Source organism: Phyllobacterium sp. 0TCS1.6A (genome assembly GCF_026420825.1).
Taxonomy (GTDB): Bacteria; Pseudomonadota; Alphaproteobacteria; order Rhizobiales; family Rhizobiaceae; genus Phyllobacterium.
Map to the genome: position 1 here is coordinate 57,308 of NZ_JAPMAB010000013.1, position 48,571 is coordinate 105,878.

The 48,571-nt window shown below is 62.6% G+C and carries 43 protein-coding genes, 1 pseudogene and 1 riboswitch (1 of these 45 only partly in view); of the genes and pseudogenes, 12 read left to right on the plus strand and 32 right to left on the minus strand.

The features are described from left to right. Positions 1–702, plus strand: the final stretch of a protein-coding gene (locus OSJ75_RS21815; RefSeq protein WP_267229512.1) for an FAD-dependent oxidoreductase. 1,350 nt of this gene lie to the left of the window's left edge; 702 of the gene's 2,052 nt are visible here — the last part of the coding sequence; the start codon falls outside the window, past its left edge; its stop codon occupies positions 700–702. Positions 703–834: 132 nt separating this feature from the next. On the opposite strand, the gene OSJ75_RS21820 is transcribed toward OSJ75_RS21815, so the two are convergent. The 6 genes from OSJ75_RS21820 to OSJ75_RS21845 all read right to left on the minus strand — a co-directional run bounded on the left by OSJ75_RS21820 (position 835) and on the right by OSJ75_RS21845 (position 7,520). Then, positions 835–1,788, minus strand: a complete 954-nt coding sequence (locus OSJ75_RS21820; protein WP_267229513.1) for a formylglycine-generating enzyme family protein — start codon at positions 1,786–1,788, stop codon at positions 835–837. Between the two features lie 3 nt (positions 1,789–1,791). Next, positions 1,792–3,348, minus strand: coding sequence for a sulfatase (locus OSJ75_RS21825; RefSeq protein WP_267229514.1), 1,557 nt, complete (start codon positions 3,346–3,348; stop codon positions 1,792–1,794). A 99-nt stretch (positions 3,349–3,447) separates the two neighbouring features. Continuing rightward, positions 3,448–4,422 (minus strand): aliphatic sulfonate ABC transporter substrate-binding protein, encoded by a 975-nt coding sequence (locus OSJ75_RS21830; protein WP_416362599.1) that lies wholly within the window; start codon positions 4,420–4,422, stop codon positions 3,448–3,450. Positions 4,423–4,463: 41 nt separating this feature from the next. Then, positions 4,464–5,234, minus strand: coding sequence for an ABC transporter ATP-binding protein (locus OSJ75_RS21835; protein WP_267229516.1), 771 nt, complete (start codon positions 5,232–5,234; stop codon positions 4,464–4,466). After that, complete coding sequence (locus tag OSJ75_RS21840; protein ID WP_250020030.1) at positions 5,231–5,965, minus strand: ABC transporter permease; 735 nt, start codon at positions 5,963–5,965, stop codon at positions 5,231–5,233. Before OSJ75_RS21840 ends, OSJ75_RS21835 begins: the two co-directional genes overlap by 4 nt. A gap of 118 nt (positions 5,966–6,083) precedes the next feature. Then, on the minus strand, positions 6,084–7,520 hold the full coding sequence (locus tag OSJ75_RS21845) for a sulfatase (protein WP_267229517.1): 1,437 nt from the start codon (positions 7,518–7,520) through the stop codon (positions 6,084–6,086). Positions 7,521–7,669: 149 nt separating this feature from the next. Here OSJ75_RS21845 and OSJ75_RS21850 point away from each other — a divergent pair, with 149 nt between their 5' ends. Next, complete coding sequence (locus OSJ75_RS21850) at positions 7,670–8,722, plus strand: LacI family DNA-binding transcriptional regulator (protein ID WP_267229518.1); 1,053 nt, start codon at positions 7,670–7,672, stop codon at positions 8,720–8,722. An 18-nt stretch (positions 8,723–8,740) separates the two neighbouring features. On the opposite strand, the gene OSJ75_RS21855 is transcribed toward OSJ75_RS21850, so the two are convergent. Continuing rightward, positions 8,741–9,193 (minus strand): MarR family winged helix-turn-helix transcriptional regulator, encoded by a 453-nt coding sequence (locus OSJ75_RS21855; RefSeq protein WP_267229519.1) that lies wholly within the window; start codon positions 9,191–9,193, stop codon positions 8,741–8,743. 179 nt (positions 9,194–9,372) lie between these two features. Here OSJ75_RS21855 and OSJ75_RS21860 point away from each other — a divergent pair, with 179 nt between their 5' ends. After that, positions 9,373–11,757, plus strand: a complete 2,385-nt coding sequence (locus OSJ75_RS21860; RefSeq protein WP_267229520.1) for a membrane-bound PQQ-dependent dehydrogenase, glucose/quinate/shikimate family — start codon at positions 9,373–9,375, stop codon at positions 11,755–11,757. Positions 11,758–11,903: 146 nt separating this feature from the next. Here OSJ75_RS21860 and OSJ75_RS21865 read toward each other — a convergent pair whose 3' ends face one another. Next, positions 11,904–12,278, minus strand: coding sequence for a hypothetical protein (locus OSJ75_RS21865; protein ID WP_250019987.1), 375 nt, complete (start codon positions 12,276–12,278; stop codon positions 11,904–11,906). A gap of 805 nt (positions 12,279–13,083) precedes the next feature. Then, positions 13,084–13,383 (minus strand): annotated as a pseudogene (locus OSJ75_RS21870) (helix-turn-helix domain-containing protein); the annotation flags it as partial. Between the two features lie 265 nt (positions 13,384–13,648). Between OSJ75_RS21870 and OSJ75_RS21875 the strand changes: the two are divergent. Then, positions 13,649–14,278, plus strand: coding sequence for an FMN-binding negative transcriptional regulator (locus OSJ75_RS21875; RefSeq protein ID WP_267229521.1), 630 nt, complete (start codon positions 13,649–13,651; stop codon positions 14,276–14,278). Between the two features lie 51 nt (positions 14,279–14,329). On the opposite strand, the gene OSJ75_RS21880 is transcribed toward OSJ75_RS21875, so the two are convergent. The 8 genes from OSJ75_RS21880 to OSJ75_RS21915 form a co-directional block, all read right to left on the minus strand. After that, a complete protein-coding gene (locus tag OSJ75_RS21880; protein ID WP_267229522.1) occupies positions 14,330–15,253 on the minus strand; it encodes a Gfo/Idh/MocA family protein in 924 nt (307 codons plus the stop codon). A 248-nt stretch (positions 15,254–15,501) separates the two neighbouring features. After that, on the minus strand, positions 15,502–18,297 hold the full coding sequence (gcvP, locus tag OSJ75_RS21885; protein ID WP_267229523.1) for an aminomethyl-transferring glycine dehydrogenase: 2,796 nt from the start codon (positions 18,295–18,297) through the stop codon (positions 15,502–15,504). Between the two features lie 95 nt (positions 18,298–18,392). After that, positions 18,393–18,761, minus strand: coding sequence for a glycine cleavage system protein GcvH (gcvH, locus tag OSJ75_RS21890; protein ID WP_250019982.1), 369 nt, complete (start codon positions 18,759–18,761; stop codon positions 18,393–18,395). Positions 18,762–18,767: 6 nt separating this feature from the next. Then, on the minus strand, positions 18,768–19,919 hold the full coding sequence (gene gcvT / locus OSJ75_RS21895; RefSeq protein WP_267229525.1) for a glycine cleavage system aminomethyltransferase GcvT: 1,152 nt from the start codon (positions 19,917–19,919) through the stop codon (positions 18,768–18,770). A gap of 153 nt (positions 19,920–20,072) precedes the next feature. Next, positions 20,073–20,172: riboswitch (glycine riboswitch) on the minus strand. Between the two features lie 1,153 nt (positions 20,173–21,325). After that, positions 21,326–22,279, minus strand: a complete 954-nt coding sequence (locus tag OSJ75_RS21900; protein WP_267229526.1) for an IS110 family transposase — start codon at positions 22,277–22,279, stop codon at positions 21,326–21,328. A 321-nt stretch (positions 22,280–22,600) separates the two neighbouring features. After that, positions 22,601–23,926, minus strand: a complete 1,326-nt coding sequence (locus OSJ75_RS21905; RefSeq protein WP_267229527.1) for a type II toxin-antitoxin system HipA family toxin — start codon at positions 23,924–23,926, stop codon at positions 22,601–22,603. Further along, positions 23,926–24,180: a helix-turn-helix domain-containing protein gene (locus tag OSJ75_RS21910; protein ID WP_250019979.1), complete on the minus strand. Its 255-nt coding sequence runs from the start codon at positions 24,178–24,180 to the stop codon at positions 23,926–23,928. Before OSJ75_RS21910 ends, OSJ75_RS21905 begins: the two co-directional genes overlap by 1 nt. A 126-nt stretch (positions 24,181–24,306) precedes the next feature. Further along, the gene (locus OSJ75_RS21915) at positions 24,307–25,371 is read right to left on the minus strand and encodes an adenylate/guanylate cyclase domain-containing protein (protein WP_250019978.1); all 1,065 of its coding nucleotides are present in this window, start codon (positions 25,369–25,371) and stop codon (positions 24,307–24,309) included. Between the two features lie 183 nt (positions 25,372–25,554). On the opposite strand from OSJ75_RS21915, the gene OSJ75_RS21920 reads away from it, so the two are divergent. Continuing rightward, on the plus strand, positions 25,555–26,013 hold the full coding sequence (locus OSJ75_RS21920) for an Rrf2 family transcriptional regulator (protein WP_250019977.1): 459 nt from the start codon (positions 25,555–25,557) through the stop codon (positions 26,011–26,013). Continuing rightward, entirely contained in the window at positions 26,003–26,908 is a 906-nt protein-coding gene (locus OSJ75_RS21925; RefSeq protein WP_267229529.1) for an NAD(P)/FAD-dependent oxidoreductase, read from the plus strand. Before OSJ75_RS21920 ends, OSJ75_RS21925 begins: the two co-directional genes overlap by 11 nt. Here the strand turns inward: OSJ75_RS21925 and OSJ75_RS21930 are convergent, their stop codons facing one another. The 4 genes from OSJ75_RS21930 to OSJ75_RS21945 are packed head-to-tail and all read right to left on the minus strand — an operon-like array spanning position 26,909 to position 30,429. Next, the gene (locus OSJ75_RS21930; protein WP_267229530.1) at positions 26,909–27,733 is read right to left on the minus strand and encodes a metal ABC transporter permease; all 825 of its coding nucleotides are present in this window, start codon (positions 27,731–27,733) and stop codon (positions 26,909–26,911) included. Continuing rightward, complete coding sequence (locus tag OSJ75_RS21935) at positions 27,730–28,629, minus strand: metal ABC transporter permease (RefSeq protein ID WP_267229531.1); 900 nt, start codon at positions 28,627–28,629, stop codon at positions 27,730–27,732. The genes OSJ75_RS21930 and OSJ75_RS21935 overlap by 4 nt, the downstream gene beginning before the upstream one ends. A gap of 1 nt (position 28,630) precedes the next feature. Then, complete coding sequence (locus tag OSJ75_RS21940; protein ID WP_267229532.1) at positions 28,631–29,554, minus strand: manganese/iron ABC transporter ATP-binding protein; 924 nt, start codon at positions 29,552–29,554, stop codon at positions 28,631–28,633. After that, positions 29,551–30,429 carry a metal ABC transporter substrate-binding protein gene (locus OSJ75_RS21945; protein WP_416362600.1) on the minus strand — a complete coding sequence of 293 codons (879 nt, stop codon included), beginning with the start codon at positions 30,427–30,429 and terminating at the stop codon, positions 29,551–29,553. Before OSJ75_RS21945 ends, OSJ75_RS21940 begins: the two co-directional genes overlap by 4 nt. 650 nt (positions 30,430–31,079) lie before the next feature. Here OSJ75_RS21945 and OSJ75_RS21950 point away from each other — a divergent pair. Beyond that, positions 31,080–31,349, plus strand: a complete 270-nt coding sequence (locus tag OSJ75_RS21950) for a hypothetical protein (protein ID WP_252597199.1) — start codon at positions 31,080–31,082, stop codon at positions 31,347–31,349. Between the two features lie 5 nt (positions 31,350–31,354). Continuing rightward, a complete protein-coding gene (locus OSJ75_RS21955) occupies positions 31,355–31,879 on the plus strand; it encodes a helix-turn-helix transcriptional regulator (RefSeq protein WP_267229542.1) in 525 nt (174 codons plus the stop codon). Between the two features lie 28 nt (positions 31,880–31,907). Here the strand turns inward: OSJ75_RS21955 and OSJ75_RS21960 are convergent, their stop codons facing one another. From OSJ75_RS21960 to OSJ75_RS21980, 5 genes are all read right to left on the minus strand, one after another. Continuing rightward, complete coding sequence (locus OSJ75_RS21960; RefSeq protein WP_250019972.1) at positions 31,908–32,540, minus strand: nucleoside triphosphate hydrolase; 633 nt, start codon at positions 32,538–32,540, stop codon at positions 31,908–31,910. Further along, complete coding sequence (locus OSJ75_RS21965) at positions 32,528–33,217, minus strand: D-lyxose/D-mannose family sugar isomerase (RefSeq protein ID WP_250019971.1); 690 nt, start codon at positions 33,215–33,217, stop codon at positions 32,528–32,530. Before OSJ75_RS21965 ends, OSJ75_RS21960 begins: the two co-directional genes overlap by 13 nt. 42 nt (positions 33,218–33,259) lie before the next feature. Further along, entirely contained in the window at positions 33,260–34,051 is a 792-nt protein-coding gene (locus OSJ75_RS21970; protein WP_250019970.1) for an ATP-binding cassette domain-containing protein, read from the minus strand. After that, the gene (locus OSJ75_RS21975; RefSeq protein WP_250019969.1) at positions 34,051–35,133 is read right to left on the minus strand and encodes an ABC transporter permease; all 1,083 of its coding nucleotides are present in this window, start codon (positions 35,131–35,133) and stop codon (positions 34,051–34,053) included. Before OSJ75_RS21975 ends, OSJ75_RS21970 begins: the two co-directional genes overlap by 1 nt. Before the next feature lie 170 nt (positions 35,134–35,303). After that, positions 35,304–36,338 carry a sugar ABC transporter substrate-binding protein gene (locus tag OSJ75_RS21980; protein WP_371929567.1) on the minus strand — a complete coding sequence of 345 codons (1,035 nt, stop codon included), beginning with the start codon at positions 36,336–36,338 and terminating at the stop codon, positions 35,304–35,306. Between the two features lie 228 nt (positions 36,339–36,566). Between OSJ75_RS21980 and OSJ75_RS21985 the strand changes: the two genes are divergently transcribed. From OSJ75_RS21985 to OSJ75_RS21995, 3 genes are all read left to right on the plus strand, one after another. Next, the gene (locus OSJ75_RS21985) at positions 36,567–37,838 is read left to right on the plus strand and encodes an ROK family transcriptional regulator (protein ID WP_416362598.1); all 1,272 of its coding nucleotides are present in this window, start codon (positions 36,567–36,569) and stop codon (positions 37,836–37,838) included. Between the two features lie 64 nt (positions 37,839–37,902). Next, positions 37,903–38,346 (plus strand): RbsD/FucU family protein, encoded by a 444-nt coding sequence (locus OSJ75_RS21990; protein ID WP_267229534.1) that lies wholly within the window; start codon positions 37,903–37,905, stop codon positions 38,344–38,346. Beyond that, on the plus strand, positions 38,343–39,281 hold the full coding sequence (locus OSJ75_RS21995; protein ID WP_250019967.1) for a carbohydrate kinase family protein: 939 nt from the start codon (positions 38,343–38,345) through the stop codon (positions 39,279–39,281). The genes OSJ75_RS21990 and OSJ75_RS21995 overlap by 4 nt, the downstream gene beginning before the upstream one ends. 165 nt (positions 39,282–39,446) lie before the next feature. Here the strand turns inward: OSJ75_RS21995 and OSJ75_RS22000 are convergent, their stop codons facing one another. The 5 genes from OSJ75_RS22000 to OSJ75_RS22020 all read right to left on the minus strand — a co-directional run bounded on the left by OSJ75_RS22000 (position 39,447) and on the right by OSJ75_RS22020 (position 46,166). Continuing rightward, positions 39,447–40,229, minus strand: a complete 783-nt coding sequence (locus OSJ75_RS22000) for a DUF4167 domain-containing protein (protein ID WP_267229535.1) — start codon at positions 40,227–40,229, stop codon at positions 39,447–39,449. A 286-nt stretch (positions 40,230–40,515) separates the two neighbouring features. Beyond that, entirely contained in the window at positions 40,516–41,391 is an 876-nt protein-coding gene (gene prmC / locus OSJ75_RS22005; protein WP_267229536.1) for a peptide chain release factor N(5)-glutamine methyltransferase, read from the minus strand. Beyond that, complete coding sequence (gene prfA / locus OSJ75_RS22010; protein WP_250019963.1) at positions 41,392–42,471, minus strand: peptide chain release factor 1; 1,080 nt, start codon at positions 42,469–42,471, stop codon at positions 41,392–41,394. A 7-nt stretch (positions 42,472–42,478) separates the two neighbouring features. Further along, positions 42,479–44,719: a phosphoenolpyruvate--protein phosphotransferase gene (gene ptsP, locus OSJ75_RS22015; RefSeq protein ID WP_267229544.1), complete on the minus strand. Its 2,241-nt coding sequence runs from the start codon at positions 44,717–44,719 to the stop codon at positions 42,479–42,481. A gap of 193 nt (positions 44,720–44,912) precedes the next feature. Next, complete coding sequence (locus tag OSJ75_RS22020; RefSeq protein WP_267229537.1) at positions 44,913–46,166, minus strand: aspartate kinase; 1,254 nt, start codon at positions 46,164–46,166, stop codon at positions 44,913–44,915. 253 nt (positions 46,167–46,419) lie between these two features. Between OSJ75_RS22020 and ubiG the strand changes: the two genes are divergently transcribed. Further along, positions 46,420–47,163: a bifunctional 2-polyprenyl-6-hydroxyphenol methylase/3-demethylubiquinol 3-O-methyltransferase UbiG gene (gene ubiG, locus OSJ75_RS22025; protein ID WP_267229539.1), complete on the plus strand. Its 744-nt coding sequence runs from the start codon at positions 46,420–46,422 to the stop codon at positions 47,161–47,163. Between the two features lie 57 nt (positions 47,164–47,220). Here the strand turns inward: ubiG and OSJ75_RS22030 are convergent, their stop codons facing one another. Beyond that, entirely contained in the window at positions 47,221–48,177 is a 957-nt protein-coding gene (locus tag OSJ75_RS22030) for a quinone oxidoreductase family protein (protein ID WP_267229540.1), read from the minus strand. Between the last annotated feature and the right edge of the window lie 394 nt (positions 48,178–48,571).

The window sequence follows — 48,571 nt, forward strand, 5'->3', positions numbered from 1 at the left end:
CGCATCGCCGAACTGGAACGGCTCGGCGTGGAAATCCGGCTTAATGTCTATGCGGAGGCGGCCGAGATTCTCGCCGAAGAACCCGATCTCGTCGTTGTCGCCACCGGCGGCGTTCCGGATTTCGGTCCTGTCGCCGGCTACGAGCTCTGCCTCAGTGTCTTCGATGCGCTCGGCAATCCGACGCAGATTGTCGATGACGTGCTGATCTACGACGCCACAGGCCGCCATTCCGCGCCTTCGGTCGCTGCCGAAATGGCCGCCGCGGGAAAGCGCGTGACATTTGCTGCCCGCGATCCGTCGGTTGCGCCGGAAATGGAACATCATTCGAGCATCACGTACCGCAGGGCGCTCGCCGAACGGGATGTTCGGGTGCTGCTGGAATACGAACTGGTTTCGGTAAGCATGCGGGACGGGCGACGCGAGGTGGTGTTACGCCACCTGCTGACAGGGCGGGAAATCCGCGAGACCCATGCGCATGTCATCGTCGAGCACGGCACCGTGCCGGTAAACGACGTCTTCGACGAACTGCGCCCGCTCTCGCTGAATGATGGCGCCACGGACATCGAAAGCCTGCTGGGCGCGGCGCCTTTGCATGCCCCGCCAGCCGCCGGCTTCGAATTGCATAGAATCGGCGACGCCGTCAGCAGCCGGTCGGTCCATGCCGCCATGCTGGATGCCCTGCGGCTCGCGGTACTGTTCTGAGGATGCTTTGATGTTAAACGGGAGTTCATAGCCCTCGCAGCATAATTGCGTCCGGAGTTAAGGCGCGCTCGGTGCCGAGCGAATTTTTGCAACAGAGCCAGACTGATCTCGTTCATCTGGTGGTGCGGGCACTTAGCTACCCCCGTACCGAGGCAAATCGTAGCAAATTCGAAAGCCAATATTGCTGGCGGACGAATTGGCACTGGCTGCGGTGCGGGCGGCGATGCGATAACGGTAGCAATAGCTCTTATGGCAGAGGAAGGAGCCGCCTTTCATGACCCTTTCGTCATCACGGCCGGCCTGATCGTTGCGCTGTCGCGCCGCCTTGCTCAAAGAGCGTATGCGAAACGCGTCCGCAGTCCATTCCCAAACATTGCCGGCCATATTGAAAAGTCCTTTGCCGTTCGGCGCAAAGGCATCGACAGGAGCAGTCCCGGCAAATCCGTCTTCGACCGTATTGTGATCGGGGAAGCGTCCCTGCCAGATGTTGCAGAAGACCTCTCCGTCGTTCGGTTCTTCGTCACCCCATGGAAAGCGTGGATCTGCGAGGCCACCGCGAGCGGCATGTTCCCATTCGGCTTCCGTCGGCAACCGGCCACCAGACCAGGTGGCAAATGCTGTCGCATCCCACCACGAAACCTGTACGACCGGGTGGTCGGCGCGATCGTGTATGGAACTTCCCGGCCCTTCCGGCGAATGCCAGCAAGCCCCATCTACGCGATGCCACCAGGGGATATGGGGACTGACGGGGAAGCGAGATGCGCTGATCGGCAAGAGCCCCTCAAAGACAGGCGCCCAGCCAAACTTTTCCGCCTCCGTTGTGTAGCCGGTTGCAGCGACGAACGCAGCGAAACGTGAATTTGTCACGGCAACGGTCTCGAGTTCGAAGGGAGCAAGTTTTACTGCTTTCCGCGGACCTTCGCCGTCGGCATGGATGAGTGGCCGATCAGTTCCGACATGGCTGCGGCTGGCATGAAAGCGCGCCCGCGCGACGGCGGAGGCCGTACCGACCGAAACGGGTGCGGATTGCGGTCTGCCAACGTCCAGCTGCCCGCGTCTTGCCCCGAAATCAGAACAGCAACTCACCGATCAGGCCGCCACGATGGAACGTCTCGCCAGCGCCTCTGCGGTGACATGCTCGGGAATGTCGCCGATCGCCGCCATCCGCCCATCGAGCTTGGCCAGCATATCCTGGAAGACACTGAAATAGGCGGGATCATTGGCGCGATTGTGGAGTTCAAACGGATCCTTCTCACAATCGAACAACTCCCATTCCGGCGGCTCTCCTCCCGGATAGGCTCCCGGTTGGTTCAGCGGATCATTATACCAGTATATCAACTTATAGCGTGCGTCGCGCACGCCATAATGGGCGAAAGCATTGTGAAATTCGTCCTTGTGCATCCAGTAGCGATGGTAGGCCAAACCAATGTCATCGTTTTCCCTGGTCTGCTCCAGGATCGGACGCATGCTTTCCCCCTGCATATAACTGGGGAAGGGCAGACCGGCATAATCGAGAAAGGTCGGCGCGAAATCCACGTTGGTAACGATATGGCCGGATCGCGTTCCGGCCCTGATACCATTCGGGTAGCGGATCAGGAACGGCATCTGCAGCGACTCTTCGTACATGAACCGTTTGTCGAACCAGCCGTGCTCGCCAAGGAAGAAGCCTTGATCAGATGTATAGATGACAATCGTGTTGTCGCTAATGCCTTCCTCATCGAGAAAATCGAGCATGCGACCCACGTTTTCGTCGACCGCGGCGATGGTTTGCAAATAGCGCATCATGTAGCGTTGATACTTGAAGAGGGCTAGTTGTTGTGGATCCGTGAAGATATGGTTCTCGCCTGTCAGCGCATCGACCAGCTGCAGCTTCTCTCCGGGTTCGATTTCCGGCACTTTTCGTTGCGTCCAGCCAGGCACCAGAAGTTCGCCGACTTCATCGCCGCCCTCCGGTTGTACAAGTCCCAGATCCTTGTAGGTCATGTCCGAACGGATGCGCATCTTCGCCGCTGCTGCGGCGGCGGCCCGATTGGAGAAATCGTCGCAGAACGTCCCCGGCACAGGCAGCGTTCCATCAGCGTAAAGATGCCGGTGGCGCGGATGAGGCTCGAAACTCCGATGCGGCGCTTTGTGATGACACATCAGGAAAAACGGCCGGGTGGGGTCGCGGCGCCTAAGAAAGTCGAGACATTTATCAGTGATGACGTCGGTGGCGTAACCCTTTTCGGTCCTGGAACCGGCGTCGTCGATCATCACCGGATCGAAGTACTCTCCCTGTCCCGGTACGACTGACCATTCGTCGAACCCGGTCGGTGAATGAGCCTTGCCTTCACCCAAATGCCATTTTCCAAAGATGGCCGTCTGGTAGCCATCGGCGCGCAGGTGCTTGGCGACATTGGGCAGACGGTTGTCGATATGGGTATCAAGCGTCGTCACCATGTTCACATGATTGTAAGTACCTGTCAGGATCGCCGCACGGCTCGGCGTGCAGATCGAATTGGTGACGTAGCAGCGATCCAACCGCATCCCCTCGTTCGCGATGCGATCCAGGTTCGGCGTGCTGTTCAAACCGGAGCCATACGCCGATATCGCCCGAGCGGCATGGTCGTCGGACATGATGAACAGGATGTTGGGCTGCTTCGTCATCGTTATCTCGATCAAATAGGGGCCATAACAGCAAGCCGATGAACCCGGATAATCCTGTTGGCGAACAGAGTTGGCCGGTGTTGCCACCGGCCTGCACCATCAGGCACTGGTGAAGAGGTCGGCGGTGTAGAATTGCTCCGAAGGGAGCGGTTCTTTCACCGTACCAAATTCCTGGAACATCTTGTTGAAGTCCGTCAGCCACTTGTTGACGGTCCCCTCCTTGGTGAAGGCATCAAGTTCCTTGGAAGTCAGCATCTTGCGGCTGCGCGCAACCTTCTCGGTTGCCTCTGCCGGCGCATTCAGGAATGCCGTAGTGATCTGGATCGAACGATCAAGATTCGCCGCCCGGTAATCCATCGCCTTCTTCATCACGCGCAGGAATTTCTTCACGATGTCAGGGTTTTGCTGAACGATTTCATTACGGGCCACGAAGGTGTTGATGAACGACGTCTGCGGATAGAAATCCTGGTTTGAGGCGAGCTCCTTCATATCCGGCACACGCGGCTTGATCGTGTCGATCAGCGGATACCATATGCCGGCGGCGTCAATCTGTTTCGAGGTGAAGGCGGCGACCACTGTCGACGGATCCATCGGCACCACCTGAATATCGCCCACCGTCATGCCGGCCTTCGTCAGCGCCATGCGCAGGATCATATCGCCGGACGTGCCCTGCGGCACCCCGACCTTCTTGCCCTTCAGGTCCTTCATTGAGTTGATGCCGCCTTGCGCGATGACGCGGTCCGAAAAGCCGATATCGTTCACGCCGATGACTTTGGCCTTGCCGCTGGCTGGAAGCCAGAGCGCGCCGGGACCAATCGTGCCGAAGTTGAGGCTGCCGGCGCCCATGGCCTGGATCTGGATTGGCCCGTTGGTGAAGACTTTGACCGACGGCGTGATGCCTTCCGCTTCCCAAAGCTTCAGGTCCTGGGCAATGGCCAGGACGCTGGCATTCGGAAAGTCGGCGATATAGCCGATGGTCATGTCGGCCGACTGTGCGAGAGCCCTGCCGCCAATGGAGAAAACTCCCGCGGCAGTCAACGCTGCAGTTGTCTTCAACAGATTTCGTCTCGTCAGCATGTTTGTTCCTCCTTTAACAGCCGATCGCAGGGCAAACGTCAGGCGGCAGCCGGGTGATAGACCGAGCGCCAGACCTCGTTGCGCAAAGCAGAAAATTCCGGTGAAAGGCGCATCTCCTCCGTACGGGGATATGGCAGGTCGACCTGAACAATCTTATGGAGCCGACCGGGACGGGCCGCCATGACGACGACGCGGCTGGCGAGGTAAACCGCCTCGTCCACATCGTGGGTGATGAACATCACCGTACGCCGTTCCTTGCTCCAGGTAGCCAGCAACTGATCCTGAAGCTGCACGCGCGTCAAGGCATCCAATGCTCCGAATGGCTCGTCCATGAGCAAAATCTTCGGGTTGACCGCGTATGCGCGGGCGATGGCGCAGCGCTGCTTCATGCCGCCGGACAGGGTCTTTGGCAGGGAGTCCGCGAAGTCGCTGAGGCCGACAAGGGCGATGAAGTGATCAGCGATCCTGCGCCGCTCCGCCTTGGGATGTTTAGAGATCTGCAGGCCGAATTCGACATTCTGGCGTACTGTCAGCCAGGGGAACAGCGCATATTGTTGGAAGATGACGCCGCGCTCCGGTCCCGGTCCCTTGACCGGCACATTGTCGACAAGGACCTGTCCGGAGGACGGATCGGTCAGGCCTGCGGCGATATTCATCGCGGTCGACTTGCCGCAACCGGAGGGGCCGACGACGGTGATGAATTCGCCGTCCTCAATATCGAGGTTGAGCGCCTGCAGGGCGTTGAAAGAGGTCTGCCCGGCGATGTTGAACGTCTTGGTGACGTTCTGGAACGAGATCTTGGTGCTCATAGCTTTTCCTGCCAGGCGGTCAGCACCGCATCGATGGCCTGGACGATCCGGTCCATGATCAGGCCCAGGATACCGATCGCGATGAGGCTGACGAAGATTGTCGGAAGGTCATAGTAAAGCTGCGCCTGCTGCATGCGAAAACCAAGGCCGGACTGCGCGGCAATCAGTTCTGCGGCTACAACGGTCGCCCAGGAGGAGCCGAGACCGATGCGGACGCCGACCATGATGTATGGTAGAGATGCCGGCACGATGACCCGCCGAAAGATGGTAAAGTCGTTGGCGCCGAGCACGCGAGCGGCATTGACCAGCGTTTTGTCGACGTTGACGACGCCTTGGTAGGTCGCCACGACACTCGACAGGAAGGATGCCAGGAAGATGACAAAGATCTTCGGCGTCTCGTCAATGCCCATGGTGACGATTGCGAGTGGAATTATGGCAAGCGGCGGAATGGTCCGGAAGAACTGCACGTAGGGCTCGATGATGCCACGGGCAAGCCGGTACCAGCCCATCAGGAAGCCGACGGGTATCGCCACCATGATTCCGAGCGCAAAGCCGGTGAAGACGCGGCCGAGGCTGGAAATCGCATCAGACAGGAGAAGGCCGCTCTGTGCCTGGATGACGGCCTGCTTCGCGACGGCCAGCGGTGTCGGGAGGCCCACCACCCCTTGTGCGGTGACAAACGCCCAGAGCAGGATGCCGATGACGATGGCGGATGCGTTGACAGCCAGCATGCCGAACGAATGAGACAGCAGCGATTGGCGCACGGTTTCGGGCTTTTCTTCGGTCGTTACAATGGACAAGCTCATGCCTCCCCTGCGAATGCGCGCCGGCGTCCAAAGTTCGGCCGGCTCATCGCGCACCTGCCATCAAGTCACGCGTCTTGAAGTTTGACTCGATCAGCCAGTCGCGCATGACATCGAGAAGTTCCCGTTTCTGCCCGGCGTAATCAGGATCACTCCAAAGGTTCTTCACTTCCTTCGGATCGTTCTCGAGATCGAAAAGCTGCCCGTCGGCGGAACCCTTGAAGTGCACGAGCTTCCAGCGGTCGCTGCGCACGCCGGTCATGAACTCGACACTTCCGGCCATTGCCACGTCGCCCATCTGCTCGCAGAACACATGGGCGCGCGGTGTCCAGTCCTTGCCCTCAAGCGCCGGCTTCAGGCTCTGCGCCTCGAAAGACGGCGGCGGCGTGATGCCGGCATATTCGAGGATCGTCGGACCGAGGTCGAAGAGCTGACACAGTCCTTCGATCGAACGTCCGCCCTGGAAGCGGTTCGCCGTCGACCATATGACAGTCGGAACCCGGGTGACGATGTCATACATCGACCATTTCTGGATCAGGCCGTGTTCGCCGAGACATTCGCCATGGTCCGAGGTGAAGATGACGATTGCGTCTTCCAGATAACCGCGGGCCTTGAGCGCCTCCAGGAGTTCGCCGACTTTCTCGTCGATCAGCGTGACGTTGCCGAGATAGTGTGCCCAGAGCCGTTGCAGCTGGTCAGCGCTCGGATCAAGGTTCCAGACAACGGAGTCGTGATCGACCTCGACATCGTGTTGACGCTTGTCCTTCAGCTCCTGGTGCAGCGAATCCAGTTCTTCCTTTGACGGGTTGGGCAGCGGCAGGTCGTTGCGCTTGAGATAGGGCTCGGTATAGCGCGCTGGCGGATCGAATGGCGGATGGGGTCCGGGGAAGCCGACCTGCAGGAACAGTGGCTCGGTGACCGGATAGGTCTCCACCCACCACTTCGCCATATTGCCGACGAAGGCATCGGAATGCAGCTCCTCGGGCAATTCCCAGTCGAAACAACCCAGCCGCTCGCGATAGTCGTCGAGCTTGCGGTAATGTTCGCGCTGCTGCTTGACAAGGCCATTGGCGGCAAGCGCCTTGTCCCACTCGTCAAAATACCAACGGCCCTCCATGTAGCGATCCTTGTTTTCCACGACGTAACGCTCGTGGAAACCCGAGTCTGAATTGTAGGGGATGGTATGCATCTTGCCGACGTTGACGCAGCGATAGCCCGCATCGCGCAGCTGCTCGACCCAGGTTCGCTGCCATCTCTGGCCGTTTGCCAGAACACCCGTCGTATGGGGGTAATAGCCGGTGAAGAGGCTCGCACGCGACGGAACGCAGCTCGGCGCCGTAATATGACAATTCGTCAATGCCACGCCTTTTTCGATCAAGGCATCGATATTCGGCGTGACGGCATAAGGGAATCCGAGCGCCGCGATCGAGTCGTAACGTTGCTGGTCCGTCATGATCAGAATGATGTTCGGCCTTTCGACCATCCTGTTGCTCCGCATGCCGATTGTTCGGCTCCATTTATTTTGTCAGGTGAGTAGAACCCGTCTCTACTTGCCTCTTCTCCAAAACGATGGCACAAAGTGAGCGTTAACGCAACGATCACTCAAACAGGTTCGGTGCTTTTGGAATAAAGATGCGCAGCTCATTCAAAGACAGGAAGAACATACCTACACTCGCTTCAATCGCAGAACGGGTCGGTGTTTCCGTCAACACGGTTTCGCGTGCCTTGAGGGCCCCCAACACAGTCCGGACCGAGCTTCGCAACCGCATCAATGCTGCGATGGACGAGTTGAACTACGTGCCGAACCGTCTCGCGGGCGGACTTTCCGGGACACACTCGGACATTGTCGGCGTGGTAGTGACGTCGCTGTACTACTCTGAATTCGCAAGCATCATCGACACATTGCAATCGTGCCTTCTTGAACATGATCTTCAAGTCATGCTGGCGAACACTCGCTACGATGCCGATCAGGAACTGCGGCTTGTCCGGTCCATTCTCAGCTGGCGCCCTGCCGCGGTGGCGATCATCGGCGTGGATCATCCGCCGAAAGTCGCCGAGTTGCTCATGGCGTCGGGAATCCCGATCATCGAGATGTGGGATACAAGCGGCCCTGTTATCGATACGGCCGTTGGTTTCGATCATGCACAGGTCGGTGCGGCTCAAGCCGAGCACCTGATCGCAGAAGGCTATCGGCGGCTAGCCTTTCTTGGCAGCGTCCGAGAAAACGACCTGCGCGCCCAGAAGCGCCTGAAAGGTGTCAAGGCAGCCGCAGCCGCAGCCGGCCTTCCCGAACTTGTCACGCATACGGCGCAACAGGGCGGCAGCCCTGTTCTCGGCGAACGCTTGGCGATCGAACTCATGGAGCAGCACCCGGACATCGATGGTATCGTGTGCAATAGCGACGTCGTTGGCTTCGGGGTCCTCCGCGCACTCAAGACGCTTGGCAAGCAGGTGCCGAATGATGTTGGCTTAATCGCTTTTGGCGACAACGAGGCTGCCCGGTATCTGACCCCTTCACTGACGACAATTCGTCCAGACCGCGAGCAGATCGGCAAAGCGACGGCCGCGGCGATTATTGCCCGGATCAATGGCTCGGAACCCGGCACCACCCGTGTCAACTGGAGCCTGGAAAAGCGCGAAAGTACGCGTCGTCAGAACGATTTTTTCACAGGTCGTGAGCGGTGAAGCCGCTGGTGCGAGGCGCTATTCCCCGGCTTCCAAGCCGGTCAGCTTCGTCTCCAGCCGGCCGAGCAGGGCCATCGCAGCTTTCAGTTCGGCATCGCCGACGTCGCTCATCAATTCGGCGCGCAGCACCGCCAGGATGCGCTCGATCTCGGTCACGCGCTTTCGCCCCGCATCCGTGAGCGCCAGGATTTTCGCCCTCCGGTCGGCGGCGTCCTCGATGCGCGTTACAAGTCCTTCTGCCACCAGGAGATCGACGATGCGGACAAGCGACGGCCCCTCGAAGCCGAGATGTTCCGCAACCACACCCTGGCGGACATTGTCGCCGAGCCGGGACAGCATCACCAGCGGCATCGCGGTGGCATGGGACAGGCCGCAATCGTCCAGCGACTTGTCGGCCGCACGGCGCCACAGCCTGGCGACTGACATGATGAGCTGGCCAAATCTGGCGCGATCCGGGTCTTGCTTGGACATTCCCGATAAGATAACATGCTATCTATTAGGATGCGATATAATCCTTTCTCCCCGGCGATGCCCTGTCGCCGAAAGCCGGAAGGCTGACGACACCCTCTCGATAGATCGCCATCACGGCCATTTCAGGCGGTCGCGGCCGGGGCAGGCGTGACATTTGGATAATGATTGAGGTGACCGGCATGTCAGAAGAAAAGTCCAACAGATCCGCCGGCGGCTGGCTGCTCGTCCTCTTCGGTCTGGTCCTGGTGATCATCGGCCTGCCTCTCCTCTATGGCGGCGTTCAGCTGATCGGCCTTGGCGGCTCCTGGTACTACGCGCTCGCTGGCGCCGGCATCATCGTCTCGGGCCTTCTCTACGTTTTTCGCCGGCGTGCCGGCCTGTGGCTTTACGTCATCATCTTCCTGGCCACCATCGTCTGGGCGCTCTGGGAAGCCGGCCTGAATTTCTGGCCGCTGGTTCCCAGGCTCGTCGCCCCGGCCGTCATCGGCATGGTCGCGCTTTTGCTGGCGCCGCTATTTCCATCGCCCGCAGGTAGCGGCAAGCGCGGCCCTTTCGCGCTGGCCGGCATCCTCGGCCTCGGACTGATCGCCACCGCCGCCTATGCCTTCCAGCCACATGGCGTGATCCGCAACTCGGTGGCAGCGGCTGAGGCAATCGCCCCGGCTGCCGCGCCGTCCGGCACCGACTGGCGCCATTATGGCCGCACGCCCGCCGGTACGCGCTACGCGCCGATCGGCCAGATCACCAGGGACAACGTGAAGGAATTGAAAGTCGCCTGGACGTTCCGGACCGGCGATGTGCCGCCAAAAGGCGCGGAAGACCAGAATACACCGCTGCAGGTGGGCGATACGGTCTATGCCTGCTCCTCGCACAATATCGTCAATGCCCTGAATGCCGAGACCGGCGAGCTACGCTGGAAATTCGATCCCAAGGCCTCGGCGCCGCTCTGGCAGCGCTGCCGTGGCGTGAGCTATTACGAGCCTGCCGCCGCCCCGGACAACGGCACCGCGCAGGCAGCGGCGACGGCACCATCGCCTGCCGCCTGCGCCGGCCGCATCGTCATGACGACCATCGATGCGCGGCTGATCGAGATCGACGCCAGGACCGGCCAGCCCTGCCAGGATTTCGGCGATGGCGGCACCGTCGACCTCAAGCAAGGCATGGGCGCTATCAAGGCCGGGTTCTACTTCCAGACCTCGGCCCCCACCGTCATGCGCGATCTCGTGATGGTCGGCGGCTGGGTCTGGGACAATGTCGAGACCGGTGAGCCTTCCGGCGCCATCAGGGCCTTCAGTGCCAGGACCGGCGAACTGGTCTGGGCCTGGGATCTCGGCAATCCGGCCATCACCAAACTGCCGCCGGAGGGCCAGAGCTATACGCGCGGCACGCCCAATGTCCGGTCGACGCCGAGCTATGACGATGCGCTCGGCCTCGTCTACCTGCCGACGGGCAATGCCACGCCGGACTTCTTCGGCGCCGAACGCAGCAAGGCGGCGGAGGACTATACCGCTTCGGTCGTCGCGCTCGACATCGCGACAGGCCGCGAGCGCTGGAAGTTTCAGACGGTGCATCACGATCTGTGGGACTACGACCTTCCCTCACAGCCGGCGCTCTACGACGTGCCGGACGGCAAGGGCGGCACGGTGCCGGCATTGATCCAGGTAACCAAGCGCGGCCAGATCTTCCTGCTCGACCGCCGCGACGGCACGCCGGTCGCCGAGGTCCAGGAAAAGCCGGTGCCGCAGGACGGTGGCGCCAAGGAAGATTTCCTGTCGCCGACCCAGCCCTATTCGGTCGGCATGCCTTCGATAGGCGACGAGCCGTTCACCGAGGCCCGGATGTGGGGGGCCACCCCGCTCGACCAGCTATACTGCCGCATCGGCTTTAAGAGAATGCGCTACGAGGGTGAATTCACGCCTCCAGGCACCACGCGCTCGCTGCAATTTCCCGGCTATTATGGCGGCATGAATTGGGGCAGCGCCTCGATCGACGAAGCCAATGGCTACCTGATCGTCAACGACATCCGCATGCCGCAATTCGTGGAATTGCTGCCGCGTGCCGTGGCCGACAATTATGGGCCTTCGGCAGCGCATGACGGCCTGGGAACACAGCTCGGCACGCCCTACGGCGCGCTCAAGAACGGCTTCATGTCGCCACTCGATGTCCCCTGCCATCAGCCGCCCTATGGCACGATCAGCGCCATCGACCTGAAATCGCGCCAGCTCGTCTGGCAGGTGCCGGCGGGCACGCTGCAGGACACCGGCCCGCTCGGCATGAAGACCGGCCTGCAAATTCCGATCGGCATGCCGTCGCTTGGCGGACCGGTCACCACGGCGGGTGGCCTCGTCTTCTATGCCGGCACGCAGGACTACTATCTGCGCGCCATCGATGTGGCCACCGGCGAGGAACTCTGGAAGGGTCGCCTGCCGGTCGGCGCGCAAGCGACGCCGATGACCTATGTTTCTCCCGAAAGCGGCCGCCAGTTCGTCGTCATCTCGGCGGGCGGCGCGCGCCAGTCGCCGGATCGCGGCGATTACATCATCGCCTACGCCTTGCCGAAATAGGACGACGCATACGACACCTGATGCGCCGCTGATTCTGCTCGATGCGATTTGTTGAGGGCGATTGTTGCGGTCGGCCGTTCCATGGTGTGAAGCAGACGGGAACCCATCCCGTCTACGCCATCAGGGCCAACAATAGTGATGTCGAACTAACCGTCGTCGGGATTATCGACCTCACAACCCATGCCATGGCAGCCGGTGTAGTTGCCTTGCGTGTCGAAGTTCGGATTGCCGTCCCTGTCAAACTGCGGCCGCGTGTCGATTTGACTTTGTTCACGGCGACGACGTTCTTTCTTGCGCTCATGTTTACGCTCGCGCCGCTCTTCCAGCACGTCCATATAGCGCCGCCTTTCGTCGTCGTGACGCAAGCCCTGTTGCATCATGCAATTGGCAAAGGCGTCCGTACCTGGCCGGAACCCATAGGACGAGCAATTATTCTGATCTTCTTCCTCTGCGGTAATGCAACCGGCAACCGCCAGCGGAACAAGTGCAAGCAATAAATATCTGAGTTTCAGGGTTGTCATGGGATACTCCGATTGGGGAAAGGTTCTGACAGGATCACGGTTTTAGTCTTGATGGCTGCGCCTATGGCCGAAGGCCTTGTCATCGGCGTCAGGTACAAAGGCCGGACCTGGGATGCGGACCAGGCGAGATAGGGCAGGGCGCAGCGTTCGATCCAGAAGCCTGTTCCGAAACGCGCACCAATCAACTGACCACCCGCAACACCTCCCACGGCTCAGGCGAGGAGGGCATTCCGGTTTACGCCGAGATCAGAACCGCGTGCGATTCTGCCGACCAAAGACCCAGCCAACAATTGCACAAGCATTGGAATAATGTGCCTCCTCACTATTAAGTCGCGCACTGCGTTGGGAAGTATGATTAACAGGAGATACTCATGAAACGGATAAGAACATAAGTGCGCTTTGCGATACACATAAAATAACATAGTCATTATGCTTGCAAGCCCCAGTTTCGCCATAATCAATATTTTTGTCGTAAAATTAGCACCAATATTGGCAGCTATAATTGAATAGTGCCTCACCATCGATGATATGATTTAGCTCTTGAATATGGTTGGATTGCGCAACCAACAGCATTCTTGGCGTTCCGCAAATATGTAATATTATCAATCCACGTCTGACGCTAGCAATAATAAATCTAGCCGCCACTATCTTGTTAACTATCTGAGCTATCGTTATTTAATAATATTATTGCTATCAATGTATAATGCCAAGAATGTGTAAGCACAAAGTTATAATGTCCCGTTTCTGCAAAGTAGAAATGTCATCCTGACAGGCGCAGATGCGCGTCACCGGGCAGGGGGGAGACCTGCTCGGCCAGCTTCTCGGCCGCCAGCGTCGGCCTGAAGTCCGCGTAGCGTTCGCGCACCAGCTGCAGCGCCAGTTCACGCACGCCGTCCTTGATCCGGTTGTTCGACCGCCGGCCGCGGCTGCGATGACGCAGCGCAGGCGCACCTTCGACACAGAATGTCCGAACGATCCTTTGCACCTGGCGAACGCTCAGCGACAGCACAATCGCCGCCGAGGCAAGTGTGCGGCGACGCTCGACAACCTCCGACAAAACTTCAATGCGATGCAGCTCGCGCTCGCTCATTAAAATCCATCCCAAAATCTGCTTCCCGAATCTCGTTGCGATGACCGAGAAGGTGACACAGCGACATTTCTACTTTGCAGAAACAGGACATTTTAACTTTGCGCTTACACCCCCGTCGGGCATCAAAGTCGCATAAGGTTAGTTATGGAACTTATTCTTGTCGCCGGGTCAGGCCGTTCCGGCTTCGGCCTGGAATGTTACCGGGACAAGTCTCGCATTGCCACATGCCGTGCTCGGCCCGTAAAATCCGGCTTTCGACCTCAACGGGACTGGAACGACCTTGTATACGCCGCCATCCTTCGCCGAACTCGACCGTGACGCCATCCATGCGATGATCGACGAGTTCAAACTTGCCCAGTTCATCACGGCAACGGAAGCTGGTCCGCTGTGCACGCCGCTTCCCATGTTTCTCGACCTTTCCGAAGGCGAGTCCGGCGTGCTTTACGGACATCTGGCGCGGCCCAATCCGCAATGGCAGATGCCGTGCCTCGGCGATGCGCTGGCGGTGTTTTCCGGGCCGGACGCCTATATCACGCCCTCCTGGTACGCATCGAAGGCCGAGCACGGCAAGGTGGTTCCAACCTGGAATTATTCATCGGTGCAGGTTTCGGGACCGGCCGAATTCTTCGACGAGCCGGACCGGCTTCATGCCATCGTCACCCGATTGACCGAACTGCATGAAGGCCGCCGCGAGCGGCCATGGAGCGTTGACGACGCACCGGAGAAATTCGTGCAGGCCCAGCTTCGCGGCATTGTCGGCGTCAAGATGACGATCAGGACGCTCAAGGGCAAGCGCAAGCTCAGCCAGAACCGCAGCGAAGCCGACAGGGCCGGTGTCGTCCGCGGCCTGGCCGAGAGCAGCGATGCCATCGACCGGATCGTCGCCGGGCAAATGAACGCGTCCGCCTGAAAGCAATGCCCTCCCGGCAGCCTTGTCGGCGCCGTGCCTCAGCCGAGCCGGTCAGTCGTGGAAGGGCTCCACCAGCTTGCGCTTGCCGAGCAGGAAAGCATCGGCGACATGGCGCAGCGGCGCGATATCGACGTCGGATATGCCGGCCGCGATGAGCTCGGCGAAGCGGCTGTAGAGCGAGAAATATTCCTGTTCCGGCTCGACGGATCGCAGCTCGCCGCCAACCGACAATTTCGATCCGCCCTCGGAAAGAACCATCTGCCCGGCATCGGTTTCGGCCAGTATGTCCCAGGTCTGCCGGCCGGTCTGGCGCCAGTCGAACACGGCGCGGATCGGCCGTCCCTCGGCATCCTCGAGCTGCAGTTCGGCGGCGATCGGCGCATCGCGATTCTCCGGAAACTCCAGCGTCGAAGCGGTGATGAAGGCCGGGCGCGGCAGGATATGGGTCATGATCGACAGCGCGTTGATGCCCGGATCGAAGACGCCGAGCCCGCCCGCCTGCCAGATCCATTCCTGGTTCGGATGCCAGTGGCGCACATCCTCCTTCCAGATGATCTCGACGCTCCGGACCGTCGTGGAAGCGAGGAACGACCGCGCCGATTCCACCGCCGGCGCATAGCGCGAATGCCAGCTGGCAAAGAGCGAAACGCCCTTGTCGCGGGCCATTGCATCGAGGTCGGCGACCTCCGACAGCGTGGCGCCGGGCGGCTTTTCGAGGAAGACATGCTTGCGCGCCGACAGCGCCTTGCGCGCCGCCTCATAGCGGTATTGCGGCGGCATGCACAGCGACACCGCCGCGACATCCGCCGCCTCCAGCATCTCGTCTATGGTCTTGTAGGCGTCGACGCCTTCGACCGTGCCATGCCGGCTGGCGGTGGCGACGAGGCGGAAATCCGAGCCCCGCGCGATCGACGGCAAATGCTGGTCGCGGACGATCTTGCCGACGCCGACAATGGCGAGATTGATTGGTGGCATGTGTGAAAACTCGCTGTTCTGGAAAGCTGCTGGACAGGATGGCGCGACGCTAGCATGGCGGCTTCACCGGCCGCAAGATTTCAATTGCGGCCGCGAAACCCGTGCCGGAATCAGCCATCCATGTGCCAATTCGGGCCAGATGCCCGCCGGAAAGGTGCAGAAAGGGTGCCGGAAACGCCGTTTTCTCCGGCGTTTCCCTGCCAGTTAATTGAACGAGCGTTCAATTAACCCCAATATCCGACCCTTGCTCAACTATAGGCTGCCATCGGCGGGCATGAGCACACCAGGTTGCGGTCGCCGGCGACATTGTCGACGCGCGAAACCGGCGGCCAGTATTTGGCTCCGTCCTCGGCGATGCCGGCCGGCATGCCGGCGACCGCGCGGCTATAGGGATGCGCCCAGTCGTCGGCCAGCACGTCCTCCGCCGGATGCGGCGCGTTGACCAGCGGATTGTCCTCGCGCGGCCATTCCCCCTTCGCCACTTTTTCCGCCTCGGCGGCGATGGCGATCATGGCGTCGCAGAAGCGGTCGATCTCGCGCTTCGATTCCGATTCCGTCGGCTCGACCATCAGCGTCCCGGCGATCGGCCAGGACATGGTCGGCGCGTGGAAGCCGTAATCGATGAGCCGCTTGGCGATGTCCTCGACCGACACCCCTGCCCTCTCCTTGAGCACGCGCGTGTCGAGGATACATTCATGGGCGACGCGGCCATTGCGGCCCTTGAACAGCACCGGATAGACCTCCTGAAGCCGCTGGGCGATGTAGTTGGCGTTGAGGATCGCCATCTCCGTCGCGCGCTTCAGGCCGGCGCCGCCCATCATGCGGATATACATCCAGGTGATCGGCAGGATCGACGCGCTGCCATAGGGCGCCGCCGAAACGGCAAAGCCCGAACCCGACGCCACATGCCCGGGCAGGAACGGCGCGAGGTGCGACTTGACGCCGATGGGCCCGACGCCCGGACCGCCGCCGCCATGGGGAATGCAGAAGGTCTTGTGCAGGTTCATATGGCAGACGTCGGCGCCGATATCGCCCGGCCGCGCCAGCCCGACAAGCGCATTCAAATTGGCGCCGTCGAAATAGACCTGTCCGCCATGGTCGTGGACGATGGCGCAGATATCCTTGACGCCCTCCTCGAAGACGCCATGAGTCGATGGATAGGTGATCATCAGCGCCGCCAGATTGGCGCCGTGCTGCGCCGCCTTGGCCTTCAGGTCGTCGAGGTCGATATCGCCCTCTTCCTCGCAGGCGACGACCACGACCCGCATGCCGGCCATATGCGCGCTGGCGGGATTGGTGCCATGGGCCGATTCGGGAATGAGGCAGACGTCGCGATCCGCATCGCCGCGGTCGAGATGATAGCGGCGGATGGCCAGCAGGCCGGCATATTCGCCCTGGCTGCCGGCATTGGGCTGCAGCGAGACGGCATCGAAGCCGGTGATCTCCGCCAGCCAGTTCTCGAGATCGTCGGTCATCGCGCTGTAGCCGAGCGCATGCTCCGCCGGGGCAAAAGGATGGACGTTGGCGACGCTCTGCCAGCTGACCGGCAGCATCTCGGCCGCCGCGTTCAGCTTCATCGTGCACGAACCGAGCGGGATCATCGCCCGGTCCAGCGCCAGATCCTTGTCGGCAAGGCGGCGCAGGAAGCGCATCATCTCGGTTTCCGACCGCTGCTGGTGGAACACCGCCTGGGTCATGAAACCTTCGGACGGCCGCGAGGAAGGCAGCTGCGAGCCGGGATCGTTGGAGAGGCGCGCGCCGAACAGCGCCGCCAGCGCCTCGATATCCGCGTCGGTCGTCGTCTCGTCGAGCGTGATGCCCAGCCGGTCGGCATCGATGCGGCGCAGCAGGCGCTCGCCCTTCTCGGCCTCGGCGGCGATGGCCTCGGCGCGGCCCGGAACGCTGACCGTCAGCGTGTCGAAGAACTGGCGGCCGGCGAGCTTCAGCCCCGCGGCTTCAAGCCCGGAGGCGAGGCGCGCCGCCTGCGCATGGATGCGGGTAGCGATGGCGCGCAGGCCCTGCGGCCCGTGCCAGATGGCATAGGATACCGCCATATTGGCCAGCAGCGCCTGCGCGGTGCAGATATTGGAGGTCGCCTTGTCGCGCCTGATATGCTGTTCGCGCGTTTGCAGCGCCAGCCGGTAGCCGGGCCTTCCCTTGCTGTCGACCGACTGGCCGACCAGCCGCCCGGGAATGAGCCGGGTGAGGTTTTCGGCAACGGCGAGATAGGCGGCATGCGGGCCGCCATAGCCGATCGGCACGCCGAAGCGCTGCATCGAGCCGGCGGCGATATCGGCGCCGAGCGAGGCCGGCGTCGCCGTGATGGTCAGCGCCAGCGGGTCCGCCACCGCGATGACGAGCGCGCCGGCAGCCTTGGCCGCCTCGATCGTCGCGCCATGGTCGCCATAGACGCCGAAACTGTCCGGCCATGGCACGATGACGGCGGCCGTCTCCGCGCCGATGGCTTGCTCGTCGACGGTCAGCCCCAGCGGCTCGGCGCGGGTGCGCACCACGTCGAGGATCTGCGGATGCACCGCGCCGGCAAGCGCGATATGGCTGCGCTTCTCGCGGTGATGGCGATAGGCGATGCCCACGGCCTCGGCGACGGCTGTCGCCTCGTCGAGCAGCGAGGCGGAGGCGACGGGAAGCCCGGTCAGTTCCGTCACCAATGTCTGGAAGTGGAACAGCAGCTCCAGCCGGCCCTGGCTGATTTCCGACTGGTACGGCGTATAGGCCGTGTACCAGGCCGGGTTCTCGAACAGATTGCGCTGGATCACCGCCGGCACATGCGTGCCGTGATAGCCCTGGCCGATGAAGCTCTTGAACGTCCTGTTGCGGCCCATCTTCGCCGCCAGCTCGCCGAGCGCCGCGGCCTCGTCGACGGCCTCCGGCAGCGCCAGCTTCTGTTCGAGGCGGATGGATTTCGGCACGGCCTGCGCGATCAGCGTGTCCAGCGAAGGAATGCCGAGCGCGGCCAGCATCGCCCGCGAACCTTGCAGGCTGGGGCCGATATGACCTTCCGTGAAGGGAAATATGGTTGTCATGTTTGAAGTCATGTTTGAACCTTTGTGACGGCACCCGATCCCGAAACCGGACGGTGCCAGAACAAAAAGCTAGATCGTACCTGACGCGGTACGATCTAACCGATGATTGCCTTGTAGCCTGCCTCGTCGAGGAGATTGGCCAGCTGGCTCTCGTCCGCGAGCTTCATCTTCCACAGCCAGCCATCCGAGCTTGCAGCGGAATTCACCAGCGCCGGGTCGCTCGCGGTGGCCTCGTTGACTTCCGTCACCTCGCCATCGATCGGCGCATAGACGTCGGAAGCGGCCTTGACCGATTCGACGACGACCGCCGCATCGCCCTTGGCCAGCTTCTGGCCGACATCCGGCAACTGGACGAAAACCAGATCGCCGAGCTGGTCCTGCGCATGGTCGGTAATGCCGACCGTGGCAACGCCGCCCTCGACGCGGATCCATTCATGATCTTCGGTAAAATAGGTAGTCGCCATCTGACTTTATCCTTTGTGGTAGCGATGTGGTGTAAATGGAAGCGGGTGGATGTGAACCGGGATGCGATTGCCCCGCAGTTCGGCAAAGATCGGCAGGTTGCCGTCGATCGCGGCGCGCGCCACATAGCCCATGGCGACCGGATGCCCGGCCGAGGGGCCGAAGCCACCGGAAGTGACGAGGCCGATTTCATTGCCGTCGGCACCGATGAGAACCGTCTCGCCGCGCACGGGCTGGCGCCCGTCCGGCTTGAGGCCGACCCGCTTGCGAACCGTGCCGGCGGCGAGCTTCGCCCGTAGCGCCTCGGCGCCGATGAAACCGCCCTTCTCGCGGACCGGCTTGCCGATGGCCCAGGTCAGCGCCGCCTCGACGGGATCATGGTCCGGCGTGATGTCATGTCCATGCAGGCAGAGCCCGGCTTCGAGCCGCAGGCTGTCGCGCGCCGCAAGCCCGATCCAGGCCAGCCGCTCGTCGGCGAGGAGCGCAGCCACCAGCTCGCGCGCCTCCCCGGCGGGAAGGCCGATCTCGAATCCATCCTCGCCCGTATAGCCGGACCGGCTCATGAACCAGCCGGGCTTCGGCTCGAAACCATTCATGAAGGCAAGCTCGGTGCCGGAAAGCCCGGCCATGCGCAGGATATCGGCGGCCTGCGGCCCCTGTATGGCCAGGAAGACGCGCGGCAGCGCCTCGACGCGGCAATCGAACCCGGATGCGATATGGCGCAGATGCGCCTCGTCGGCGGCGGCATTGCCGGCATTGGCAACGACCATGTAGCGGTCGCCGCCGCTATCTCCCCCGGCCGTACTATCGGCCCTGTCTCCCCCGGCCGCACCGAGGCGCGTCACGATGAGATCGTCGAGAATGCCGGCCTGCTCGTTGAGGAAGAAAGTATATTTGGACTGGCCCTGTTGCAGCGCTGCGGCATCCAGCGGGCAGGCATGCGACAGCAGGGCTGCGGCCTCGCGGCCCGACAGCTCGAACAGCTGCATGTGCGAAATATCGAACAGGCCGGCCTTTTCGCGCGTGTGCAGATGTTCCTTCATCACCCCGAGCGGATAGGTGATCGGCATGTTCCAGCCGGCAAACCCGCCAAAGCGCGCACCGGCGGCTTTGTGCAGATCGTCCAAAGGCAGGGATTTCAGATTTTCGTCGGTGCCCATTTAAACTCCAGAGTCGTGCAAAGACCTCCGCCGAAATTGGCGGTCGGTTCCTTGCCCCTCTGTCGGAAGCCTGAGAGACTCGCGCAGCACGAATGAACGCGACTGCACTTACACCTTCGGCGCGAGGTTGCCCCCGACTTTCCAGAGTTGTCTTACCTGCGCGCGGTTCCTGGTACCTGAGAGATTTCGGGCGATTTCCCCTTCGGCGGTCCTGACGCCTTGCGGCGACGGGACGCTCTCCCGCGAGCTGACAGAGGTCTCGACCTTTGATCGATAACCCTCGACAGGCGGAACCATAGCCGAGCAAAGCCGCGCTGTCATCGCCCCCCGGTCGAATTTGACGCTTAATGAACAAAATTTGTCGATGGCGGAATATGAGTTGGGCCGGCGTGCCTCGTGGCGGGGCTCGCGAGCTTGTCGAAGCACGGAGCACGCATTCATGATACCATCGAGCGCCGTTGGACTTCCGGTCGAAAAGCTCCTATTTGTGTCGGCAGGCAGGCTGACTTTCGAGGTCGCTGTCATGTCAACGCAGGATGACATCTTGCGTCTCGTACACCACGGTAATGGACATCCAGTTTTCGAGGCTCAGCCAAGGCTGGGCCTCATTCATTTGGGCTCACGATTGCCTTTGATGCCGGGTGGTGGTCCTGCAAGATTTCAACACCCGCCAACATCTCAGAACCACCACTCTGCAAATCTCTATTTCCCCTCATCCTGAGCTTGTCGAAGGGCGCAACAACGTTGGTGCAATGCCTTTGAAGCGCTGCATCAAACCAGTGCGTGCTTCGTGGTTCGACAAGCTCAACATGAGGGGCTCAGCATGAGGGGTGTGGGCTCAGCATGAGGGAACTTGGTGGGAGGCAGAGATTGAATACGGAAAATCCGCACCACGCCCGCAAAATCGCGTCTGGTTATTGAAAGGGGGGGGAGACGGGCGGTCTTCGCGCGTCTATAGTATCAGGGTCGAGGTCCGAAGACCGCCCATGGCGTCTTTGCCCTGCCGTTGTTGCGTTTGTCAGGCGCAACAACCCGGAAACCGGAGCGCCACCTCCGTTTCCTTCTGCAGTTTGCCGGATAGTCGGGTTTGTCACTCCCGCCTGTCCGGCAACGCCACCCTTCCCCAGCTTTCGAAACAGCACCGGAAGCTGCTCCCCCACTGGAAAGGACCGAATCAGAATAATCGGGTTTCTGAGAGGTGGGATAAGTTTCCATTTATCCCACCAAGAGAGCCGTGTGTTGCATTACTGTTGCGGGGTCTTTCCACAGGCTCAGCATGAGGGTGATTGATTTGATTGCAGAAAAGCCGGGAGCCCAGGTTTGAAACCTCGCAGAATTATCCCCCTGCCAAACACCCAATCTCCTCATCCTGAGCCCTCATGGTGAGCAACTGTGTTTTGCGCTTGTCATGTTTGGGCAGTTTGGGCCCATGGTGTGTCGGTTCGAATGATGGCGTTGAGAGTGATGATGAGCTTGCGCATGACGGCGACGATGGCCACTTTGAACGGTTTTCCGGCAGCGCGAAGCTTTTGGTAGAATAGGGCCAGCGGCCGGTTTCGGGCGCGAATGATCGACAGGGATGCCATGTAAAGGGTTCTCCTGATCTGGGCTCGGCCGCCCTGACACCTGCCTCTCTTCTGCGTCAGGCCCGATTGCCGCGGATGGGGTGCGACACCCACCAGGCTTGCCGCCTGCCGGCTGGAAAGACTTCCGAGCTCGGGCATGGAACCGAGGAGTTCGGCGGCAAGCACCGGGCCTGTTCCGGGAACGCTGCGCAGGCGCTCGGCCCGGTGGCGCAGGGTTGCATCGCCTCTGATCGCATCTGCAATGGCCGTTTCCAGCTGCTTGCGCAGCGCGGTCTGGGTGGCGACCAGCGTGGCAATGGCCGCCTCGGCCGCCGCGCTGCTCATGCGGCTCATCAGGCTCTTCAGTTCATTTTGCATGATGAGGATCCGGCGGCGCAATGCGGTCAACTCCTTGATCGTGCTTTGTTGTTCCGTCCGCACCACCGGCATGCGATGGTTGACGGCAACGGCAAGCGCCTCGGCAATGGCCTTGGCATCGAGCCGGTCGGTCTTGGCGCGCTTGCCCTTGAAACGGGCAAACGCGCGCACATCGGAGGGATGCAGACAATAGGCTGGCAGGCCCGCCTCACTCAAGCCAATCAGCAGGCGCTCTTCATAGCCGCCCGTCGCCTCGCAGCCGAAGGCGATGCCGTCGAGCGCACCGAGGCGCTGCACAAGCTCGTCGATGCCCTCGCAATCATTGGCGATGCGCAACTGCAACCCATCGGGCAAACAATGAATATCGAGGTGGTCCTTGCTCACATCGATGCCGACAAAACGCTCAAACTGTGTCATGATGAAATCCCCTGGCTTGTCATACGGGGTCGATGCCCCTTGCAACTGTTTCGGGTGTCATCGAAGGATAGGGCACTGCTCACCATCGGACTTCAAAGTCCCGCTGTCGAAACGGCCTCCTGTCCCTCGGTCCACGTGTGGTAGAAGGCACGTGGACCGTCTCATCATAACAAGCATTCAACAGACAAGTTCGTCGAACCACGAAGGGCGCAGCAACGTTGCTGCAATCGCTTTTTCGGTTGCATCAAAATAGTGCATGCTTCGTGGGTTCGGCAGGCTCAGCATGAGGGAGGTTGAATGGCGGGGAATGCGGGCCTTTGCCTATGACTCGCTGCCCTCGAGATAGCGCGCGATGAGCCCTGTCCGGCCCGTCATGGCAGCGGTGATCGAGTCGACCAGCTGCGGCGGGAATCCCTGCGGCAGCTCATCGACAATGGTCGAGATCGTCTTGCCGGCGGTTGCGGCGAGTTCTTCGAAAATCGCCTGCAGCGCGGCCTTCCCCATGCCCGCCTCGTCGGCGGTCTGCTGGAAATGGCGCGGGACGATCTCATCGACGGCATAGTGATTGTTGCTGCCGACCGACATGGCGAGCTTGAATTTCCGGCGCGGGATCTGCCCGCTGTCGAGGCTCGGCTGGGTCGTCAGCACATCGTAGAGCGGCGTCATGCGGAAGCGGCCGCCGGGTGCGAGGAAGATGCTGAAATTCTTGGCATGTCCGTCCGTCGCGCCGATCAGCCAGAACAGGATGCAGGCGCGCATGAAGGCGGCAATATCCTCGTCCGGCCGGTCGCTGGCCTTGAGCATCTGGATGATGCCGCGCATGCCCGGACCGCCTTCGGACTGGTATTTTCGCGTCGGCGAAATGGAGAGCGCCTGGCAGATGTCCTCCTGCGGCAGGCGCAACAGGCGGTTGTCCTTTGTCCAGCGACGATCGAAACGCTCGACGACCAGGGTGCGGCGCGCGCCGAAATCGGCGATCTCGGCATTGGCGGCCGGCAGCCCGAACGCCTTGAGCAGCTTGAGGCAGAAATATTCGTTCTCGACGCTGTCCGAAAGGTCGAGCCCGTTTGCGATCTGGCCGATCTGCGGCTTGAGTATATGCGTGGTCGCCGCCGTGCCGGAGGGCTTGAACCAGCGGCCATCCTTGAACAGCAGCGCCGTCTTCTCCTGCACGCCGGCAAGCGAGATCCGGAAATCCCGGTCGTCACCCATGCCGAGCGGCGCGCTGGCGAGATTGGCAAGGAGCGCGGCGATTTCATCATCGCTCACCGCCCTGCCCTCGGCGCTGCCCGCCGGACCGGGCTCGCTGCCATCCGGCAGGAATTGCAGCGCGCCGACGCAATCATGGCCGAGCGCGGCCAGCAGGCTGTAGGCGTCGATGCCCTCCGCGCCGACCCGCTCGGCCACGCGCCTGCGAATGGATTCATTGTCCGGCAGCAGATTGTCGAAGACATTGGCGACGGGCGCGCCGATATAGCGGTCTTCCCGCAGCGGCAGCGACAGCGACACCGGGAACGTGTCGCCCCAGTCCAGCCAGGCGCGCGCATAGGTGAAATCGATGGCGCCGGACGGCTCCCGGCGCAAAACGCCAACAAGGCGGCCGTTCAGAAATACGTCGAGAGGCACATGCGCCTTGCGCCGTGCCATCAGAACAGATCTTCGATGTCGGCAGCGCCGGCCTGCGTCCGCGGTCGGATCACCAGTTCGAGCTTGAGCGCGGAGAGCGTTTCCATCAGCGTGCGCAGCTGCACGGCAGGCTCCCCTGCCTCAAGCCGCGAGATCGTGCCCTGGCGCAGATGGATCAGGTCGCCAAGCCCGCCCTGGGTAAGCCCTGACTGCTTGCGGACGCGGCGGATGATGGCGCCGAGCTGTTTTTCGGTGCGGGCAATGGCTTCGGTCATGTTGCCTCCGATATACGCAATAGCGTATAAATCCTGAATATACGCATTCGCGCTTAAAAATAGATTATACGCGAGTGCGTTTAAAACACAAGTATACGCAACTGCGTATACTGATCGGAGGCAGCGCTAGCCGGCGACCGGCGCCATGGCGGCGGGTTCGGGCTCCGCCACCGGCACCGGCGAGCGGCGCAGCGCCATGACGCCGAGCGACTGGCCCTTGCCGCGCAGCGCGTGGTTGCCGAGATAATCCGTGCCTATGCCGTCCTTGAAATCGATCCGGCCGGCAAGGTCGCTGGAGATCAGCACCGGCTCGTTCAATGTGCGGCACAGGCCTTCCAGCCGCGCCGTCGTATTCACCGTGTCGCCGAAATAGGCGATCTTGTGGTGATCGACGCCGATCTCCGCGGCGATGATCGGACCGCCATGCAGCGCGGCGCGCAGGCGCGGCACCCGGCCGAATTTCTGCAGCCATTTCTCCCTGTCCGCCTCGATCGCATCGAGGATCGAGAACACGCAGCGCACGCAATTGCCGTTCTTGATGCCGTTCTTCATCGGCCAGGTGATGATCGCCGCATCGCCGATATAATCGTCGATGGCGCCGCCATGGCGGCGGACCGGGGCGGCGAAGGCAGCGAACAGGGCGCCGAGAAACTGCTGGGCGCGCAGGTCGCCATGTTCTTCGGCAAAGGAGGTGGAGCCGGCGAGATCGACGAAGAGAAACACCCGCTCCTCCTCGATCGGCTTGCGGTATTTGCCCAGCAGCAGGCTGGTGAAGACATCCCGGCCGAGCAGTTCGCGCACGCGGGCGACGAAGCTCAGCACCGCGGCGATGACGAGGGTCGAGAAGAAGGCGCTCGGCGGCAGCATCGCGATCTTCGTCCAGTGGTCGTAGGTCTGATAGCCGAGGAAATTCAGCAGCATGCGGCACAAGGCCGAGCCGAAATAGATCAGCACCGAATAGAGCAGCAGCGTCGCCATGATGTAGAACGGCGTCGGCAGCACGGCCAGGCGCGAATAGAGGCGCGGGAACAGCGCGCCGCGCTCCAGCGCGATCAGCGGCACGCAGGTGAACAGCGCGAAGATCGCGCCGATCATGGTCGGCTCGTCATAGACCACCCAGCTGAAGACGACGCCGCTCATCGAAACGACGGCGAGGACGAATATCCAGAAGCCGATGGAATATCTGTTCATGCTGCGCTTCCCCGGAAATCCGACGCGCGCAGACCCGCGCGCGCTGCAACCTCAGATCGTGTCTGAAGCCTGTCTCTTCAATAGACGAGTGCCCGTGAAATGAATCCAAGTGAAATTGGGGACGAGTGCAAGTAAAAATTGCAGGGCTTGACAGCACGCGTTTCATGTATCATACGTTGTTACATGAAACGCAACAGCAGACTATCCGCCATTCTCCACGTCATCCTGCACATGGCCGAGCGCGGCAAGGCCATGACGTCGGAGGAGCTGGCCCTGTGCATGCAGACCAATGCCGTCGTGGTGCGGCGGACGATGGCGGGGCTGCGCGAGGCCGGTTTCGTCACCTCGCAGAAGGGGCATGGCGGTGGCTGGGTCATCGCCCGCGACCTCAGGGACATCACGCTGCGCGACATGTATGACGCGGTGGGCGCGCCGGAGATGTTCGCGCTCGGCAATCGAACCGAGACGCCGCAATGCCTGGTCGAGCAGGCGGTCAACCAGGCGCTCGACGGCGCTTTCGCCGAGGCCGAGGCCCTGATCATCGAGCGGCTGGGCAGCGTGTCGCTTGCCGATCTTGCCGCCGATTTCCACCGCCGCTTCGCCGCCCACGCCCAACATGGAAACAGCCATCATGCAACATGAAGTCATCATCATCGGCGGCAGCTATGCCGGCATGGCCGCCGGGCTGCAGCTGGCCCGGGCGAAGCGCCGCGTGCTCGTCATCGACGCCGGCGAAAGGCGCAACCGCTTTGCCTCGACCTCCCATGGCTTCCTGACGCAGGACGGCGTCGATCCGGCGGAAATCGCCGAGCGCGCCCGCCGGCAATTGCTGGCCTATCCGACGGTGGAATGGCTGGAGGGCCGCGCCGGGACGGCCAATGGCGATCTCGACGATTTCACGGTCCACGCCGCGGGCAAGGCCCATCGCGGCCGCCGCCTCATCCTGGCCTTCGGCGTCAGCGACCAGCTGCCCGACGTGCCGGGGCTGAAGCAGCGATGGGGCCGCAACGTGTTCCACTGCCCCTATTGCCATGGCTATGAGATCGGAGAGGCGCCGATCGGCGTCCTCGCCACCGGGGCGATCTCGATGCACCAGGCGATGATGCTGCCGGACTGGGGCAGCACGACCTTCTTCACCAATGGCACATTCGAGCCGGATGCGGACCAGCTGGCGGCGCTGGCGCGGCGCGGCGTCAATGTCGAGACGCAGCCGGTGCGCGCGCTCGGCGGTTCCGGCGACATGGTGACGGTCGAGCTTGCCGATGGCCGCAGCGTGGCGCTTGGCGGGCTGTTCACCGCTCCGTCGACGCGGGTTGCCGCGCCGCTCGCCGGGCAATTGGGCTGCGCCTTCGATGAGGGGCCGCTCGGCGCCTATATCCGCGTCGATGCGCTGCAGATGACGAGCCGGGCCGGGATCTTTGCCTGCGGCGATGCGGCTGCCATGGCAGGCTCCGTGGCGCTGGCGGTGGGCGATGGCACCAGGGCCGGCGTCGCCGCCCATCGTTCGCTGATGTTTCCCGAGCTCCTCGCCGCCTGATCACTCCACCTGCACGGCGGGGCGACGCAATTGCGTTGCCGCGAGCGCGACGACGAAGATCGCCGCCATGACGAGGACGATGGTCGGCGCCGGCGCGCTGTCGAGGATGGACGAAAGCACGACGCCCGCCAGCGATGCGAAGACGGCGACCGCCAGCGCCACGCCGAGCATGGAGGCGAAGCGGCGGGTGAGCAGGAACGCGATGGCGCCCGGCGCGATCAGCATGGCGATGGCGAGGATGATGCCCACCGCCTTCAGCGCGGCGACGATCGTCAGCGAGATGAGGCACAGGAGCCCGTAATGCAGGAGCCGGACATTGAGGCCCGACACCCGCGCCTGCGCCGGATCGAAGGCATGCAGGAAGAAATCGCGCCATTTGACCAGCAGCACGGCGACGATGAAGGCGGCGATGACGCCGGTCTCGACGATGTCGCGCATGGTGATGCCGAGGAGGTCGCCGAACAGGATATGGTCGAGATGCACGTCCGGCCGGATCGCCACATAGAGCACCAGCCCGGCGCCGAACATGCCCGAAAACACCACGCCCATCACCGTATCCTGCTTGATGCGGCTGTTCTCCTTCAGATAGCCGGTCGCCAGCGCGCAGGACATGCCGGCGATGAAGGCGCCCACCGAATAGGGCAGCCCCACCACATAGGCGAGGACGACGCCGGGGAAGACCGCATGCGAGATCGCATCGCCCATCAGCGCCCAGCCCTTCAGCACCATGAAGCAGGAAAGCAGCGCCATCGGTATGGCGACCAGCACGGCGATGATGAGACCCTTCACCATGAAGGGCAGGAACAGCGCTTCCCAGATGCTCATGCCGCGCCCTCCTCTTTCAGTGCGCCCAATGCGCGCGTCGCGCCCTCTTCTTTCAAGGCGCGCGTCGCGCGCCGGTGGGCCGCGAGCAGGCCGTGCTTGGGCGCCGTGACGAACACCACGAGGAAGACCAGCGCCTGAAGCACGACGATGATGCCGCCGGTGGCGCCATCGAGGAAATAGCTCGCATAGGCGCCGAGGAAGCTGGTGCAGGTGCCGATCACGACCGCGATGGCGATGAGGCGCGGGAAGCGGTCGGCCAGGAGATAGGCGGTGGCGCCGGGCGTGACCACCATGGAGATGACGAGAAAGGCGCCCACCGTCTGCAATGCGGCGACCGTCGAGGCCGAAAGCAGCGTGAAGAAGACGAGCTTCAGCAGCGGCGGGTTGAGGCCGATCGAGCGCGCATGGCTTTCGTCGAAGAACACCACCATCAGGTCCTTCCACTTGGCGAGCAGCACGACGAGCGAGACGAAGCCGATAATGGCGATCTGCAGCGTGGCCTCCGGCGTGATCGCCAGTATGTTGCCGAGAATGATCGTCTGGATGTTCACCGATGTCGGCGACAGCGACACCATGAACAGGCCGAGACCGAAGAACGACGAGAAGATCAGGCCGATGATCGCATCCTCGCGCAGCTTGGTGCGATGGTTGAGGAACAGCATCGCCGCCGCCGCGAGCCCGCCGGAGAAGAACGCGCCGATGGAGAACGGCAGGCCGAGCATATAGGCGCCGGCGACGCCCGGAACGATGGCATGCGAAAGCGCGTCGCCGATCAGCGACCAGCCCTTGAGCATCAGATAGGCGGAGAGGAAGGCGCAGACGCCGCCGACCAGCGCCGAAACCCACATGGCATTGACCATGTAGCCATAGGTGAAAGGTTCGAGAAGCGTTGCCATGCTAGCGCCGGCCCTTATCCGTGCTGTCGGGTTCGGAGGCAGCGGGCGTGCGGGAGATGAACGGCCGCTCGTCGTCGCTGATGATGCTCACCGCATCGCCATTGCCCGCCTTGTCGAGGCGGAACTGCCGCAGCACGCCGCCAAACGCCTTTTCGAGATTGGCCTGGGTGAAGACTTCCGCCGTCGGCCCCGCGGCCAGCACCGTGCGGTTGAGCAGCACCGTGCGGTCGCAGAATTCCGGCACGCTGCCGAGATTATGGGTCGATACGAGGATCACCCTGCCCTCGGCGCGCAAACCCAGCAGCAGCGCGACGATGGCCTCCTCGGTCTTCACATCGACGCCGGTAAAGGGCTCGTCCAGCAATATCACCTGCCCGTCCTGCGCCAGGGCGCGGGCAAGGAAGACGCGCTTCTTCTGCCCGCCCGACAATTCGCCGATCTGCCGCTTGCGATAATCCGTCATGCCGACGCGGGCCAGCGCGCCGTCGACGGCGGCCCGGTCCGCCGCACGGGCAATGCGCATCATGCCCATATGGCCGTAACGGCCCATCATCACCACGTCCTCGACGAGAACCGGGAAGTTCCAGTCGATCTCCTCGCTCTGCGGCACATAGGCGATGAGATTGCGCTTCAGCGCCTCGTGCACAGGCCGGCCGAGCACCGCGACGCTGCCCTCGGACGCCTTGACGAAACCCATGATCGCCTTGAACAGGGTGGATTTGCCGGACCCATTGACGCCGACGAGCGCGGTGATCGTGCCCTTCGGAATGGCGAAGCTGACATTGCGCAATGCCGTATGGCCGTTGCGGTAGGTCACGGTGGCATCGCGCACGGCGATGCCCTCCCCTTCGCCGGAGGGATTCAATGGCGGCTGGGGTGGCGGCTGTGGTGGCAGCTGGAATGGTTCGCCGGTGCGTGCGTTCATCGGGCAAGTCCCGCCGCTATCGTGCTCGTCGTTACGCGCAGCAGGTCGAGATAGGTCGGCACCGGCCCGCTTTCATCGGTCAGGGAGTCGACATAGAGCACGCCGCCATATTCGGCGCCGGTCTCCCGCGCCACCTGCCTGGCCGGATCGGCCGAGATGGTGCTCTCCGAAAAGACGACGCCGATCCTGTTGCTCCGCACCGCGTCGATCACCTTGCGCACCTGCTGCGGCGTGCCCTGCTGATCGGCATTGATCGGCCAGAGATAGAGTTCCTTCAGGCCGAAATCGCGCGTGAGATAGGAGAATGCGCCTTCGCTCGACACCAGCCAGCGCTTGTCCTCCGGCACGGCGGCGAGCTGCGCCTTGATCGGGTCGATCGCCGCCTTGAGCTTCGCCTTGTAGGCCTCGGCATTGGCCTTGTAGACCTGCGCATTGGGCGCATCATATTTGACCAGCGCATCGCGGATATTGTCGACATAGACCAGCCCGGCAGCGGGCGACATCCAGGCATGGGGGTTGGGCTTGCCGTCATAGGGGCCTTCGGTGATGCTCATCGGCTCGACGCCGGCGGTCACGACCACGCCCGGCACGTCTTCGAGGCCGGCAAAGAACTTCTCGAACCAGAGCTCGAGACCGAGACCGTTCCACAGGATCAGCTTGGCGCCCTGTGCGCGCCGGATATCGCCGGGCGTCGGCTGGTAATTATGGATCTCGGCGCCGGGCCTGGTGATCGATTCCACCGTTGCCGCATCGCCGGCGACATTGCGCGCCATGTCGGCAATGACGGTAAAGGTCGTCACCACCTTGAACTTTTCAGCAGCGGCCGCCCCCTGGCCCCCCTGGCCCATGACCAGGCCTGCCAGTATCGCCATCATCAGAACCCGTCTTGCCGCCGGCCAGCCCTGCCGCTGCGGGGACGGCAGCCGCCCCGGCATGGAAAGCACCGGGCCCGCGAGATACGAACCCCGCCGCGCCATTGCCACAACCAACCTCGTCATCGGCACAACCCGCCGCGCCGCCAGCACCGCCCACCTTGCGAACATATCCGTTCCTTCTGCAATTGATTTGCAACTGCATCTTTAGCACGCGCCAAACCTTTTGCAAGTGCGAATTATTTGCAACTGGGATTTGGGGAGCGGGCTTTGGAGACATGCGAGCGTGAGGGAGACATGAGGGAGGCGTGGGTGGCTGCTGATTGACAGCCGCGGGCTCGGTGGCCCCGACGAGAGTATCGATCTGGGCGGGTCTACCGCCTTGCTATCAAGTCAACATCCATATCGTGAACCAATCGTGCTGATGCACCTCCCCCATGCCGAGCTTGTCGAAGCACGCACTTCATCGCTGCAAGCTCGGTGAACATGGCGCTGCATCAGCCTCCCTGCGTCCTTCGACAGGCTCAGGATGAGGAAAGTGGGGGGATTTGCAGGGACGTCGGATTTGTGAGCATAGAGGTCATTATATTTTCCATTCATTAGCATGGGTTGTCAAATGACAACCACGTCGATATATGTATTTAAGGAGATAAATGGTGCGTAAGCCGCATCCCAAGAAAGATATTGAAGAAGCCATAAGATACGCAGAAGCAGCAGGATGGCGCATAAGCGTTGGCGGGAGCCATGCCTGGGGAAAGATGTTCTGCCCATACAAGGAGGACACATGTCGTTGCGACGAGTTCTGCATAACCAGCATTTGGAGTACGCCGAAAAACGCCGGCACCCATGCCAGGGCGTTGCGCCGGGTCGTCGACAATTGCACGACGCACACTGCCGCCAAGGCAAAAGCAGATAAGGCGTGACTACAATGCAAGAATATAATTTCACTCTGAAATACCGGTTGGCCGCAACCGATGCGGATCAGGACGACATTGTGGAACGGCTTGGGGAAGCCGGCTGCACGGATATGCTTGTCGGCATCGGCATTGCCGGTCGCCTTGCATTGCAGTTCGACAGAGAGGCGGACGGCGCCCGGAACGCCATTCGCACGGCCCTTGAAGACGTCAAGGCGGCACTGCCGACCGCGATGCTGGTCGAAGCCTACCCCGACTTCGTCAGTGCCACCCAGATCGCGGACCTTGTCGGCAAGAGCCGCCAGAATATTCGCAAGCTCATGGTTTCCAATCCGGATTTTCCGAGCCCGGTCCATGATGGACCATCGGTTACGCTATGGCACCTTTCGGACGTCCTCGAATGGCTGGAGGCACGCAAGGAATATAGACTGGACAAGAGGTTGCAAGAAACGGCTCATGCTACTCGTGAGGTCAACGTTGCGAGAGAGGCTGCGCGGCTCCCGTCGATTGCTCGCGAACTTGGAATGCTCGTAGCATAGCGGTGTCTTTCAAGGGTTCGGCACAGCCTCAGTTCAAGACGCGGAAGTCGGCCGGGCGCGATTTCTCCAGCACCAGTTCCGCATTGGGGATGTCGTTCGACAGCGCGCGCGCCTGGGCGGAGCCGACATTGTAGCCATAGCCCAGCCAGCGCTGCACCAGCCGGTTTTCGAGCTCGGTGCGATCGACCTCGAGAAACACCGACAGGTCGAAGAGCGGCTGCAGCCTGTCCCAGGGCGCCTGGTCCAGCAGCAGGTAATTGCCTTCGACCAGCAGGATGCGCGTCTGCCTGCCGACGATGGCCGCCCCGGCGCGGGCGAGATCGAGCTTGCGGTCGAACAGCGGAATGACCACGTCGTCGCCGCTCGCGCGCAGGCGCTGCAACAGCAGTTCGAGCCCGGCGCAATCGAATGTCGGCGGCGATCCCTTGCGCTTGCGCATGTCCATCTGGTCGAGAATGGCATTGTCGAGGTGGAACCCGTCCATGGGAACCACCGCCGCCGCATCCGGCTCGATCGCGTTGATGGCCTCGCACAGGCTGGCCGAGACCGTCGACTTGCCGGCCCCGGGAGGGCCGGCTATGGCGACCACGAACCGCTGGCATCCGGCCGAGCGGCCGAGGATTTCGGTTGCGAGGTCCTGCAGCGCGATCAGGCGAGCCATTTGTCGTAGTCGGATACCAGCAGGTGCAGCGGCGCCTCGTCTTCCTCGATCGAGGAGAACCGGCCGATCGGCTCGCGGAATATATTGTCGGTCAGGTCGTCATTGACGGTCGATACTTCGCCGATGAGCACGTCGCCGCCCTCGCCCCAGAAGGCATGCCAGTTGCCCGGCAGCAGCGTGACGCTTTCGCCCGGCTGCAGCTTGAGCAGGCCGCCGGCCGCAAGCTTCACGATCCGCCCGTCCGTCGCCACCTCGACATCGGTCGCCTCGTCGACGCTGCCATCCTCGCGCGAATTGAACAATTCGAGGACCAGCGTGCCGCCGCCGCGATTGATGATGTCCTCGGCCTTGACGATATGCCGGTGCATCGGCGAAAGCTGCTTCTCGCGCGAGATCATGATCTTCTCGGCATAGAGCATGCCGCCGCCCTTCTTCAGGTCTTCCTGATTGCCGTTGCGGGTGGTGAACAGGAACAGGCCGAGCTCGTCGAACTTGCCCTGGCCGTAATCGGTGATGTCCCAGCCGAGCCTTGCATCGAGTATCGCCTTCGAATCGCCGGCGGTGCGGGCCTTCAGTTCCTCCGGCGTCCAGTAGGCGAAGGGCGGCATGACATAGCCGAACGAGCGGATGAACTTGTCGCTCTCGCGGATGATCCTATTGATCTCGGAACGCTTCATTATCGAAATATCCTTGTGATTGAAAATCTGTTTGTCCGCAACTCAATTGCCCGGTGAGGGCGCCGGCTTGGCGCCTGTCATGAAGGCAACTGCGTCGGACATCGTATACTCTTTCGGGTCGATCACGGTAAGCCGCTTTCCGAGCCTGTGGATGTGAATTCTGTCCGCAACTTCAAAGACGTGCGGCATGTTGTGCGAAATCAGCACGATCGGCAGGCCGCGCTTCTTCACGTCCTGGATCAGCTCCAGCACCCGGCGCGATTCCTTGACGCCGAGCGCCGCCGTCGGCTCGTCCATGATGACGACCTTGGAGCCGAAGGCAGCCGCGCGCGCCACGGCGACGCCCTGCCGCTGGCCGCCGGAAAGCGTTTCCACCGTCTGGCTGATGTTCTGGATGGTCATCAGGCCGAGTTCGGAAAGCTTGTCGCGCGCCAGCTTCTCCATGGTCTTGCGGTCGAGCATGCGGAAGAGCTTGCCGGCAATGCCCGGCTTGCGCAGCTCGCGCCCGAGGAACATGTTGTCGGCGATCGACAGCGCCGGCGACAATGCGAGGTTCTGGTAGACCGTCTCGATGCCCGCCTCCCGCGCTTCCATCGGCGAGCGGAAATTGATCGGCTTGCCGTCGAGATGGATCTCGCCTTCGTCCGGATGGATGGCGCCGGAAATCGCCTTGATCAGCGAGGATTTGCCGGCGCCATTATCGCCGATCACCGCGAGCACTTCGCCCGGATAGAGGTCGAAATCGGCGTGGTCGAGCGCGGTGACGCGCCCGTAGCGCTTGACGAGGCCCCGCGCGGTCAGGATCGGGGCGGCGGATGGTGTTGGTGTCGTCATCAGCTTGCTGCCTTTCTGATCCACTGGTCGATTGCCACGGCGGAGATGATCAAGAGGCCGATTATGAGATAGGTCCATTGCACGTCGGTGCCGATCATGCGCATGCCGAACGAGAACACGCCGACGATCAATGCGCCGAAGAGCATGCCCATGATCGAGCCGCGGCCGCCGAAGAGCGACATGCCGCCGATGACCACTGCGGTGATGGATTCGATATTGGCGAACTGGCCGACCTGCGGCGAGACCGAGCCGTTGCGCCCGATCTGGGCCCAGCCGGCCAGCGCGCAGATGAGGCCCGCCAGCACATAGACGGAAACGAGGACGCGCTTGGTGCGCACGCCGGAAAGCTGTGCCGCCTCGGGATCGTCGCCGATCGCGTAGAGATGCCGGCCCCAGGCGGTATAATTGAGGACATACCAGAGGATGGCGATCAGCACGATCATGGCGAAGACGCCATAGGTGAAGGTCGCGCCGCCGAAGGAAAGCTTCTGGCCGAAGAATTGCAACAGCGGCGCCTGTTGTTCGATTTCCTGGGCGCGGATCGTCTCGTTGGCCGAGTAGATATAGGTGGCCGCGAGGAAGATCTGCCAGGTTCCGAGCGTGACGATGAAGGGCGGCAGCTTGATATGGGCGACGAGCACGCCATTGACGAAGCCGCACAGCGCGCCGAGCGCCAGGCCGCAGGCGACGGCAACTTCCACCGGCAAACCGTAGCGGAAGGTGAACTGGCCCATCACCACGGAGGTCAGCACCATGATGGCGCCGACCGAAAGATCGATGCCGGCGGTGAGGATGACGAGCGTCTGCGCAGCGCCGACAATGCCGACGATGGCGACCTGCTGCAGGATCAGCGTCAGCGCGAAGGGCGTGAAGAACCGCCCGCCGACAATGGCGGCAAAGGCAGCCAGGGAAAGCACGAGCACGATGAGGGGCACGGCCGCAGGGCTCGAATGAAGATAATGCCGGATGCGTTCGAGCGTGCTCTTCTCATTGCTGTCGAAGCTGGCGACATCGGCGGAGCTTTGCGTCAGGACGCTTTCAAACTCCTGCTTTTGATGCGTGGTTCGCTCAGTCTCTGTCATGGATGACCTCCCGGAGGTAGTTGGATCGGCAGGCTCCGTCCGTGGCTTTCGCCCCTTGAACGCAGCTCGCTCTCGCCCTGGCGCCTGTTGTCGCCGCTGGATGCCGGCACCGGCCGGCGAATGCGGGCAGGCAGGCGTTCCCTTGTCGGGAGCGCCCGCCCGTTAAAGGCTCAGCCCCAGCACTTGGCCAGGCCATCCTTGACGCTGATCGATTCGACGCCGTCGACCGGCTTGTCGGTGACGAGCGCGACGCCGGTGTCGAAGAAGTCCTTGCCTTCGGTCGGCTTCGGCTTTTCGCCCGTATCGGCGAATTTCTTGATCGCCTCGATGCCGAGCGCCGCCATCATCAGCGGATATTGCTGCGACGTCGCGCCGATGATGCCTGCCTCGACATTCTTCACGCCCGGGCAGCCGCCATCGATCGAAACGATGAGCACGTCCTTCTCCTTGCCGACGGCCTTCAACGCCTCATAGGCGCCGGCGGCGGCCGGTTCGTTGATCGTGTGCACGACGTTGATCTCGGGGTCCTTCTGCAGAAGGCTCTCCATCGCCTTGCGGCCGCCTTCCTCGTTGCCATTGGTGATGTCGTGGCCGACGATGCGCGGGTCCTTCTCGTCGCCGATCTTGTTGATGTCGGCAACGTCGATGCCGAAGCCCTTCATGAAGCCCTGGTCGCGCAGGACGTCGACCGAAGGCTGCGACGGCGTGAGGTTGAGGAATGCGACCTTGGCATCCTTGGCCTTGTCGCCGAGGGTTCCCGCCGCCCATTTGCCGACGAGTTCGCCGGCAAGCAGGTTGTCGGTGGCGAATGTGGCGTCCGCCGCGTCGACCGGATCAAGCGGCGTGTCGAGCGCGATGACGAGGACGCCGGCATCCCGCGCCAGCTTGACCGACGAGACGATGCCGGCCGTGTCGGAAGCGGTGATGAGGATGCCCTTGGCGCCGTCGGCGATGCAGGTCTCGATGGCCGCGACCTGGCTCTCGGTATCGCCGTCGATCTTGCCGGCATAGGCCTTCAGCTCGACGCCGAGTTCCTGGGCCTTGGCCTGCGCGCCCTCCTTCATCTTGACGAAGAACGGGTTCGTGTCGGTCTTGGTGATCAGGCAGGCGCTCACATCGGCAGCCTGCGCAGGAACGGCAAAAGCGCCGAGCGCCATGGCCGCAGCACCGAATACCGACGATTTCAGAAAACTTACTCTGTTCATGCAACTTCCTCCTCTTGGGACGGCATGGTCACGCCTGTCCGCGCTGACGCCAGTTGACCCGGCGCCCTGTTAATCTCTCAACACCTCGGACAGTTATCCTCCCGGCCAAGTGCTGCATCAAGAAATACCACCCCGTGCCCGCTGTCAACATTAATAAATCACTCTGATTTAATATTGACAGGGGCCATTGCCGCCGCCATTGTCCCGCTGACGGATGGGAGGAGACCATTGAGCACCCGTATCTCGGAGCAAGGCACCCGGCGTGCGCAGCTTCACCACGGCACGAACCAGAGCGGAATGCGCGACCACAATGAGCGGGTCGTGCTGTCGCTGCTGCGCCAGCATGGCAGTCTCGCCAAGACCGCCATTGCGCGCATGACGGGTCTCTCCGCCCAGACGAGCTCGATCATCATGCGCATGCTGGAAGCGGACGAACTGCTGCGGCGCGAGGCTCCCCTGCGCGGACGGATCGGCCAGCCGCTCGTTCCCATGGCCCTCAATCCCGAAGGCGCATTCTTCTTCGGCCTGAAGATCGGGCGCCGGAGCGCCGATCTCGTCATGATCGATTTCGTCGGCAATATCAGGGCGATGCGCCATGTTCCCTATGATTATCCGGCGCCGGACAACATCCTTGCGATCGCCGAGGCCGGCATAGAGGAAATGCTGGCGGAGCTGGCTCCGGGCCAGCGGGAAAGGCTGGCGGGCCTCGGCATTGCCGCGCCTTTCGAATTGTGGAAATGGGCCGATACGGTCGGCGCGCCGCAGGACGTGCTCGACCAGTGGAAGGGCTGCGACGTCAGGCAGCTGATCCAGGATATCTGCCCGTTCCCGGTCTATCTCCAGAACGACATGACGGCCGCCTGCGGCGCCGAGCTCGTCTTCGGCCAGAGCAAGGACATCAGCGATTTCGTCTATTTCTTCATCGGTTCGTTCATCGGCGGCGGCATCGTCATCAATGGCAGCCTCTATGCGGGGCGCAGCGGCAATGCCGGGGCGCTCGGTTCCATGCCGGTCCCCGCGCCCGGCAGCCCCCGGGCCCGCCCCGGAGACGGCCCCCAAGCCATCCCCCAGGGCAACCATGTGCGCCAGCTGATCGATGTCGCCTCCATCACCACGCTGGAGCGCGTCGTTACCGGTCTTGGCCGCGATCCCTCGCCGCTGTGGACCTCCCCGGAGGACTGGGGCACGATGGGACCGGAACTGGACGAGTGGATCGACAATGCGGCGCGGGCGATCGCCCATGCGGTCGTTGCCTCGGCCTCGGTGGTCGATTTCGAAGCGGCGATCATCGATGGCTGGATGCCGTCCGACGTGCGCACGCGGATCGTCGCCGCCATTCGCGGCCATGTCGAAACCTTCGATCTCGAGGGCATCGAACTGCCGGTGATCCTTGAAGGAACGGTCGGTATTCACGCGCGCGCTCTCGGCGCCGCCAGCCTGCCGCTCGCCGACAGGTTTCTCCTCGGCCAGAAGATATTCAGGAAGGTCGACCAGCCATGACGGGACCCACGACGCGCCCCATGGCGCGGGCCATGATGCAATCGGCACAATCCACGGAGCGGCCATGCTGATCGGCATTTCACCCCTGCTCGGGCCGGAACTGCTCGCGACCCTGCGCAGCATGGGCCATGGCGACGAGATCGCGCTCGTCGATGCGAATTATCCGGCGCAGACGGATGCGACGCGGCTGGTGCGCGCAGACGGCATTCCGCTCGTTCCGCTTCTCGAAGCGATCCTGCAGATATTGCCGGTGGACGATTTCGTCGCCGAACCGCTGTTCAGGGCCTCGGTTCGCGGCGAGCCGGAACTTTCCGACCCGGTTCATGATGAAATGAGCCGGATCTGCGCAAAATATGCGCCGGGCGCCAGGCTCGTCGCCTTGGCGGGTGCCGATTTCTACGCCCGTGTGAAAACGGCACACACGATCGTTGCCACGGGCGAAACCCGCCTTTATGCCAATATTATCATCCGCAAGGGTGTCATTTATCCAAGAGAGATTGTTCAATGATTTTATGTTGTGGCGAAGCCCTTATAGACATGCTTCCGCGCGTGACCGAGGCCGGCGAAACCGCCTTTTCCCCCTATGTCGGCGGCGCGGTGTTCAACACCGCCGTCGCCCTTGGCCGGCTCGGCGTGCCGACCGAATTCTACTCCGGGCTTTCCTCCGATTTCTTCGGGCAGATGCTGCGCGACAGTCTCGCGCAGAACCATGTCGGCAGTCGCTACGCGCATATTTCGCCGCAGCCGACCACCCTCGCCTTCGTAAGGCTGGTCGATGGCCAGGCGAGCTATATCTTCTACGACGAGAACAGCGCCGGCCGCTCGCTGGCGCCGGAGCACCTGCCCGAACTCGACGCCAATGTGACCGCGCTGCAATTCGGGGCGATCAGCCTCATTCCCGAGCCGTGCGGCAGCACCTATGAGGCGCTGATGGCGCGCGAACACGCGAAGCGCGTCATCATCCTCGACCCGAACATCCGGCCGGGATTCATCCCGGACAAGGAAAAGCACCTCGCGCGCATGCGCCGGATGATCGCCATGTCCGACATCGTCAAGGTTTCCGACGAAGATCTCAACTGGTTCGGCGAGGTGGGATCGCTGGAAGACGTGGCGCGCCGCTGGCTGGTCGAGGGCGACGCCATCGGGCCGAAGCTGATTCTCCTCACCCATGGCGCCGATGGCGCCACCGGCTATACGAAGCGGCAGGCCGTGCAGGTCCCGGGGCAAAGGGTGGCCGTGGTCGATACGGTCGGCGCCGGCGATACGTTCACCGCCGGTGTTCTGGCTTCGCTGCAGGAGAACGGCGCGCTGACGAAAGCCGGACTTGCCGAACTGACCGACCGGCAGATCGAGGCGGCGCTGACGCTCGGAATCAAGGCCGCCACGGTGACCGTTTCGCGCGCCGGCGCCAATCCGCCCTGGCGGTCGGAACTCGCCGCCTGAGGGCGAGTGCTTCCGGCTCCCCATGGCAAGCCATCGAACGCACGATGCTTTTGCAGCCCAAGCTCATCCACCCACAGCATCAAATGAAAGAACCACCCGGCGGTGACGGCGGGTGGTTCGAAATCATCTCAGGTCCGGCGGCAACCCGCCGGCATGCGCTGGCGCCTAGACGTCCGATTCGGCGGCGGCGCGCCGCTTCTTCACTTCGGCGACGATGCTGGCCGGAGAAATATCATTAGCGGCCTCGGCACGCGTTGCCGGCGACTGCTCGTCGCCATTGCCTTCCTCGCCACGTGCCTCGCGCGGACGCGACGGGCGACGGCCACGGGTCGAGCGCCTTGCCGGCTTCGGCGCATCGGCGGCCTCGTCCGCTGCAGTGGCGGCCTCGGGCGCCTCGGGCGCTTCGGCCTGTGCCGGCTGTGCCTGCGGCTGGCGCTGGCTGGCCGTATCGTCATCATAGGCGACCTCGGCGGGGGTGCCTTCGATGACCGGCTGCGGGCCGCTGCCATTGATGGCGTGGTTCACCCGCGGCTGCCTGTCCTGTCGCTCCGGCCGCTCTTGCCGTTCCTGCCTCTCCTGCCGATCCTGGCGCTCGGGCCGTTCCTGACGCTCGGTCTCGGCGATCGGGCCGTCATCATCATAGGAACCGTCATCATCCTGGTCCTGGTCGTCGCGCTGATACTGGACCGGCGCGGCGGCCTGGGCCGCGAGAATGATGCGATTGTAATGTTCGGCATGCTGGAGATAGTTTTCCGCCATCACACGGTCGCCCGCGCTTTGGGCGTCGCGTGCAAGAGTGGCATATTTTTCGGCGATATGCTGGGCATTGCCGCGGATCTTCACGTCCGGGCCGTTGCTTTCATAATTGCGCGATAGTGGATTTGGTCCCTTGCTGCGGTTGTTGTTGCCGCGTCCGCGCATGCGCCTATTCTGCTGTACTGGCCTCATACTTATCTCTTTTCAGAAAATCAGGGGCGCTTGTTTGCTCACCATTTGAGTCAAAAAGCTCGCTTTTCAAATGCCGATCTGAAGCACGCCCCGCGCTTCGATCGCATCCAAAGTTCAAAAAACTTTTGTGCTTCCGCAAGAAACGCTTTCTCCAGAACACCATCGAGGAGAACTCAAACTCTGGGGATTTCCGATCAATCGCTTGATTGGCAGAACCAGTGTCGTCGGTTTAAAGCGGTACCCGGAAACTAGCGATCTTCTGCGCAGATTCCAAGCCTTTTTTCCATTATTTTTTAGCCCGGGCAAAGAGAAGTGCCCGCTCGTGCCCGCCAAGGTCGTGGCGAAGCCCATCCGGCACGAAACCCGCCTCGGCGAAAATCCGCTCGACATCCGCCCTTTGTCCCGCGCCGATCTCGAGCGCCACCCTGCCCTCTACCGCAAGATGCCGCGACGCGCCCTGCGCAATCTTGCGATAGGCATCCAGTCCGTCCGCCCCGCCATCGAGCGCGCGCGCCGGATCGTGGATCGAAACTTCCTTCTGCAGCCCCGGTATCTCCGCCGATACTATATAGGGCGGATTGGAAATTATCATGTCGAATGAACCACTTATCCGCGCGAACCAGTCCGATTGGATGGCGGCGAAGCGGGCCGACAAGCCGGCGCGTTTCGCATTGCCCCGCGCTGTCGTCAGCGCGCCTGCGGATATGTCCACGCCTATGGCCTGAAGCCCCGGAACATGCTGGAGCAGGGCAAGGGCGATGGCCCCTGTTCCCGTACCGAGATCGACCACGACCGCATTGCCGTTTCGCCCGGCCCGCAAGGTCAGCCAGCCCAATGCCAGCTCGACCAGGGCCTCCGTATCGGGGCGTGGTTCGAGCGTATCCGCCGACAGTTCGAATTCCATGCCGAAGAATTCGCGCCATCCCATGATCCGATGCACCGATTCCCCGGCGATTCGCCGCTCGACCGCCCGGTCGATCCGCTCGACCTCTGCCATGTCGGCCTGCCGATTCGGCTCCCGCACCATGGCGAGGCGGTTGCAGCCCGTCGCCCACTCCACCAGCAGCCGCGCATCGAGCTCTGCCGACGCAATCCCCTGCCGTGCCAGATGGTCCCTCGCCTGCCGGATGAGGTCCGCAAGTTTCCGGCTGCGCCCGGTCATTCAGTGGCTCTCGTTGAGCTGGGCGAGCTGCGCCGTCTGGTAATCCGATATCAGCGCACCGATCAATTCGCCGAGATCGCCTTCCATGATGCGATCGAGCTTGTAGAGCGTCAGGTTTATGCGATGATCGGTGACCCGCCCCTGCGGGAAATTATAGGTGCGAATGCGCTCTGACCTGTCGCCGGAACCGACCTGGCTGCGCCTTGCCTCGGATCGTTCGCTGTCGGCCTTCTGCCGCTGCATGTCGAAGAGGCGCGAGCGCAGGACCTGCATGGCCCGGGCCCTGTTCTGATGCTGGGACTTTTCCGCCTGGACCACCACGATGCCGGAAGGAATATGCGTGATGCGCACGGCCGAATCGGTCGTATTGACGTGCTGCCCGCCCGATCCCGACGCCCGCATCGTATCGATGCGGATATCTTCGGGGCGAATGTCGATATCGATATCCTCGGCCTCGGGAAGCACCGCGACCGTGGCGGCGGAGGTGTGAATGCGCCCGCTCGCCTCGGTATCGGGCACGCGCTGGACGCGGTGGACGCCGGATTCGAATTTGAGCTTGGCGAAAACGCCCTTGCCGGTGACCATGGCGATGACTTCCTTGTAGCCGCCGGCCTCGCCCTCGCTGGCGGAAATCAGCTCCACGCGCCAGCCATTGTCGGCGGCGTAGCGCTCATACATGCGGAACAGGTCGCCGGCGAAGAGCGCGGCTTCCGATCCGCCGGTGCCGGCGCGGATTTCCAGGATGGCGCTGCGGTCGTCGGCGACGTCCTTCGGCAGCAGCAGCACCTGGATTTCCTGTTCCAGCCCGTCGATGCGCTCGCTCACATCCGGCAGTTCGGCCTCGGCCAGTTCGCGCATGTCGCGATCCGTCGCCGGATCGTCGAGCAGGCTCTGCAAGCCATCGGCCTCGCTCTGCGCATCGAGCAATTCGCGGATCTTGAACACGACGGGCTCCAGCTCCGCATATTCCGACGCAAGCTTGACATAGGTGTCTGAATCGGGATTGCTGGCCATCTGCGTTTCCATCAAGGAAAATCGCTTCAGCAGCTGATCCATGCGATCCTGCGGAATGGACGTCATTCAAACCTCACAAAGAAATGCCCGCGCGCTCCGCATGCTTGGTCAGCACGTGCCGCAACGACCCCATGTCGCCATGGCCATTCATCGCCTCGGCCAGTTGCACGCTGAGCTCGCCCACGTCGAGCGATCCGAGCATGGCCTTGATCGGGCCGATCGCGGCGGGCGACATGGAAATGGAGCGAAAACCCAGACCGAGCAGGGCCATCGCGGATATCGGCTTGCCCGCCATCTCGCCGCATAGGGTCACATCGGTATTGTTGCGCTGCCCCGCCTCGACGATGTGCCGGAGCACGCGCAGGAAGGGCACGGACAGATTGTCGAAACGGTTGGCGATGATGGAATTGCCCCGGTCGACGGCCATCACGAACTGGAAGAGATCGTTCGAACCGACCGACACGAAATCGACTACGGACATCAGCTCGTCCAGTTGCCAGAGCAGCGACGGCACCTCGACCATGGCGCCGATCTTGACGCGCGTCGGCAGATCATGGGCGAAGCGCGACAGATGCTGTACCTCGCGGCTGATGAGTTCGCTCGCCTTGCGCACTTCCGCCACTTCGGTGACCATCGGCAGCATTAGGCGCAGCTCGCGCCCGCCCGCCGCCTTCAGCAGCGCGCGCACCTGGGTGCGCAGCAGGCCGGGCCGGTCCAGCGTCAGCCGCACCGCCCTCCAGCCCATGGCCGGATTTTCCTCGTTGGCGGTGTTGCGGAAATAGGGCAGCACCTTGTCGCCGCCGATATCCAGCGTGCGGAACGTGACGGGCCGCTCGCCGGCGGCATCGAGCACCGAGCGATAAAGCCGCTCCTGCTGCTCGGCGCGCGGGAATGTCGATGCGACCATGAATTGCAGTTCGGTGCGGAAGAGCCCTATGCCCGCCGCGCCGGCCTCGGCGAGCTGCGGCAGGTCGACGAGCAGGCCGGCATTCATCAACAGGGTGATGGGCACGCCGTCCTTCGTCACCGAGGGGCGGTCGCGCAATTCGCGGTAGAGCGCCTGGCGCTTGGCGCGAAAACGGACCTTTTCCGAATAGGCCGCCTCCACATCCGCCTGCGGGCGCAGATGGACGCGGCCGTCATCGCCATCGACGATGACAGGATCGTTGTTTTCGGCCATGGAGACGACGCCCTTGACCTGGCCGGCAACGGGAATGCCCATGGCGCGGGCAACGATCACCACATGGCTGGTCGCCGCGCCGTCTTCGAGAACGAGGCCCCGCAGGCGTTCGCGCGGATAATCGAGAAGCTCGGCCGCCCCCATGGACCGCGCGATGATGATCGCATCCTTGGCTAGCGAGCCCGCCATGGTCTTGACGTCGCGTCCCATCAGCTGCCGCAGCAGGCGGTTGGCAAGATCGTCGAAATCGCTGAGGCGCTCGCGCATGTAGGGATCGGTCAGGTGCATCATGCGCGCGCGCGTGTCGCTCTGGACCTTTTCCACCGCCGCTTCGGCGGTCAGGCCGTTGCGGATGGCCTCCTCGAGCCGCCGCACCCAGCCGGTATCGTGGGCGAACATGCGGTAGGCTTCGAGAACCTCGCGGTGCTCGCCCTCGAAGGCGACGTCGCGGCGCGAAAGCATGTCGTCGATGGAAATGCGCAGCGAGCCGAGCGAATTCTCCAGCCGCTTGACCTCGGCATCGATGTCTTCATTGAACAGGTTGGTCACGACGATGCGCGGCTCGTGCAGCACCACATGGCCGAGGCCGACGCCATCATTGAAGGCGGTGCCGCTGAAGCTCATGGGCTTGCCCATGTCGAGCTCGACGCCGGGACGCGCCAGCCGGGTCAGGCCGCCCGCCGCCACCATCTCGGCGAGGACCATGGCGGTCGTTTCCAGTGCCTCGACCTCGTCTTCGCGGTAGACGCGCTTGGTCTTGTTCTGGACGACGAGAACGCCGAGCGTGCGCCCGGCACGCAGGATCGGCACGCCGAGGAAGGAATTGTAGATCTCTTCCCCCGTCTCCGGCAGGTAGGCGAAGGCGGGATGGGTCTGCGCATCGGTCAGGTTGAGCGGCCGCGCGCTCGCCGCGATCGTACCGACGAGACCCTGGCCGAGGCGCAGTTGAGCCAGATGGACGGCCGAGGGATTGAGGCCTTCCGTCGCATAGAGTTCGAGCACGCCGTCCGAGCGCAGCACGTAGAAGGAACACACTTCCGCAACCATATTCTGCGCGATGTCGCGCACGATACGGTCGAGCCTGTCCTGCGGCTCAAGCGCCTCCGCCATCAGTTCGCGAAGCCGCTTCAGCATCACGCGGGGGCCGGTAGTCTGTTCGCGTGTGGGCACCCATTCGCTCCTACTGGGCGCGGGAACAGCCAAGCCGCCTCCCCCGCCAACTCTTGCAATTCAACCGCGCCTCTGGCCGGTTCTCAATTCAGATCATTCCAACAATCATTCCCGACAATCGTTCATCGCCGAAAATGCCCTTAGACGGCAATCAGAATCAATGCTTATCCAGACCGTACACGGAATGCAAAGTGCGCACAGCAAGTTCCGCATAGGGACCGTCGATCAGGATGGAAATCTTGATCTCCGACGTGGTGATGGCGCGGATGTTGATGCCCTTGTCGGCGAGCGCGCGGAACGCCGTGGCCGCGACGCCGGCATGGCTGCGCATGCCGATGCCGATGACCGAGACTTTCACCATGCCGGCCTCGGACTGGATCACGTCGAAGCCGATATCGGCCTTCACCTTCTCCAGCACCACGAGCGCCTTGTCGAGGTCGCCGGAAGGGACCGTGAACGTCATGTCGGTCTTCGACCCATCCTCGGAGACGTTCTGCACGATCATGTCGACATTGATATGGGCCTCGGCGAGCGGGCCGAATATGCCTGCCGAAATGCCGGGCCGGTCCGCCACGCGCCGCAACGAAATCTGGGCTTCGTCCTTGGCGTAGGCAATTCCTGTAACAACCTGCTGTTCCACGATTTCTTCCTCATCGCAAATTAGAGTACCGGGCGGATCGATCAGATCGCCCATGCCCGGCGCATCGGGATCATCGAAACTCGATCTTACGAATGTGCGCACTTTATGTACCATGGCAAGCTCGACCGAGCGCACCTGCAGGACCTTGGCGCCGAGCGATGCCATTTCCAGCATTTCCTCGAACGAGATGCGGGCCAGGCGGCGCGCCTTCGGCTCGATGCGCGGATCGGTGGTGTAGACGCCGTCGACATCCGTGTAGATGTCGCAGCGGTCCGCCTTCACCGCCGCCGCTATCGCGACCGCGCTCGTATCGGAGCCGCCGCGGCCGAGGGTGGAGATGCGGTTGTCAGGGCCTATGCCCTGGAAGCCGGCGATGACCGCGACCTGGCCCTCGCGGAAGCGCTCGACGAGGAACGATCCGTCGATATCGGTTATCCTTGCCGCGCCATGGGCATTGTCCGTCTTGATCGGTATCTGCCAGCCCTGCCAGGAACGGGCGTGGACGCCCATGCCCTGCAGCGCGATCGCCAGCAGGCCGGCGGTCACCTGCTCGCCGGAAGCGACGATCGCATCATATTCGCGCGCGTCATGCATCGGCGAGGCCTGGCGCGTCCAGGCGACCAGTTCATTGGTCTTGCCTGCCATCGCGGAAACGACGACTGCCACTTCGTGCCCGGCATCAACCTCGCGTTTGACATGCCGGGCCACATTGCGGATGCGGTCGATATCGGCCACCGAAGTGCCGCCGAATTTCATCACGATGCGTGCCATGGAAACTACCGTTCTGGGAGGCCTGAAATGTAAGTGGGGAAAAGAAACGTTGGCCCCAACGCTCCCTGTCCGCAGGATCGGTTTCCCATAAACAAAATACGGTCTGACTGCAAGAACAGGGGCTTGCGCGAGGGGCGTTTTGATTTTGTCCGGCCCGGCGGCGCAGCGCCGCATTTACGCCCGACCGTGCCGATAGGTCTTGACTTTCCAGCCCGGAGAAGGCCTGTCGGCACTGTGGATGAGGATGAGGCCAATGACTGACGCACAACGTACGACGATCGACGCTGACGAAGTTGCCCGGTTCACGCGCATGGCCGCGGAGTGGTGGAACCCCGAAGGGAAATTCCGCCCGCTGCACAAGTTCAACCCGGCGCGGCTTTCATACATCAAGGAAAAGGTCTGCGCGCATTTCGGCCGCGACCCGAACGAGCATCGGCCGCTCGAAGGCTTGCGGCTGCTTGATATCGGCTGCGGCGGCGGGCTGCTGTGCGAGCCCATGGCGCGTCTCGGCGCGGTGGTCGTCGGCGTCGATGCCGGCGAGACCAATATCGAGGTGGCGAAGCTGCATGCGCAGCAAAGCGGGCTCGACATCGATTATCGCGCCTCCACGGCCGAGGCACTCGCCGAAGCGGGCGAGAAATTCGACGTCATCCTCAACATGGAAGTGGTGGAGCACGTCGCCGATGTGGAACTCTACATGTCCGCCTGCGCGCAGATGGTGAAGCCCGGCGGGGTGATGTTCGTCGCAACGATCAACCGCACGCTCAAGGCGCTCGGCCTGGCGATCTTCGGTGCCGAATATGTGCTGCGCTGGCTGCCGCGCGGCACCCATCAATATGAGAAGCTGGTCCGGCCGGAAGAGCTCGAATCGATCCTGACCGGCAACGGCCTCAACGTCGTCGAGCGCGTCGGCGTCACCTATAGCCCGCTGACCGGCCGCTGGAACCGTTCGTCCGACACGGATGTGAACTACATGGTGCTGGGCGTCCGCATCTGAACGGCCGCAAGGCGGCCCGCCTGCGGGTCGCCCTCCGGGAGTGGTCTCCGATCGCTGTCAGGGGATCATCACCACGCGGCCAAGCGGCTTGGCCGTTTCCGCATATTCATGCGCCTTCGCGGCGTCGCGCAAGGGAAATACGCGGTCGATCACGACTTCCAGTCGCTTTGCCGCCGCCGCGTCGAGAAGTTCGTCAACGGTCTTTTTCACCGCTGGCTGCCCGAAGAGCGGGCCCATGAAGACGCCGTGCAGCGTCTGGTTGTTCTGCATCGGCTGCCAGAGGTCGACCGCGAGATCGCCGCCGCCGGCATTGCCGACGAAGACGAGGCGCCCCTCGGCAGCCAGTGCGGCCAGCGAGGCTTGCAGCGTCGAGCCGACCGGATCGACGACGAGATCCGCCCCCTTGCCATCGGTCAGCCGAAGCACTTCCGAGGCGACGTCCTGCTTCAGGCGATCGATCACATGCGATGCGCCGAGCTCGATCAGCCGCGGCTGCCGTTCGCTGCCACTGGCCACAGCGATGATCGTCGCTCCCCTTTCCCGCGCCAGCTGCACCGCCGCCAGGCCGACACCGCCGGCTGCAGCCTGGATCAGCACCGTTTCATTGGCGCCGAGGCCACCCTTGGTGATGACGCAATGATAGGCGGTTGCGAAGGAAATCGTCAGCGAAGCGGCCTGTGGCAATTCGAGCCCCTCCGGAACCAGCCATGTGCGGACGGCGGGGACGGCCCAGAGTTCCGCATGCGAACCCTGCATGTCGAAGGCAGCCACCTTTTCGCCGACTGCGCGGTCGCGGACATTGGCGCCGATCGCGACGATGGTGCCGGCGGCGGCATAGCCGACGATCCAGGACGGTCGCTGCGGGGTCAAGCGACGATTGATCAGATCACCGCCCTCGATCGAGATCGCCTCGACGGAAATCAGGACATCGTCCGGCCCGCAGGCGGGATCGGGCACATCGGCATATTTCAGGACCGCGGGAGGGCCGGGATTGTCGTAGACTGCGGCTTTCATTGGCTTTTCCTTTGCGCAAGACAAAAGCGTACCGCCCGACATCGCGACCATGTGCCTGTCGGCGCATCTCGCGGCTCGCTGCCTGGCGGCACGTCACCCGATGCGATGTAGTATCTGCCGGCGTCCATTTCGACCCCCGCCCGCCGCCTGGTGGCTCAGACGACCGCAGCCGCCTCCCTTCCGCGTTCCGGCCGCCTCTGCGCGACGCGGGGTCGGAAGGGCCTGCAATATGATGCCTCGGCCAGTCTCGTGCGACCAGCCCTGCAAATCCCCCTTCCTGATGCTGAGCCAACCTCCCTCATGCTGAGCTCCCACCTCCCTCATGCTGAGCCTGTCGAAGCACGAAGGACGCACTTTATTTATGCAACGCGCGGCCCTCCGTGGGGGATAAATG

Bases quoted from the DNA above. Each gene is read 5' to 3' on its own strand.
- OSJ75_RS21910 (WP_250019979.1), bottom strand. From the start codon at position 24,180: ATGACCGAAGCCATTGCCCGCACCGAAAAACAGCTCGGCGCCATCATC.
- OSJ75_RS21965 (WP_250019971.1), bottom strand. From the start codon at position 33,217: ATGAAGCGTTCCGAGATCAATAGGATCATCCGCGAGAGCGACAAGTTC.
- OSJ75_RS21995 (WP_250019967.1), top strand. From the start codon at position 38,343: ATGATTTTATGTTGTGGCGAAGCCCTTATAGACATGCTTCCGCGCGTG.
- OSJ75_RS21840 (WP_250020030.1), bottom strand. From the start codon at position 5,965: ATGCTGGCTGTCAACGCATCCGCCATCGTCATCGGCATCCTGCTCTGG.
- OSJ75_RS22000 (WP_267229535.1), bottom strand. From the start codon at position 40,229: ATGAGGCCAGTACAGCAGAATAGGCGCATGCGCGGACGCGGCAACAAC.
- OSJ75_RS21860 (WP_267229520.1), top strand. From the start codon at position 9,373: ATGTCAGAAGAAAAGTCCAACAGATCCGCCGGCGGCTGGCTGCTCGTC.
- gcvT (WP_267229525.1), bottom strand. From the start codon at position 19,919: ATGGGCACCGACGAAAATCTGAAATCCCTGCCTTTGGACGATCTGCAC.
- OSJ75_RS21825 (WP_267229514.1), bottom strand. From the start codon at position 3,348: ATGACGAAGCAGCCCAACATCCTGTTCATCATGTCCGACGACCATGCC.
- OSJ75_RS21855 (WP_267229519.1), bottom strand. From the start codon at position 9,193: ATGTCCAAGCAAGACCCGGATCGCGCCAGATTTGGCCAGCTCATCATG.
- OSJ75_RS22030 (WP_267229540.1), bottom strand. From the start codon at position 48,177: ATGAAAGCCGCAGTCTACGACAATCCCGGCCCTCCCGCGGTCCTGAAA.
- OSJ75_RS21940 (WP_267229532.1), bottom strand. From the start codon at position 29,554: ATGAACGCACGCACCGGCGAACCATTCCAGCTGCCACCACAGCCGCCA.
- OSJ75_RS21930 (WP_267229530.1), bottom strand. From the start codon at position 27,733: ATGAGCATCTGGGAAGCGCTGTTCCTGCCCTTCATGGTGAAGGGTCTC.
- OSJ75_RS21990 (WP_267229534.1), top strand. From the start codon at position 37,903: ATGCTGATCGGCATTTCACCCCTGCTCGGGCCGGAACTGCTCGCGACC.
- OSJ75_RS21900 (WP_267229526.1), bottom strand. From the start codon at position 22,279: ATGACACAGTTTGAGCGTTTTGTCGGCATCGATGTGAGCAAGGACCAC.
- OSJ75_RS21915 (WP_250019978.1), bottom strand. From the start codon at position 25,371: ATGAACAGATATTCCATCGGCTTCTGGATATTCGTCCTCGCCGTCGTT.
- OSJ75_RS21905 (WP_267229527.1), bottom strand. From the start codon at position 23,926: ATGGCACGGCGCAAGGCGCATGTGCCTCTCGACGTATTTCTGAACGGC.
- prmC (WP_267229536.1), bottom strand. From the start codon at position 41,391: ATGACCGGGCGCAGCCGGAAACTTGCGGACCTCATCCGGCAGGCGAGG.
- OSJ75_RS21980 (WP_371929567.1), bottom strand. From the start codon at position 36,338: ATGAACAGAGTAAGTTTTCTGAAATCGTCGGTATTCGGTGCTGCGGCC.
- OSJ75_RS21950 (WP_252597199.1), top strand. From the start codon at position 31,080: ATGGTGCGTAAGCCGCATCCCAAGAAAGATATTGAAGAAGCCATAAGA.
- OSJ75_RS21960 (WP_250019972.1), bottom strand. From the start codon at position 32,540: ATGGCTCGCCTGATCGCGCTGCAGGACCTCGCAACCGAAATCCTCGGC.
- ptsP (WP_267229544.1), bottom strand. From the start codon at position 44,719: ATGCTGAAGCGGCTTCGCGAACTGATGGCGGAGGCGCTTGAGCCGCAG.
- OSJ75_RS21935 (WP_267229531.1), bottom strand. From the start codon at position 28,629: ATGGCAACGCTTCTCGAACCTTTCACCTATGGCTACATGGTCAATGCC.
- ubiG (WP_267229539.1), top strand. From the start codon at position 46,420: ATGACTGACGCACAACGTACGACGATCGACGCTGACGAAGTTGCCCGG.
- OSJ75_RS21970 (WP_250019970.1), bottom strand. From the start codon at position 34,051: ATGACGACACCAACACCATCCGCCGCCCCGATCCTGACCGCGCGGGGC.
- OSJ75_RS22020 (WP_267229537.1), bottom strand. From the start codon at position 46,166: ATGGCACGCATCGTGATGAAATTCGGCGGCACTTCGGTGGCCGATATC.
- OSJ75_RS21925 (WP_267229529.1), top strand. From the start codon at position 26,003: ATGCAACATGAAGTCATCATCATCGGCGGCAGCTATGCCGGCATGGCC.
- gcvH (WP_250019982.1), bottom strand. From the start codon at position 18,761: ATGGCGACTACCTATTTTACCGAAGATCATGAATGGATCCGCGTCGAG.
- OSJ75_RS21945 (WP_416362600.1), bottom strand. From the start codon at position 30,429: ATGATGGCGATACTGGCAGGCCTGGTCATGGGCCAGGGGGGCCAGGGG.
- OSJ75_RS21865 (WP_250019987.1), bottom strand. From the start codon at position 12,278: ATGACAACCCTGAAACTCAGATATTTATTGCTTGCACTTGTTCCGCTG.
- OSJ75_RS21835 (WP_267229516.1), bottom strand. From the start codon at position 5,234: ATGAGCACCAAGATCTCGTTCCAGAACGTCACCAAGACGTTCAACATC.
- OSJ75_RS21975 (WP_250019969.1), bottom strand. From the start codon at position 35,133: ATGACAGAGACTGAGCGAACCACGCATCAAAAGCAGGAGTTTGAAAGC.
- OSJ75_RS21880 (WP_267229522.1), bottom strand. From the start codon at position 15,253: ATGCCACCAATCAATCTCGCCATTGTCGGCGTCGGCAAGATCGTCCGC.
- OSJ75_RS21845 (WP_267229517.1), bottom strand. From the start codon at position 7,520: ATGGTCGAAAGGCCGAACATCATTCTGATCATGACGGACCAGCAACGT.
- OSJ75_RS21955 (WP_267229542.1), top strand. From the start codon at position 31,355: ATGCAAGAATATAATTTCACTCTGAAATACCGGTTGGCCGCAACCGAT.
- OSJ75_RS21850 (WP_267229518.1), top strand. From the start codon at position 7,670: ATGCGCAGCTCATTCAAAGACAGGAAGAACATACCTACACTCGCTTCA.
- prfA (WP_250019963.1), bottom strand. From the start codon at position 42,471: ATGACGTCCATTCCGCAGGATCGCATGGATCAGCTGCTGAAGCGATTT.
- OSJ75_RS21920 (WP_250019977.1), top strand. From the start codon at position 25,555: ATGAAACGCAACAGCAGACTATCCGCCATTCTCCACGTCATCCTGCAC.
- gcvP (WP_267229523.1), bottom strand. From the start codon at position 18,297: ATGACAACCATATTTCCCTTCACGGAAGGTCATATCGGCCCCAGCCTG.